Below are 56,140 nucleotides of genomic sequence, written 5' to 3' on the forward strand. Positions count from 1 at the left end.
AGATCCCTCAAAGACGATGAGGTAGATAGGTTCGAGGTGGAAGCGTGGCGACACGTGCAGCTGACGAATACTAATCGATCGAGGACTTAACCAAACTTTATGTATGTGAACCGCTTCACCGAACGATCAATGTCGTGTATCCAGTTTTGAAAGAACAAGGAAAAGTTTTTGTCAGAAAAAGCTTGTAAAAACCTGTGAGATTGGTATAATCAATCTTGTCTTTCAAAACCAAATAGTCCAGTGATGATGGCAAAGAGGCCACACCCGTTCCCATCCCGAACACGGCAGTTAAGCTCTTTTGCGCCGATGGTAGTTGGGGGTCTCCCCCTGTGAGAGTAGGACGTCGCTGGGCAATACTTATCGGAGGATTAGCTCAGCTGGGAGAGCATCTGCCTTACAAGCAGAGGGTCGGCGGTTCGATCCCGTCATCCTCCACCATTTTTTCACTCTTTCGCCGGAGTAGCTCAACTGGTAGAGCAACTGACTTGTAATCAGTAGGTTGAGGGTTCAAGTCCTTTCTCCGGCACCACTCATGTACATGAGCCATTAGCTCAGCTGGTAGAGCATCTGACTTTTAATCAGAGGGTCGAAGGTTCGAATCCTTCATGGCTCACCATTTTTTAATTGCATAATTGCCACGCGGGTGTGGCGGAACTGGCAGACGCACTAGACTTAGGATCTAGCGCCTTCGGGCGTGGGGGTTCGACTCCCTTCACCCGCACCATTTTTGCGGAAGTAGTTCAGTGGTAGAACGCCACCTTGCCAAGGTGGAGGTCGCGAGTTCGAACCTCGTCTTCCGCTCCATATTTTTTTGCACAAGATACCGACCCCAGGCCGGGGTGGCGGAACTGGCAGACGCACAGGACTTAAAATCCTGCGGTAGGTGACTACCGTACCGGTTCGATTCCGGTCCTCGGCACCATTTAGGCAAAACCAACTGAATCATTTTTATGCGCCCGTAGCTCAATTGGATAGAGTACTTGACTACGAATCAAGCGGTTAGAGGTTCGAGTCCTCTCGGGCGCGCCATATTTTTACCTCAGCAATTCAAGTTCGGGAAGTAGCTCAGCTTGGTAGAGCACTTGGTTTGGGACCAAGGGGTCGCAGGTTCGAATCCTGTCTTCCCGACCAAACAATGGGGCCTTAGCTCAGCTGGGAGAGCGCCTGCCTTGCACGCAGGAGGTCAGCGGTTCGATCCCGCTAGGCTCCACCAACTATATAAATAAAGATCCTGGCGGCGTAGCTCAGCTGGCTAGAGCGTACGGTTCATACCCGTAAGGTCGGGGGTTCGATCCCCTCTGCCGCCACTTTTTTAGGACCTTTAGCTCAGTTGGTTAGAGCAGACGGCTCATAACCGTCCGGTCGCAGGTTCGAGTCCTGCAAGGTCCACCATTTATATATTATCACGGAGGAATACCCAAGTTTGGCTGAAGGGATCGGTCTTGAAAACCGACAGGGGAGTCAAATCCCGCGGGGGTTCGAATCCCTCTTCCTCCTCCATTATTTTTAAAATGTGTGGACAATTTTTATTAAAGATTGTGCAAGAAGTCATTACCTATATTATTATCGCGGGGTGGAGCAGTTCGGTAGCTCGTTGGGCTCATAACCCAAAGGTCGCAGGTTCAAATCCTGCCCCCGCAACCAAATGGTCCCGTGGTGTAGCGGTTAACATGCCTGCCTGTCACGCAGGAGATCGCCGGTTCGATCCCGGTCGGGACCGCCATTTTTTTCAAAGTTGTGGGTCAGTAGCTCAGTCGGTAGAGCATTAGATTGAAGCTCTAAGTGTCGGCGGTTCGATTCCGTCCTGACCCACCATTTTTTGCGGGTGTAGTTTAGTGGTAAAACCTCAGCCTTCCAAGCTGATGATGAGGGTTCGATTCCCTTCACCCGCTCCATAATTTATACATATGGGCCTATAGCTCAGCTGGTTAGAGCGCACGCCTGATAAGCGTGAGGTCGATGGTTCGAGTCCATTTAGGCCCACCATTCCGAAGTAGCTCAGTGGTAGAGCACCGCACTGTTAATGCGATGGTCGTAGGTTCGAGTCCTACCTTCGGAGCCATACTGGGGAAGTACTCAAGTGGCTGAAGAGGCGCCCCTGCTAAGGGTGTAGGTCGGGCAACCGGCGCGAGGGTTCAAATCCCTCCTTCTCCGCCAGTATTAGGCCCCTTGGTCAAGCGGTTAAGACACCGCCCTTTCACGGCGGTAACACGGGTTCGAATCCCGTAGGGGTCATTATGAAAAAGTGTCATGCATTCAATTGCATGACACTTTTTTTCGTTCTAACAGAAATATAGCTGTGAAGCATCATACCAAACATCACGAGCAAAATGCCGAATATTGATAGAACAGAAGGCAAAGCAATGGATAGAAAAAGAATTTCTCCTATCAAAGCAAACAAAACTTCCATCGATTGAGTGGCTTCAACAGCGCCTAGCTTCTGCATATTTCCTCTGACCAAGTCGGTGGCTTTAAAGAAAAGCACGGTAGCAATGACTCCTGAACTGATTGCGACGATTAAAGTTTGAAAGCTTTGAGAAGCCGTAGGACCACCAACAGTCAGCAAGCCATAAAAAGACAATATCAGCCAAAAAGGCAGGCTTGCTAAAGTCATCCCCAGAACACGTTGATAAGCATCCAACCGGCCGCCGCATATGTCCATCATTTTTCTGTTGCCCAACGGATATGCGAAAGCAGCAACGATAACCGGAATAAAACCGAACCACAATGTTGCTGAAGAAACGGCTGCCACATGCTCTAGCTGCATTAAACTGACACCAGCTAATATGATCAATGAAACTAACAGCCCTCTTAAAGGGATCTTTCCTCTGATCTGGACTGTCTCCTTCTTGCTATATATTGTGATTAGGAACAACGGGGCCAAAAGGGTACCTGCGATAATAGTGATTTGCCACGTTCCTGCAATGAGCCAGCCTGGAGAATAAGCGGCGGCAAAACATAGAGGTGTGTAAAACAAGCCGAATCCTACAAAGCTCCATACTAGCCAAGCCCTTTTGTTTCTGCCCATTTCCTGTAGTAGAGGCTTTAAGTTTTTTCGTGAAAGGACAATGATCAGTAAAAAGGGAATCATGAAAATATAGCGCAGAGAAGCACTCCAGATCCAACTTCCACCGCCTGCTTCCATCGTGGCGTTCAAGACAAAAGTAAAAGCAAAGAAAAAAGCAGCTATAATGCCGATCAAAATGGGTTTCACTTTGTAACCTCCTAAAAATGCACCTTTCAATTATTCATCTACTATAACGCATGCTTAGATTTCAACATAGTATTATTCAAACAAAAAAGGGATTCCATAGGGATCCCTTTTTTTCACAGTATTTATAGAAGATAATCAATCAACAAACCGATTCCGAGTAAAAAAGCGACAAATGTATTCGTTTTGCCTGTATCTTTCATCGCCGGCATCACTTTCAGCGGTTCAGTGAAGCGTTTAAAGATCTTAACTACTTTAATGGGTTTCAGGACACTGAGGAAAACCAATAAAGCCCACGGCGTCAACATTCCTGAAACGACAAGAATTACGATCCAGGCATAGGCAAGGATGAAGAACGACATCAGAATGTTGACGGCACCAGGTCTTTTGACTAAGATTGCTAATGTTTTGCGGCCGCTTTCCTCGTCACCGACAATGTCACGGATGTTATTGGACAACATAATTGCTGCTACCAGCAAAGTGCTTGGCACAGCAAGCAAAGAAGCTTCCAGCGTAACTAATCCGGTTTGAATGTAGAAGGCGATGATGACAATCAGATAGCCCATTACCACTCCGGAAAAAAGTTCGCCAAAAGGGGTATAAGCAATAGGATAAGGTCCACCGGTATATAGGTAACCGATCATCATCGCCACTGCGCCAACGACCAAAAGCCACCAGCTGGTTTGTGAACAAATGTAGAGCCCGATGACCGCGGCGATTCCATAAAATACTAAAGCTAAAGCCAAAACGGTTTTTGGTTTCACACCGTTTCGAACGATTGCGCCGCCGATGCCGACAGAATTTTCATTGTCGAGGCCTCTCGCGAAATCATAGTACTCGTTGAACATATTGGTGGCTGCTTGAATCAACAAACTTGCGACAAGCATCGCCAGGAATAAAATCCAGTCTATCGGGGAATAGTGTAAAGCGATCATTGTTCCCAGGAAAACAGGAGCGAAGGATGCAGTTAAGGTGTGGGGCCGGGTCAGCTGCCACCAGACGCGCCATCCGCTGTCAGCTTGTAGTGATTGTGTCATATCTATCTCTCCTTTAATTCTTTCCACTGTTCATTGTACTTCAAAATAGCAGGGAATACAGCAAATGATGTGCTGATTTTAGCAGAAAAGAGTATGATAGAGGATAGAGATTAAAAAGTAAAACAGTGAGTGGAATAAACGAGACGCTTGTCTTAAAACGGAGGTAATCAGGTGAATTCAGAATCGTCTTCATCGACCCAGCAATCTGCGGAAAGCCATTACGAGGGCTACCGTTTTTATACTGAAACAATTGAAGTAACCCGCATGTCTGCTTTGGCATTTTTTGAAGCTGGAGGAGATGAATACGCGGGAAAACGCATGTATTGGCAAAATCGTGAAAAGACCTTTACACTCGTTGGGATTGGCCATGCCCATGTCCTGTCTACAAACAAATCAACAGGACGATTCGAAAAAATAAAGGAAGATTGGAAAAGTTTATGCCGCCAGATCGTTAACGAAGAAAGTTCTGTACAACCCGTTCTTTTTGGCGGGTTCTCATTCGACCCTTTAAATAACAAGCCGAGTGAATGGACAAGATTTCCACAGGCTTATTTTGCAGTACCGACTTTTCAGTTGATTTTAAAAGGTGAGCAGGCTTTTGTCAGCATCCATTTTATCACTGACCAGCAAGAAAGCTTTGCAGAGTTTGATGCGATGCGTAAAGAGCGCGACAAACTGATCCACGCTGCTCAAGTAACGGAAGTGGATAAATACGATAAACCTCAGGCGATTGGGCGAACAGAGCTTAGAAAAGAAGAATACTTGGGATCTATTCAACAGGTTACAGATATCATCAAAGCTGAAAGGGTAGAGAAAGTCGTTATTGCGCGCACCTTAAAGCTGGAATATGCACAGAAGCTATCTCCAGCTGCTGCTTTGTATCAAGTTTCCAATGAACAGCCTGAAAGCTTCTTGTTTGGTTTGGAAGCGGAAGAACAGTTTTTCTTTGGTGCAACACCTGAACGGTTAGTAAAAGTGGAAGACCGGAAAGCGCTCTCGACTTGTTTAGCCGGCTCTACTCCAAGAGGGAAAACAGTCGAGAAGGATACCGAACTTGGTGAAGCCTTGTTAAAAGATCCAAAAAATCGCGCAGAACATCAATATGTCGTCAAGATGATCAGTGAAGTATTTGAAGCAAATTGCAGCCGGACGATCGTTCCCAAGTTGCCAAAGCTGATGAAAATTAGAGACATTCAACATTTGTATACACCGGTTGAAGGTGAATTAAATTCTGGCTCTACTTTGTTTGATTTGGTGGAGGTTCTTCACCCGACGCCGGCGCTTGGCGGGGAACCGAAATTAAAGGCTTTGGAGCTGATCCGTGACTACGAAGCAATGAACCGCGGCTACTACGCGGCACCAGTCGGTTGGATTGATGCCAAAGGAGACGGCGAGTTTGCAGTCGCGATCCGGTCGGCCTTATTAGACGGCGAAAAAGCTTATTTGTATGCAGGCGGCGGAATTGTAGCAGATTCCACGCCTGAATCAGAGTATGACGAGACATGGGTTAAGTTTAGACCGATGCTTCGGGCATTGGGAGGTCAATGGAGTGACGAGTCGTAAAGCGTTAACAGAATATGTATCTGCATTTACCCATTCGCTGGTGGGTCTGGGAGTGGTGAATGCTGTAATCAGTCCAGGGTCCCGGTCCACTCCGCTTGCGTATGCTTGTATGAAACAAGAGGGCCTTACCGTTTATCGGCAGATCGATGAACGTTCAGCGGCCTATTTTGCTCTCGGCATGGCGAAGGCTTCCGGTAGACCAGTCATGCTATTGTGTACATCCGGCACTGCGGCGGCAAATTATTTTCCGGCAATCGTTGAAGCGTATTATGCACGAGTGCCGTTGATCGTCGTAACGGCAGATCGGCCGCATGAGCTAAGGGAGGTCGGAGCACCGCAAGCCATCAACCAGGTCAATTTGTTCGGGTCACATGTGAAATGGGCAACAGACTTGCCGATGCCAGAGACGGAAAACCAATTGGCATTCTTGACTCGCCATCTGCATCGCTCTGTCCAAAGTGCCAGCAGTGAACCGAAAGGGCCGGTACATGTTAATGTGCCGTTCCGCGAACCTTTGCGCATCGATTTTGAACAGGCTTATGAAAGTCTTGGTGAAATCGCTCATTTCGGTGGCGAAATGAGTTTATCGCCTAGCAGCCAGGAATTTCTGCAGAACTTGATGGAAAAAGAAAAAGGTTTGCTGGTTGTTGGAGAAATGACAGCTCAGGTGCCGGCAGAATTCTGGAACTTTATCCAAAAGCTCGATTGGCCGGTACTTGCGGATCCTTTGTCTAATCTACGAGGTAACATTCCTCCAGAAGCAAAGCATTTAATCATTGATTCTTATGATGCCTTATTGAAAAATGAAACATTCAAGGCGGAGGCCGTCCCTGAAGTGGTAATCAGAATTGGTCCACAGCCGGTTTCAAAGCCGCTGAACTTGTTCTTGGCTGGAGTAAAACCGGAAGTTTATGTAGTGTTTGACGAAAGTCCGATGTTACGGGATGCCCAATCGCTGGCTACGCATCACATTCAGTCATCCGCAAATGCTTTATGGCAGATGCCGTTAGAAACGAAGCGAGTGAGTACGTACCTTGAAAAATGGACAGCTGCTTCGGCTCTCTACTGGGAAGTGGTCAGCCGCCATTGCCAGGAAGAGCTGGACGAAGGCGTCCTGGCAAAGGTATTTTTTGGAAAACTGGAAGCTTGCGACCTGATTGTCGGCAGCAGCATGCCCATCCGTGATGTTGATACATTCTTTAAAACGACCGAGCGGGATGTGATGATTTATGCCAACCGCGGTGCAAATGGCATTGACGGAGTGGTATCGACGGCATTTGGCGTTCAGGCAGCAAAACAGCGTCCAGCGTATTTATATATCGGTGATCTGTCATTCCTGCATGACATGAACGGATTGATTGCGTCCAAAATGCAGGCGACGGATTTGACGATTGTCATCATGAATAACGATGGGGGAGGGATCTTCTCTTATTTGCCGCAGTCTCAGGAAGAACGTTATTTTGAGGACTTGTTCGGCACGCCAACAGGACTGACATTCAGTGCCGCTGCAAAAATGTACGACGCGCAATATGTTGCAGTGGAAACGGCAGAACATTTAGCCCAGGCGTTGGATCAGCCAAAAGACAAAGCTGTGAAAATCATTGAAGTATTTACGGACCGGCAGCACAATGTCGCAACACACCGTAAATTATGGAGCCGATTAGACGGGGAGCTGGCCAAGCAATGAAGTTGGCTATTAGTGGAACCCGCTATCATCTTGAAATAATTAACGGAAACAAACAGGAAACGGTTGTCTTTATACATGGCTTTACCGGCAGCACCAAAAGTTGGCAGCCCGTTATTGAAGCTTGGGATGAATCAAAAATCGTTCTGATCGATTTGATAGGCCATGGCGAAACGGATTGTCCGGAAACAGTTGAGTCTTATTCAATGGAACAGCAGCTGGAAGATCTGGATGCTTTGTTTGAGCAATTGGATTTGGAACGGCTGACGCTTGTCGGCTATTCGATGGGCGGCAGGACAGCACTGGCTTATGCTTGCAGATTTCCAGGGCGAATCAAAGCACTGGTCTTGGAAAGTGCTTCTCCTGGACTTCGGAGTGAAACGGAGCGGCAGGAACGCCGGACGCGTGACGAGGGACTGGCAGAACGGATTGTTGCTGGTGGGATAGAAAATTTTGTTGGCCGCTGGGAAAAAATCCCGTTGTTTGACAGCCAGAAATCCCTGCCAGATTCATTGAAACGGAACATTCGTGAAGAGCGTTTGGCACAGAATCCGGTTGGGCTTGCAAACAGCCTAAGGGGCATGGGAACCGGTGCACAAGCATCCTATTGGGGACGGCTGGCAGAGTTGGACATGCCGGTTTTATTGGTGACGGGGCGGTTGGATGAGAAGTTTGAGGCGATTGCCGCAGAGATGATGAAGCTATTGCCAAACGCTGTTCACAAAACTATCGATGCAGGGCATGCAATACATGTGGAAAAACCTGTTGAATTTGCTACAATAGTAAGAGAGTATTTAAGTTTGAACTATCAAGGAGGAAAATCATGACACGCGAGTGGATTACAGAACGTACATATGAAGATATCAAGTATGAAATTTTTAACGGCATTGCGAAAATCACCATCAATCGTCCGGAAGTGCGCAACGCATTCCGTCCGAAAACAGTTCATGAATTGATCGATGCATTTTCACGTGCACGCGATAATGCAGATGTAGGCGTCATTGTTTTGACTGGCGAAGGCGAGAAAGCTTTCTGTTCAGGCGGCGACCAATCCGTGCGCGGACATGGCGGCTATGTTGGAGAAGATGAAATTCCGCGTTTGAACGTTCTTGACCTTCAGCGTTTGATCCGTGTTATTCCAAAACCGGTCATCGCAATGGTTGCGGGATACGCAATCGGCGGCGGACACGTTTTGCATGTGGTTTGTGACTTGACGATTGCTGCAGACAACGCACGTTTCGGCCAAACAGGACCGCGCGTCGGTTCGTTTGACGCTGGTTACGGTTCAGGTTACCTGGCTCGCATCATTGGACATAAAAAAGCCCGTGAAATTTGGTACCTATGCCGTCAATATGATGCACAGGAAGCATTGGATATGGGTCTGGTCAACACAGTGGTGCCTCTTGACCAATTGGAAGACGAGACGGTTCAATGGTGCCAGGAAATGCTTGAAATGAGCCCGACTGCACTGCGTTTCGTCAAAGCAGCAATGAATGCCGACACAGATGGCCTTGCTGGATTGCAGCAGATGGCTGGAGATGCTACGCTTTTGTATTACACAACAGATGAAGCAAAAGAAGGCCGCGATGCGTTCAAAGAAAAACGCAAACCGGACTTTGGCCAATTCCCGCGTTTTCCGTGATTATCGAATAATTGAAAGCTGTCCTCTCAGAGGGACAGCTTTTTTTGAAGAAAGGATTTTTAGATGAACTATCCGAACTGGTTGAGCCAGCGGAGTTATTTGAGCGGAGACCGTATGGCCTTGTCGTTCCAGGAAGAGCAATGGACCTTTTCAGAGATTAATGATCTGGCACTTGAATATGCCGGTAAACTGACTGCACTTGGCATAACAGCGGATTCGCGTGTAGCGATTCTGGCAAAGTCGAATCCTGAGTTTGTTTTTGTCATGTACGGCTGCCTTCATGTGGGCTGTGAAATGGTTATGCTGAATGAACGGCTGGCGACCGCTGAACTGGCGTATCAAATCGATGATTCCGGAGTGGAGTATATTTTGGTGGCTGATCCTTTGAAGGATAAAGTGGCATCTTCCAGAGTGATTTTATTCAGTGAAATTGATGCAGCAGTTGCGGTTGGCTTCGAACCGCAACAACAGTGGCAGCAGGACCGCACCATTTCAATTATGTATACATCCGGAACTACCGGACATCCTAAAGGCGTCCGGCAAACAGCCGAAAACCATTTTTCAAGTGCGGTATCTTCGGCGCTTAACATCGGAATTGCACCTGACGATGTGTGGCTCTGTTCTGTCCCGTTATTTCACATCAGCGGCTTTTCAATTTTAATGAGATCGCTGATTTATGGCATGGGTGTGCGTCTCTATGAGAAGTTTGATGCGGAGCGCAGTGCCGAGGAAATTTGCAAGGGAACGGTGACCCATATGTCAGTGGTCGGGGTCATGCTGGAGCGTATTTTGAGCCATGTGGAAGAATCTCGATCGCATGCTTCTACTGGTTTTAAAGCGGTTCTTGCTGGTGGTGGACCGATTCCGGTTGCTTACATTAAGCGGGCTGAGAAATGTGGAATTCCGGTTTTGCAAACTTATGGAATGACGGAAACATCCTCGCAGACCACAACTTTGCAATCGGCAGATGCGGAGCGGAAAATGGGTTCTTCCGGAAAGCCGCTATTTTTGTATGAGGTAAAAATAGATGATACGCAAAAACCAGGAGACACTGGCGAAATCCTCATTCGCGGTCCTCAAGTGACGCCCGGCTATATTGGCAGGTTTAACGATCGGAATGCACAGGAAGACGGCTGGCTCCATACGGGAGACATTGGCTACTTGGATGCTGAAGGCTTTTTATACGTCGTGGACCGGCGTTCAGATTTGATCGTTTCGGGCGGGGAAAATGTTTATCCGGCTGAAATTGAGAAAGTCTTGTTGTCCCATCCGGCTATACGTGAAGCAGGGGTTTGTGGTGCAGCAAGCGAGAAGTGGGGAGAGGTTCCTGTAGCATTCGTGGTGCTAAACAAAAAAGCGACAGCGGACGAGCTCTTAACATACTGCCGGGAGCAAATCGCGCCTTACAAAGTGCCCAAAAGGCTGTCATTTGTCGAGGCGCTGCCGCGCAATGCATCGAACAAACTCTTGAGAAGAGAGCTGAGAACATGGCTGTAACAATCCGGGACATCCAATTAAAAACAGTCCGGCAGCCGCTGCGATCGCCGTTTAAGACGGTGCTGCAGCAAGTTGACGAGCGGGAAGTGATTGTGGTTTCTGTTACGGGAGATAAGGGACATGTCGGCTCCGGTGAATGTGTGGCATTTGAAACGCCCTGGTATACCGAGGAAACTATCACAAGCTGCCGTTTCGTGCTGCAGCAGATTCTCGTACCTCTGCTTGCGAATAAAACATTTGAGAATCCAGAAGAAGTTTGGGATTTGTTTGTTGCTGTCAAAGGCAACAGAATGGCAAAAGCCGCCATTGAAATGGCGATATGGGACTTATTCGCCAAACAGCAAAGGGAGCCGCTATGGAAGTTTGTAGGGGGCTCTCAGCAGCCTATTCCCGCAGGAATCGTGGTGGCGGCAGATCCTTTAAAGATTGAGGAGCAGGTAGCACTGGCTGCCCACTCCGGCTATAGACGCGTTAAAATAAAAGTCCATCCGCATATGGAGGTTGCGCTGTTAAATTCAGTGGTCGCTGCTTATCCGGAACTGCAGTTTTTTGCGGATGCGAATGGCAGCTTTCAAGAGGACAGTTTTGACCGGTTGATGGCATTTGATGAAATCGGCTTTACACTGATTGAACAGCCTTTTGGGGAGCGGCAGTGGGCATTGCATGCAAAAGCAAAAAAAGAACTCAAGACCAAAATCTGCCTGGACGAAAGCATTGCCTGTCTGGAAGATGTTCAGCAGATGATTGATCAGCAAGCAGGCGACATTGTGGTATTGAAAATGAGCCGGCTTGGCGGATGGACCGAAACCTTGAAAGTGGTTAGGTTATGCCAGACGCATTCCATTGGGATGTGGGTCGGCGGCATGATTGAATTCGGCGTATCCAAAGCCCATAATTTGGCGTTGGCTTCTTTGCCTGGAATTGTTTATCCTGGTGATTTTTCAGCCTCTCAGCATTTTTGGGAAAAGGACATTATCGATCCGGAAATTACGGTGGAAAATGGTACCATCCTTTTGAGCACTCAATCGGGAATTGGTTACCGAGTGGTCTGAATCTTTCCGGTTCAGGCTTTTTGCATAAAATGAAAAAAAGTTGGAAGAGTTGTTTCCAGTTGGAAGATTATGTGAGACAATGAATAAAAATTATATGGGTTGTATACCTATGAGTTTTAACGTTTCTTGGAAGTTGGTGTAGCTGTTTTATAGATTGAAGAAAACAATCGGCAAGGAGGTGAGCTGGTGTTTCTAAATCGGATCAGTTTAATGAAACAGGATGTTGAAGATTTTGGGGAATATCCATTTACTGTTCCTTCGATCAATAGTTTAGAGCAATTGGATTTGAGTAATGCGGTCACTTTTTTTGTCGGAGAGAATGGATCGGGCAAATCTACGCTGCTAGAAGGGATTGCGGATAAATGCGGATTTAATACAGCAGGGGGCGGCCGCAATAATATGTATAGAGTGCATGCATCAGAGTCTGTACTGGGTGATTACCTCCGGCTCTCGTGGATGCCGAAAGTGACGAATGGTTTTTTTATGCGGGCAGAATCTTTTTATCATTTTGCCACTCATCTTGAAGACGTTGACGAAGATGGCTTTCAATCATATGGCGGCCGTTCTCTGCATAAGCAATCTCATGGGGAATCGTTTTTATCGTTGTTCTTAAATCGCTTTAACGGACGTGCCTTGTATTTGTTGGATGAGCCGGAAGCGGCTTTATCTCCACAGCGCCAGTTAACTTTTTTACGAATTTTAAAAGACATGACGGCAGAAGAAGATTGCCAATTCATTATCGCCACTCATTCGCCTATTCTCTTGGGTTATCCAGACGCCAAAATACTAAGTTTTGATGGGGATTTTATTGAAGAAATCGATTATGAAGAGACAGATCATTATCGGATTACTAAATATTTTCTTGATCACCGTGAAAAGTTTTTAAAAGAAATACTGGAAGACTGATTATGAATTCAAGTAAAGAGATGTTGGTTGAATTTTGCACATTGATAAAAAGGTGGGGTGGCATGTGAGAAATTCCGAGAAGGCAGTTATCAAAAACTTTGCTGTCGGATTGCCTGAAAACATGGCATACGGAAACGGCAAGGAAATGAAAACGGCTATTCGAAAACAGCAAGTTCAGGAAGCATTTTTAAGCAAAGACGGTTTCTTTGGAGATGGGGTTGCGGATTTAAAGCATCACGGGGGACCGGAACGCGCTGTGTGTATTTATCCACACGAACATTACGAACACTGGAATGGCCATTTTGAAACCCAACTGCCTCGTGCTGCTTTTGGAGAAAACCTGACGGTAACGAATATGCTGGAGCGAGACATTTGTATTGGTGATATTTTCCAAATTGGAGAAGCGGTCATCCAAGTGACCCAAGGGAGAGTTCCTTGCAACACCATCGACAGACGGCTTGCTATGAAGCCGTTGCTGAAAGAGATGGTGAAAACGGGGTATACCGGTTACTTATGTCGTGTACTTGAAGAAGGCATGATCAGAGGTGATTCAACTATTCGGCCAGTGGCAAAAAATGTCCAGCAAGTATCCGTTCTCTATGCGAATGAAATTAATTTCCATAGGCCAAAAGATATAGATGGAATTGTTAAAGTGCTAGAAGCAGAAGAACTGGCGGATGACTGGCGGCAGTTTTTGACAAAGCGGCTAATCAAATTAACGGATGGAAAATAAATGATAGGTTTTTTGGGAAACAAAAAGCAATGCAGCGAGTTACAGCTGCATTGCTTTTTAAATGTGCTTTTTATTTTAATATCGTTTCAAGCACTTGCAAGTTTTTTTCCATCAATGTGAAATAAGTTTCTTCATTATCAATATTATCCTGCGTTAGAACACCGAGATTGTGCATTTCAATTGCTTCGGCACCTACTTCGTTTTGGATAACTTCCGTCAGGTTGGAGGAAACGTTTTGTTCAAAGACGATATACTCGACATTTTCCTCTTTTGCCTGATCCACAATTTCTGTCAATTCTTTTTGCGAAGGTTCGTCCTGGCTGTTTAATCCGGCAATCGCAACTTGCTCAAAGCCATAAGGCTCTGACAAATAACTGAAAGCCGCATGGGAAACAAAGAAAGTATCTTTGGCAACACGGTCAGACAAAGCCTCGAAAGAACGATCCAAAGTTTCCAGTTCTACCACCAATTCCGTAAAATTGCTTTCGTAGGTTTCTGCATTTTCCGGATCTGCTTCCGCTAATGAATTCTTAATTGACTCTGCCAGTTTTTCGCTCAGCACCGGAGACATCCACACATGAGGATCTGTCGAACCGTGATCATGGCCATCGTGGCTGCCGGCTTCTTCATGAGCTTCTTCTTCATGAGCTTCTTCTTCATGAGCTTCTTCTTCATGAGCTTCATCTCCATGGGCTTCTTCTTCATGAGCTTCCTCTTCATGGGCTTCATCTCCATGGGCTTCCTCTTCATGGGCTTCTTCTTCATGACCAAGTGCAGCTTCCAGCTCTTCGTCTGAAATTTGATCAGCAGTGGCTACAAACTCGACATTTTCATTTTGCAGCGTTTCTTTTGCACTGTCAATAAATCCTTCCAGGCCAAGCCCAATCGAAAACATCAAGTCTGCGTCTGCCAGCCCGATCATCTCCTGCTGGGTCGGTTCAAAAGTGTGTTCGTTTGAGCCAGCCGGATAAATCGACTGCACATCAACCAAATCGCCAGCGATGCGTTCAGTGAAATAAGTCAGCGGATAAACCGTCGTAAAGACCTGCAGCTTTTCAGGATTCTCATCGACACTTTGTGCTTCTTCACTTGTATCGCCGCAAGCGGCTAATAGTAAAATTAAGGATACTGGCAATAAAATCTTTTTCATGTTAACCCTCCAAAATGTAATCGTTACGTTTTAATGACTAGTTGAATACTACAGGATGATTCGAAAAAACACAAGAAAAACCACCAATTATTTTTTGGGTGGCCATTCTTCCGGAACAAAATCGATTCCGCCTTTATTGAAAGGGTGACAGCTTAGGATGCGTTTAACTGCCAAATATCCTCCTTTTAATGCGCCGTGCTTTTCTACAGCCTCGATGCCATAATGGGAGCAAGTCGGATAAAATCGGCAGCTCGGGGGCGATAAAGGAGATATGAACCGCTGATAAAAGCGGAAAACTTTCAGTAGCGCTGTCTTCATGGTCGGTCAGCTCTTTTCGGATGAAATACTTCGTATGTTTATTGTAGGTGGATTAGAGGTATAAATAAAGTATAAGAACTTATCAAAATAATTGGAGTGTGATTGGAAATGTCAAAAGAATTAAACCAAGAATTGAACGTTCAAGTGGCGACATGGTCAGTTGCCTATACAAAATTACATAATTTTCATTGGTATGTGAAAGGGCCGTCGTTCTTTACGTTGCACGTGAAGTTTGAGGAATTGTATAACGAAGCAACCCTTCACATGGATGAAATCGCTGAGCGTTTGTTGGCGTTGGGCGGGAAACCCGTTGCGACAATGAAAGAACAGCTCAAGCTGTCAGTCATTGATGAAGCAAGTAGCAAGGAATCGGCAGAAGATATGGTCGATACAATTGTCAGCGACTACGACAAAATCATGAAATCCTTGAAGAAGGGTATGGAATTAGCTGCTGCAGATGGCGATGACATGACAGAGGATATGCTGAATGCTGTCCATCAAAACCTTGAAAAACATTCTTGGATGTTATCAGCATTTCTTGGCGAAAAGAAGTAAAATAGAGTTATACAAGCGTACACTGAAATTTAGTGTACGCTTTTCTTATGCATAGAGGTGGAAAAATGCAGTATCAGGATCTTAACGGATATCCATGTGAACTATCATTTGAAAAAAACAGCTTTTCTTTAGAAAGCAGGCATGTATTGGTTATTTGCCAATATAACGGAAAGTGGGTGCTGACCCGGCACCGTGCACGCGGCCTAGAATTTCCAGGAGGCAAAGTAGAAGCAGGTGAAAGTTTGCAAGAGGCTGCAAAACGGGAAGTATATGAAGAAACCGGTGCTCATGTAAAAGAGCTGGAATGGTTTGCGGAGTATGTGGTGAATTCGGCAAAACCGTTCTGCAAAACCGTTTTTGCCGGAGCAGTGGAAAAGGTGGACAATATTCCGCTTCTTGAAACAGAAGGGATTGTCTTAATGGAAAAGCTGGAGCTGGGCGACGAGTTCAGTTTCCTAATGAAAGATGCAGGAATGAGGACAATTTTAGAGAAGGTGAAGCAGCTTGGAAAATGGAACGATTAAATCGAAAAAACACTTTCCTTCACCCAATCCCCATGTCCGCTTAACGGAAATTGTTTATTGGTCAGAAGGATTGAAGGTCAAAGGAATGCTTGCAGAACCGAAAGAACTGGGAAACTATAGCGGCATCTTGTATTTAAGAGGCGGTATTCAATCCATTGGAATGGTTCGCCCAGCCCGTATTGCACAGTTTGCTGCGCAAGGCTTTGTGGTGTTTGCCCCGTATTACAGAGGCAATCGTGGCGGGGAAGGGCGAGATGAATTTGCCGGTGCCGATCGCTGGGATGCAGTTCACGCTGTAGATGTGTTGAAAAATTACAGCAATGAGAAAGTGCATTTGCTGGCATTTTCAAGAGGCGGCATTATGGCGCTGTGGACTGCAATTCTGCGTCGGGATGTCACGTCGCTTGTCACCTGGGCTGGAGTTACAGACACGGTACTGACCTATAAAGAACGGCCGGATATGCGGCGCATGATGAAGCGGCTATACGGCGGCACACCAAATACAGCGCTTGGCGCATACGAAGAGCGCAATCCGTTAATGCGGATCGATGAAAGCAGTGCGCCGATGCTGATTATCCACGGGCTGCGCGATGAAAATGTCTATCCTGCCCAGGCCTATCTGTTGGAAGAAGCCTTAGAACTTAACGGCCAGCAATATGAAACTTGGTACTTTCCGGATTATACGCACTTTTTTCCGCCAGCAGCAAATCGTAAAACGGTCAAAGCAATTTGTCAGTGGATGAGAGTTAAAGAAAGTTAGAACAGCGAAATCTGTTTCCTCAATAAAACAAAAAAAGCCCGTTCGGATTTTACTCCGAACGGGCTTTAAGGGATGCTTATTTTTGAAGTGGTCCACCAAGCGTCGTGATTTCAGGTGCGACAGTTCCAAACTTCTGGAAGTTTTCCTGGAATTTTTGTGCTAATTCTACAGCTTTTGAATCGTATGCTTCTTTATCTGCCCATGCGTGGCGTGGGTTTAATACATCAGCTGGTACACCAGGTACTTGTACTGGAATTTCAAGGCCGAAGATAGCTTCTTTTTCAGTCGGAACGTCATTCAATTCGCCTTTGATAGCAGCGCGGACCATTGTGCGAGTGTAAGAAAGCTTCATGCGGCTGCCGACTCCGTAAACTCCACCAGTCCAGCCGGTGTTGACAAGAAAGACTTGAACGTCGTGCTCATCAATTTTATTGCCGAGCATTTCAGCATATACCGTTGCGTGCAACGGCAGGAATGGTGAACCAAAGCAAGTGGAGAACGTAGCTTCAGGTGAAGTGATTCCACGTTCTGTACCAGCCAATTTAGAAGTATAACCGCTTAAGAAGTGATACATTGCCTGTTCTTTTGTCAGCTTGCTGATTGGAGGCAATACGCCGAAAGCATCCGCAGTCAAGAAAACAATCGTTTTTGGATGGCCCGCAACTGAAGGGTCTACAATATTGTCAATTGCCTGCATTGGGTAGGCGGCACGTGTGTTTTCAGTCAATGAACCGTCGTCGTAATCCGGTATGCGTGTATCCGGATCAACAACTACGTTTTCCAAAACCGAACCGAAACGGATTGCGTCATAGATTTGTGGTTCGTTTTCACGTGATAGGTTGATGGTTTTTGCATAGCAGCCGCCTTCGATGTTGAAGACGCCATTATCAGACCAGCCATGCTCGTCGTCACCGATCAGCTTGCGGTCTCCGTCAGCTGACAAGGTCGTTTTGCCTGTACCGGACAAGCCGAAAAACAAAGTCACATCGCCATCTTGGCCTACGTTTGCTGAACAATGCATCGGAAGAATGCCTCTTTCCGGCAACAAGTAGTTCATAATAGAGAAGATCGATTTTTTCATTTCGCCAGCGTACTCAGTTCCGCCGATCAAAATAATGCGCTGCTCCATTGATACGATGATGAATGTTTCTGACGCCGTACCGTCAACTGCAGGGTCTGCCATAAATGTAGGGGCATAAACCACAGTGAATTCAGCTTCATGCGCCTTTAGCTCTTCAGCCGATGGACGGATGAACAATTGGTGGGCAAACAAGTTGTGCCAAGCATATTCATTGATTGTTTGGATTGGCACACGTGATTCGTGGTCTGCTCCGGCAAATCCTTTGAAAACGAAAAGAGCATCTTTTTCTTTTAGGTGCTTAATCACTTTAGCGTAGAGTTTTTCAAACACTTCGCTGGAAATCGGACGGTTTACATTGCCCCAGTCGACTTTGTTTTTTGAGCTTTCTTCTTCCACCATGTATTTGTCTTTCGGTGAGCGGCCAGTATATTTTCCTGTTTCCGCTTTTACAGCGCCTTCCCGAGTCAAAACCGCTTCTCCGCGGGATGTTGCTGCTTCCACTAGTTGTGGCACTGATAATTGAACATGTACATTTTGGCCAGTTAAAAGATCCTTTAAATCGTTTGCAAAGTTCACTGAAGTCATATATATGTACCTTCCTTTTCTATTATTCCCATGGCGATGGGGAGGATGTATATTCGTTCATTAGTATAACACATTAGGTTTATTAGTCTATACTAATCCACTTCGGAAATCAAAAAATATTGTCTAGACCTCTATATGAGGTAGGATTCTTCAGGTAAATAAGCTATATAGGGTATACTCAGAGTTTAAGTTTGCTGTCTTTATACGGCCGTCGTGCGAATAGTTTTCATATGTTAAATTGAAGTTAAAGGGACATCATTTTATAAAAGATATAGAGCAAATCAGCGGAATATCAGCAGCCGAAAATCATTAGTTCCACTTAAATAAAGATGTCTGTGGAAAGTGCAGCATTTTTTGTTGGAAACGGGTAGCAGCTAACTCAATATAATTTATTTAATTTGTAAAAAATGTTGACATCCCAGTACTATTTCCGTATGATGAAAAATTGAACGGATACTCTTATTCCGAGCTGGTGGAGGGGACAGGCCCTATGAAACCCGGCAACCTGCTGCTATTGCAGTGATGGTGCCAAACCTGAAGCAAGGCGCACAGGCCTTGGATGATAAGAGTGAAAGGTGCTTATGATGATTCTCCTTTCCTCATTAATGTATGAGTGAAGGGATTTTTTTATGTCTATAAGAACATACATTTGTTAGCTTGAGCGAAGCTGGAGAAGCAATATATCTTTCTCCAGACTCCAGCACCCAGATTCTCTGGATCATAAGCCACTCTGGCGGGCCAGTTGCAAGTACCTAGCTCTTCGGGTCATAAGTCAACCCAGCTGTGTGGCAAAAATCGCCACTTCGCTGGTCTGCCTTATGCCTGTCAGAGCTGAACAGGCACTTTCACTTTTCTTTCTGTGCGGCAAAAACACGCCGCTTCGCCAGATCGTCTTATGCCCGTCGAATCTACACGGGCGCTTGCGCTTTTCTTATGGAATGCCCTTAATCCTCGTGTGAAAGGCCACAAACGGCTTGAAGTTCAATCTGGATTTTGTCTGGAACGGACTTGACATGGGAAACGAGTACCGTATCAATTTCGAGAGCAATCTCGCAGGATATAAGGAGGAACATTTTTTGAAAAACCGTCGATTATTTACATCAGAATCAGTAACAGAAGGACATCCGGATAAAATTTGTGACCAAATCTCAGATGCTATTTTGGATGCAATCTTGACCGAGGATCCAAACGCGCGTGTTGCGTGCGAAACGACCGTAACGACAGGACTGGTTCTAGTAGCCGGAGAAATCACCACTTCAACGTATGTGGATATCCCGAAAGTCGTTAGACAAACGGTTAGAGAAATTGGGTATACACGAGCTAAATATGGTTTCGACTCAGAAACAAGTGCTGTTCTTACAGCAATCGATGAGCAATCACCGGATATCGCTGCAGGAGTCAACGTGGCGCTTGAATCGCGTGAAGGCCAAATGACAGATAAAGAATTGGATGATATCGGAGCCGGCGACCAAGGGTTGATGTTCGGATACGCCAACAATGAAACAGAAGAATTGATGCCATTGCCGATTTCATTGGCACATAAATTGGCACGCCGTTTAGCAGAAGTACGCAAAGAAGAAATTCTTCCATACTTGCGTCCGGATGGCAAAACGCAGGTGACTGTTGAGTATGACGAAAACAACAAACCGCTTCGTGTGGACACGATTGTTATTTCGACTCAGCATCATCCGGAAGTAACACTGGAGCAAATCCAGCGCAACATCAAAGAGTATGTTATTAAAGAAGTCGTTCCGGCGAAATGGATCGATGAAGATACAAAATACTTTATTAACCCAACGGGGCGTTTCGTTATTGGCGGACCTCAGGGAGATGCAGGCTTGACTGGCCGCAAAATCATCGTAGATACTTACGGTGGCTATGCACGCCACGGCGGCGGCGCATTTTCCGGTAAAGACGCGACAAAAGTTGACCGTTCAGCAGCTTATGCAGCTCGTTATGTAGCGAAAAATATCGTAGCTGCTGGCCTTGCAGACAAATGTGAAGTGCAACTGGCATATGCAATCGGTGTAGCACATCCTGTATCAATCGCTTTTGATACATTCGGCACAGGCGTTGTAGATGAAGACAAACTAGACGATTTGGTACGCGCGAACTTTGATTTGCGTCCTGCTGGAATCATCAAGATGCTTGATCTTCGCCGTCCGATCTATAAGCAGACTGCAGCCTACGGCCATTTTGGACGTACGGATGTTGATCTTCCTTGGGAGCGCACAGACAAAGCAGCAATTTTGAAAGAACAAGCTGGCGTTGAAGCCGGCATTTAATCTTTTGTAGAATGGAAAAGGACGACCGGGCATCACTGCCGGGCCGTCCTTTTTTTGCGTGCTATTCTTTTTGAAGCGATTTGTAATAAGCGCCTTTTTCAGCATATTCACGAACAATCCGTTCCATGTCCACCTTGTCATCATCACGCAGTTCCCGGACGACTTTCGCAGGGCGTCCAAGAGCGAGCATGCCGGGTGGGATCACTTTACCAGGCGGAACCAGGCTGCCGGCACCGATAAATGCGCCTTCTCCGACTTCGGCACCGTCAAGAATGATTGAGCCCATGCCAACCAATGCCCCTTTTCGAATGGTGCAGCTGTGGAGGGTCACTTGATGGCCAATTGTTACTTCGTCTTCCAGCAGCAATGTTTTACCCGGGCTTTGGTGCAGCATGCAAAGATCCTGGATATTCACTTTATTGCCGATAATGGTTGGAGAGACGTCACCGCGAATTACCGTATTAAACCAAACAGACGACTCAGCACCAATCGTCACATCACCGGAAATGGTTGTATAGTCTGCGATAAAAACAGATGGGTCAATTTGGGGAAATTTGTCTTTAAATGGATAAATCATGGCAAAGCTCCTTTAAAAAAGATAAGATATTCTATAATCGTAACAAATGAAATCAAAACGTCAAATCGAAATGCAGCCTCAACTAGTGATGAGCGATAGAAAGGAAGTTGGACTATGTGGAAATGGCAGGCAGAAGGAACGGCAAAGGCTGTAGTCGTGCTGGTTCACAGTGCGTATGAACAGCATTTGCGCTATGCGTGGCAAATCGAAAAATGGCGATCGGCTGGATTTCATGTCTATATGGGGGATTTGCCAGGCCATGGCAAAAACGCGGGAGCCGACAATGTGCACCGCGAATCGTTTGATGTCTACGAGCAGGCAGTGCATGATATGCTGAAGCTGTCATCGGAAAACGATCTGCCGGTATTTGTTATTGCCCATGGACTCGGCGCCACTATCACCATGAATATTCTTGGCAACCGCAAATTCAATGTAGCCGGAGCCATCTTTACGTCTCCGTGGCTGCAGTTAAAGAAGTTGCCGCCAAAAGCGCCCAATGCATTTCCAGGGGTTGCCCAACTATCCGGACGCAGGAAAATGGACCACGAAATCACGCTGCGTGATCTGACGAGAAGCCAGTTCACTCTTGACCAGGAAGCCGAAAACAAGAATTATCATACTGTCATCACTGCATCGTGGTTTAAAGAATTGCAGAGCTATATGAAAGAAACAGCTGCGGCTGTCGAAGTGTATCCGCAGATTCCGACCTATCTGCACACGGCAGAGCGGGATGCAATCACCGAAAAAGAAACTGCCCGCCAATGGCTGTTGAAGCAGCAGCTCACCGAGTTCAGCTACAAAGAATGGAAATTCTGTTACCATGACATTTTTCAGGAGCCCGAAAAAGAGGAAGTGTTTTTGGCGACGCAAGGATTTATTCACACCGTCTTGCGTTCGGTCGGGTACTTGATTGAGGAATAAAGAGAAACTTCAATCAGTGGAGGTTATTCCCGCTGATTGTTAGTTGATCCAATCGGACTTTTACGGTCAGTGGATCTCCCGCTCAAAGGAGGGAGAGCCTTACTGCCCGTTAAAGCGGGATAAAGGAGAGAACGACAATGGCATTAACCTATAGCGTGCTCGACCAATCACCCATTTCAGAAGGCAGCTCGCCGCAGGAAGCCCTTAAACAGACAGCGATCCTCGCACAAAAAGCCGAACGATGGGGTTACACACGGTTTTGGGTGTCAGAGCATCACGACGCGGCGACGTTGGCCGGCTCTTCTCCGGAAGTGCTGATTGCACATCTCGGTGCGGTGACGAAAAGCATTCGCCTCGGTTCTGGCGGTGTTATGCTGCCGCATTATGCCGCTTTTAAAATTGCGGAAAACTTCAAACTGCTGGAAGCTTTGTATCCAAATAGAATTGATGCAGGAGTCGGCCGAGCACCAGGAGGAATGCCACGCGCTTCTTATGCGTTAAATGAGGGGAAAAAGCGTGATACGAGCCAGTTTCCTGCGCAAATCGACGATCTTCGCATGTATTTGACGGATTCAATTCCTGAAGAACATCCGTATTACGGCATGAAAGCGACCCCGGTAACTAAGCACAGCCCGCCAATCTGGATGCTCGGCTCGAGCGAAAACTCAGCAAAGTTAGCGGCAGAAAAAGGGCTGCCGTATATGTTTGCGCATTTCATCAACGGCGAAGGCGGACAACAGTTTGCGCAAGAATACCGTAAACACTTTAAGCCCCATAAGGAAAGCAAGCCGCATGTAGGCTTTGCGATATTTGTCGTCTGCCAGGAAACGCCCGAGGAGGCAGAACGCGTGGCTTCCTCGATGGACCTTTCTCTGTGCATGGGAGCACAGGGCATGCCATCCAAAGGTACACCGCCGCCCGAGACAGCAATGGCCTATCCATATTCCAAATTTGAAAAGTTGCTGGTCGCTGAAAACCGTCGGCGGATGGTTGTGGGGACTCCGGACCAAGTTGTGGACCGATTGGAGGTATTGGCAGCCGAGTACGGAGCAGACGAAGTGATGCTGGTGTCATCTGCCTATGACTTTAATGACAAACTAAAAACTTTCCAGTTAGTAGCGGAAGAAATGCAGAAACGCCAATAGGAGGTTCCTATTGGCGTTTTTTTTGGAGTAAATTATTTGTTTTAAGAGATGGTAAGTTACGATACATGAAGCTAACTTAAAAAGAGCCTATTTTTAATTGTTATCAATTTAATGGGAATGGTTGTGCAATGGTTCATTTTTAGCCGTACAAAGAATAGAGTCGTTGTGTTGATGTGCCCTTGTTTCCATTTGAATTGTCACGTGAGATATCCCTTTATGTTCAAGGCTGTGTTCAAGGTTGTGCAAAATGTGTTCGCTTTCAGCAATAGTTAATTGGTTATCTACCACTGCATGGCAGGACAGGGCATTCATCCCACTGGTGATGGACCAGATGTGAAGATCGTGAATGCCTTGGATTCCTTTTGTCATGCTGATGGTTTCAAGGATATCATTTACATCAACGTTGTGCGGAGTTCCTTCCATCAAAACATGTACAGCGGCTTTGGTCACAAAATAACCGCTTCTTAGAACAAGGACTGCTACAATCACACTTGCCGCTGGGTCTGCCCATCCCCAGCCAAAGAATATGATCAGCAGCGCAGCTGCAATGGCGCCAACAGAGCCCAGCATGTCGCTTAAAACATGCAAATAAGCACCGCGCATGTTCAGGTTTTCGTGGGTATCCCCGCCGCGCATCATAATCCAGGCAACAACAATATTTACTGCCAGCCCAATGACGCTAATAATGAGCATTCCGGTAGTGGCAACTTCTGGCGGGTTTGCAAAACGCTCAGTAGCTTCATAAAAAATATAACCGGCAATCGCTATTAAGGTCACCCCATTTATGGCTGACGCTAAGATCTCGAACCGCTTGTAGCCGTATGTTTTGCTATGATTAGCAGCTTTTTCAGCCAGCTTGAATGCAATAAGAGCAATTGCCAATGAAATAGAATCGCTCAGCATATGGCCGGCATCGGATAAAAGAGCCAAACTGTTTGTTAAAAAACCACCGATGGCCTCAACAATCATGTAACTGGTAATGATTAAAAATGAAATCTTCAAAACTTTTTTGTTTGCTCCATGCGTGTGGTCATGATTATGATCATGTGCCATCATAAGCCCTCCTCGCAACTTCTAAAGTTAATAGAGTCAACTGTAATTTGATTGGCACATCAACCCAAGCTTAATTATGGGTTGCGTGCTCAATGGCCTGATTCAGCAAATTCATAATATGGTCATCGTCTTTTGAATAGTACAGGGTGGTTCCGGCTCTTCTGTATTTGACTAAACGCAATTGTTTTAAAAAGCGCAGTTGATGGGACACGGTGGATTGTCCCAGATCTAGTTTTTCAGCCAGTTCATTAACTGAGTGTTCAGCAATACAAAGCAAATTTAAAATGCGAATCCGTGTCGGATCGCTCAATGCCTTGAACGTTTGGGACACGAGAAACAAGGTTTCCTCATCCAAAGGGTGTTTATTTAGAAAGAAATTTTCATCTTTTTTAAAATCCTTATTCATCGGCCGTGCACCTCCAAATGGAATAGTAGAAAATCAATTATCAATATATGAGCATATGTTCATATATTGATTGTAAGGCGCATATCCAGGAATGTCAAGGCGGCAGCCACTGGCTCATTTTAATCAAATAATGAATAATATGCAGAAATAAAGCAGAAGGTTATTAACCATTTTTTAAAAAGGAGTGCAGGAGTTGCAGCACTTTGTATGTTCAGGAGTTTAGTGCTTTCATTTGGTGGCTAAAAGAAAATGCGGTTTAATAGAGTTAGAACATAAATGAAGATCAGCAGAAGGGGGAATAGAGATTGATACGATTTGAGAATGACTATGCAGAAGGAGCACATAGAAGAATTTTGGAACGGCTACTGGAAACAAACGAAGAACAAAGCGCAGGCTATGGCATGGATGAATATAGTGAACGAGCCAAAATGTTAATAAAAGATGCCTGTGATGCGCCATCAGCAGATGTCCATTTCCTGGTAGGGGGTACGCAAACAAATACGATTTTAATCGCTTCTGTTTTGCGGCCCCATCAAGGTGTCATTTCTGCACATTCGGGCCATATTGCCGTTCATGAAACGGGTGCTATAGAAGCGACGGGCCATAAAGTCCTTATTTTGCCGAGTGAAGATGGAAAAATTCACGCAGAACAAGTTAGGCGGGTACATGAAGAGCATTGGAATGATCCTACTCACGAACACATTGTCCAGCCGGCCATGGTCTACCTATCCAATCCAACAGAATTGGGTACAACCTACAGCAGAACAGAGTTGGAAGAGTTGCGGAAGGTGTGCCTTGATTGTGAGTTAATCTTAATGATGGATGGCGCCAGACTGGGATACGGGTTGGCTTCAGAAGGCAGCGACTTAACATTAGCCGATGTTGCCAGACTTTGTGATGTGTTTTATATTGGGGGAACAAAGATTGGTGCATTGTTTGGAGAAGCTGTAGTGATCACAAATCCAGCTTTGAAAAAAGATTTCCGCTACATGATCAAACAAAGAGGCGGACTTTTGGCTAAAGGACGGATACTGGGAATCCAGTTTGAAACACTTTTTCAAGATGGTTTGTACATGGAGTTGTCCAAACACGCAGTGGATGCGGCAATAACCATTCGAGCAGCTTTTGAAAACAATGGATTTGAAATGAAATATGATTCCAAAACCAATCAGCAATTTCCTATCCTCAGAAACGATGAGATAGAAAAATTAAGCAAAAAATATGCATTCCATACTTGGGAAAAAGTAAATGAAACCGAAAGCGTCGTCAGGTTCTGCACCAGCTGGTCTACTAAGGTGGAACATGTGCGTGCATTAGTGGATGACATTGAATCACTGAAACGCAGGCAATAAAATATGGAAGAGTTTTTTGAAATATAGCCATCGAAAAAATTATGGCAGCAGAGAAAGACCGAAAAAAGGGCGGACGTCCTTCAAAAACCAGTAGAGACAGCATGGCAACGAATTCTGCCTGCTGTCTTTTTTTTATATAGCGTGCTCGACAATTATCGACATGGATCATTCGGGCAAAAGCTAAGGGTCAGTAAAATTATGTGTACTGATCAATTATTTCACGTGAAAGATTGCAGATACTAGCTATAATTTCTGGGGGTTCGATAATTTTTACGGAAGTGCCTAGCTGGAAAAAGTACCTCGAAACATATTCAATTTCAGTTCTGCTTATAGTTGCTTCTATATAACCGTGATCATCATCTACCTTTGTGATGTGTGTTTCCAGCCAAGGCTCTCCGCTGCATTGCCTCATTCCTTCACGTGTCAATTCTGCATGCAATTTTATGGAACTTTTGGATTCCTGGTTATGCTGACTTCTCAGCCATGATTTTAAATCAGTTCCGGTATATACGTTTTTATGTGTGTTCTCCATAGAAACGATTCTATCAACTCGATAAAGTCGGATTTCTCCGAGGCTTACATCCGCGGCAGGCATATACCAAAGACCGTCATTCGCATAAACGCCCAAAGGAGTTACATCCTTTACGGTGGTTTTGGTTTTCGAATAGTACTCTATTTTTAGTAGCTGATTTTCAGCTGAGGCATTGATAATTTCCTTCAAAAAAGGGGAGGGAAGGTTTCTGTTTTTTGTTTCAAATAAAAGTACCTCATCTAGCCGAACGACTTTTTTCTTGGCATCGTTTGGAAGATTAGCATATAACTTTCTTGTAACAGAGTCGACATTGACCTCAAAAGGCAATGACTTTAAATTCCTTAAAGCCTGAAAAGCAAAAAAGATGGAAAATGCTTCGTTCTCGTCAAAAATGACTGGCGGCAGCACTCTATCATGCAATAACCGGTAACCACCATTGCGTCCAGGTTCAGTATAAAGGGGAATGCCCATTTCAGTTAATTCAAGCAAGTATCTGTGTGCAGTTCTTATTGAAACACCAAATTCGTTTGCCACATCTTGTGCTACAAATACGCGTTTCGAGTTTACGAAGAGAATCAAATCGAATAGTACTTTTGTTTTGGACATGATCATTTCTCCTTTAATAATGACATGTATTGTCATGTTATTAGCTTAAAATAGAAAATAAGCAAATACAAGCGGAGGTGGAATGATGGATAGCAATTTAAATATGGGTAAAAATTTTATGAAAGCGGCTGTCTTGCACGAGTTCGGAGATGAAAACCAGCTGGTGACAGAATGGATTCCAATACCCCAAGTAGATGATCATGATGTATTGATAAAAGTTGAAGTTGCAGGGGTCGGTCAATGGGATATTTTTGAAAGACAAGGCGGATATGCAAAGATGTTGAAAATGGAAGCGAATTTTCCGTATGTATTAGGGTCTGAATGTTCAGGGACTATTGTTTCGAAAGGGAAAAGTGTGAAGGGGTTTGAACTAGGAGATAAAGTGATGGGGATAGGATTTCTGAATCCTAAAGGCGGTTTTTATGCCGAGTTTGCTGCTCTCGAGCAAAAATATGTAACTCATATTCCACCAAGTATAAGTGTTGAGGAAGCTGGTGTTATTTCAGGAGCAGGAATAACCGCGCTGCGCGGACTGGAAGATATCTTACAAGTAAAAAGGGATGAATCCGTTATGATTTTTGGTGCCAGCGGCGGAGTGGGGCATATTGCTGTGCAGCTTGCCAAACAAATCGGCGCCAAAGTTTTGGCCGTTGCATCGGGAGCTGATGGAGTCGAGATGGTACGAAAGCTTGGTATAGAGAATATTGCGGATGGTTACAGAAACGATCTTCTGTCTGCGGCAAAAGCAGTTGAACCTGAAGGGTTTGATGCAGCTCTTTTCACTGCCGGTGGAGAAATAACCAAAACAATTATGCAGTCGATGAAACCTGGAGGCAGAGCTGCCTATCCAAATGGTGTTTATCCACTGCCGACTAGTGAAAAAATCAAAGTGACTGCATTTAATGGAGAGCCTGATGGGGATATAATTAGCAGGTTTACCGACCATGTAAAGATGGGGAATGTAAAAGCGCATATAGATGAATCCTTTTCGTTGGAAAATGCATCTGCTGCTCATCTGGCATTACAGAAACATTATCTAGGGAAGTTGGCACTAGAAATAACGTGAAACTGATTTAACCTATTTGGAATTCGACAACGATGAGATTTCGAGAGAAATGGCAATATCAAATAAGAAGCGAGAAACTTAGCTGCAAGTTTCTGGCTTCTTATAATTCATAAATTAAAGGATAGAGGGTTTGTGGTTCAAGAAACCAGTTTCAACCCAACTGCTGAACCCAACACCATGGCAATAAAGAGGATTCGCCTCCAATCCTTGGATTCATTGTAGAAAAGCATGCCGAGTATAGCACCGCCGGATGCTCCGATTCCAGTCCAAATGGCGTAAGCTGTTCCCATGGCCAGGGTTTCCATGGCATAAGCCAAAAAGATAAAGCTTGCACCAAAGCCAATAAGCAACAATAAAAGAGACTGCCAATTGCGGTCCTGATGCAGCTTATTGATCATTGCCACACCGAACATTTCAAATACGCCTGCCAAAACCAATGCTGTCCACGCCATTATACTCTTCCTCCTTCAGAAATCGGATCTTTCGTTACTAATTTCAAGCCGATGACGCCTGCCAACAAAACGCCGACCAACAGAAGTTTGGCTGCACTGAACGGCTCGTTAAAGAAGATGATTTCAGATAGAACTGTTCCTGCTGTCCCAAGTCCAACAAAAACCGCATAAACCGTTCCGACCGGCAACTTACGGCCTGCCATGATCATGACCGTGAAACTGATGACAATTGCGATGACTGTAATTGTCCAATCCCAAAACCCATCAGCATGTTTTAAGCCAATGACCCAAACCACTTCAAAAACCGCAGCAAGTATTACTTTCACCCAATTTGAATTCACTCTAAATTCCTCCTTGTTGTATGTATATAAGTTGAACTCAAGATATTCATAAGCTGATATTCCGCAAATCAGCTGCCAAGAGCTTGCAAAAGCCATGTTCAAAGCGGTTCTAAAAATAAGGGTTCTTAAATTCAACTTATATAGAAATAAAAAAGCCCGGGAGAACTGTAAAAAACAGTTTCTCCCAGGCTTTTGTCCTTCCGTGACACAGCAGAGCTGTGAGTTTTCTCTCGGACCAGGCCAGCGTAGATGCTGCGGAACCCTAGAAAACATTTCAGATATGCAATTACTTTGTATTGTACAAGCTTTGGCGAAATACTTCAACCAACTTGTTCGATTGCTGCCGGATGAAGAATTGAAAACTTAAAACGGATTTTTAGAGTTTCTGGCCATCTCATCAGCGACTTGCTTTGAAGTTGGATTTTCTTCTTCCTGCAAGCGATCGATGATGTTCTTGTAATCCGTTTCGTTTCGGTTTTGGCTCATTTTGTATGCAGCTTGAACTTCTCTCACCGGAATCTTGAATCCGACGATGCCTTTTAGCTCCTTTTCCAGCAGTGAGGGGGACAACGTGTCCCACAGAACCGGATTTTCACGATGGCTCTCGTATTTTTGCATTAAGTTCGTTAAATCCTGTTTTAATTCTTCTTCTGACATAAGTTGTGCGGTGCCATAGAGATGGACAGCCTGGTAGTTCCAGGTTGGAACGTTTTCCTGTTCATACCAGGAAGAAGAGATATATGCATGAGGCCCCTGGAACATGATGAGTACTTCTTCAGAAGTTTCAAATGTTCGCCACTGGGGATTTCCGTATGCCATATGCCCGGTTATGAAATAATCTTCACCTTGTTTTTTCAATTGAAGCGGGAGGTGGGTCGCAATGGGTTTTCCTTTTTTGGTAGTAACAAGTGTTGCGAACGAGTTTTGCTGAACAAAATCTGTGATTTCTTCAAAATCGCTGACCTTAAAATATTTTGGAATAAACATAAACATCCACCTTTCAGATATGCGTTTTAAAGTGTCTTAGCCATGAGCAAATCCGTTTGCTCATCATCACCCATATAAAAAGAATGCGATCCTGTCTGGACAAATCCTTTTTTACGATAAAATGCTAGCGCATTGTCGTTGTTTTCCCAGACACCGAGCCAGATCGTTTTTTTGTTTTGTTGCTGTGCCATTTCAATTGCTTTGTTTAACAGTTGCTTGCCAATTCCTAACTTTTGAAAAGCTTTTCTTACATAAATCCGTTCAACTTCCAATGCATCCCCACCCATTGGTTCTGTCTGAGCTTCGTCTGTATTGAGTTTCAGATATCCAGCAATATGCTCGCCAGAATAAATAAAAAAGAAATCGGAAGATGGGATGCCGAGTTCCCTTTCGAGTTTGTCGAGGGGGTATGCTTGTTCCAAATAAGCAGCAAGGTTTTCAGGCGTGTTGTGCTCTTTGAACGTTTCAGTATATGTCTCGATACTGATAATTTGAAGTTCGTGCAGGTCTTCAGATGTACACTTTTTTATAATTGTTGTCATAAAGATCGCCGCTCCTTTAATAGTCTCGCTTGTTGCCTTTTTTTACGGATTCCCAGTCCTTTTCGACATTGTTTCGAATGCGCTGCAAAAGCGAAAATGCGTTTTCTTTTTCTTCTTCAGATAAGCCGCTTAAAGCCACCTCGTCTGAATGGGCATTTTCTCTTTTGATAAAAGGGTAGACCGCATTCGCTTTTTCAGTAGGAAAAAGCCCTTTGGTTTTTTTGTTGTATGGATCATCTTTTTTTTCGATAAACCCGTTTGCTTCAAGCTTTTGAAGTGCACGGGTAGCGGTGGAACGATCCACTTTGATCATATCCAGCAATTGTGCATGGATAATTCCCGGATGTTCACAAATCCGCACAATGTACAAATACTGTCCTTTGGTCAAATCGAACTCCTTGAATTCGATGTTGCTGATGGAATCCAGAGCTCTCGCTATCATGCCGATTTCACGCAGTATCTCTTTCATAGAATCTCCTCTTTTGCAGTTTAGTTGCAAATACAATAAAAATAATTAAGAAGAATATATCATTATTTTGTTGCACATGCAACAAAATTTTTGTGGATTGGATGTCTGTCTTTAAGAAATATTTTCATATTCTAGTTGCCCATTAAGTTATAAGGCTTATTTTAGCATATGCTCTTGAACATATAAGCATATGCTGATATGATATTGTAAGTTTCAACAGCAGCAATAAAAGAAATTCTATAGCTTTAAAAGAATCCAATGAATGAGGTGAAAGAAAAGATGGAAGTAAAAGCGAAGGAAATTGAAATCGAACAAGCGAGCACCGTGTTGAAGCTTCTGGGAGACAAAACCCGATTGTCCATGATGAAGCTGCTTGAAAAGAATGAGTGCTGTGTCTGCGAATTTGTAGAAATCTTTAACATTACACAGCCAGCCATCAGCCAGCATTTGAGGAAGTTGCGCGATGTCGGATTGGTGAAGGAAAACCGAAAAGGGCAGTGGATTTTTTATTCGCTGAATGCAGACAGTACGATGTATGAAATGGTGTTGCATATTCTGGCATTTATTCCAAGCCAGGACGAGCGGATCCAGGAATTAGAAAAACAAGGTTTGCGAATTAGTTGCAGATAATGGAGGGAATTACATGTTACAAGTGGTTTTAGCATCGGTGATTTTCCTTCTTACGCTTGTACTCGTCATTTGGCAGCCGCGCAATCTTTCGATTGGGTGGTCAGCGATTGGCGGTGCAATACTTGCCTTATTGGTGGGGGTAGTCGATTTTCAAGATGTAGGAGATGTAGTAGGAATCGTATGGAATGCAACACTGGCTTTTATCGCCATCATCATCATCTCGTTGATTCTGGATGAAATCGGATTTTTCGAGTGGGCAGCCTTACATATGGCGCGAATCGCCAAAGGAAACGGATTGCGCATGTTTGTCTTTGTCAGCATTCTCGGTGCGTTTGTGGCAGCCTTGTTTGCCAATGATGGAGCAGCGCTGATTTTAACACCGATTGTTCTGGCAATGGTCCGGAACTTGAACTTCTCGGAAAAAATGATTTTCCCGTTTATCATCGCCAGCGGATTTATAGCGGATACGACGTCGCTGCCGTTGGTCGTCAGTAACTTGGTAAACATCGTTTCGGCCGACTTTTTCGGCATTGGATTTGTGGAATATGCATCCCGGATGATTGTTCCGAATCTATTTGCTTTAGTTTCCAGTATTTTGGTGCTGTATTTATTTTTCCGCAAAGACATCCCGAAAAACTACGATGTCACAAACTTGAAAAAACCGGTTGATGCTATCAAGGATCACAAGATGTTCCGCCTGTCATGGGTGATTCTTGCGGTACTGCTTATCGGCTATTTCTCAAGTGAATTTATTGGTGTACCGGTTTCCATCGTAGCCGGCATCATCGCCATCTTCTTCTTGCTGATGGCACAGAAGAGTCCGGCTGTCCGCACGCGGATCATTTTGCGCGGGGCACCATGGGCGATTGTCTTCTTTTCACTTGGCATGTACGTCGTGGTCTACGGACTTCGAAATGTCGGGTTGACCAGTATTTTAGCAGATGTTATTCAGACCGCTGCAGATCAAGGCTTGTTTGTGGCGACGATGTCCATGGGCTTTATTGCAGCCATCCTATCGTCCATCATGAATAACATGCCGACTGTGATGATCAATGCCTTGGCGATTTCCGAAACGCAAACAACCGGAACCATTCGCGAAGCGTTGATTTATGCGAACATCATCGGATCGGATCTTGGTCCGAAAATCACGCCAATCGGCTCACTCGCTACTTTGCTGTGGCTTCACGTGTTGTCGGTAAAAGGTGTGAAAATCTCATGGGGGACGTATTTCAAGGTCGGTATTATCTTAACGGTTCCAACGCTGATTGCGACTCTCGTTGGGTTGTATCTATGGTTATTAGTTCTGTAAAAATAAATGTAAAAGAAAAAGGAGTTTTTTCTAATGACGAAAAAAACATTATATTTTCTCTGCACTGGCAATTCATGCCGCAGCCAGATGGCAGAAGGCTGGGGAAAACAAATTCTTGGGGATGAGTGGCAGGTCTTGAGTGCGGGCATTGAAGCGCACGGACTGAATCCGAATGCCGTAAAAGCCATGAACGAGGTGAATATCGACATTTCGGGTCAAACTTCCGACATCATTGACTTGGAAATCTTGAACAATGCCGACTTTGTCGTAACGCTTTGCGGCGATGCGGCGGACAAATGTCCGATGACACCGCCGCACGTCAAACGCGATCATTGGGGATTTACCGATCCGGCGAAAGCAGAAGGATCGGATGAAGAAAAATGGACGGTCTTCCAAAACGTCCGTGATGAAATTGGAGAGCGGATTCGTCAATTTGCGGAAACAGGCAAATAGGAAAATGAAATTACCAGGAGCAACGGAAAATCCAAGATTGGAGGAAACGACATGACTAAAGAATATCAGGAGTTAGTAAAAGACCGCATTTTTATTGGTGGCGCAGCCGATGCAAGAGCCGCAGCAGCTACTGAAAACATTGATGTAGTGATTGACTTGCGTGCAGAAGCAGCAGAAGGCGAATATGATTATGTCCGTGTCCACAGTCCGATAGTGGATGATTCGGATGAGCAGCAGGACGAGTCGATTAAAAAAGCCATCGATCAAGTAGTGGATGCCTATAATGGAGGCAAGAAAGTCTATTTCCACTGCGCAGGAGGCAGCAACCGGGCCGGTACTGTAGCTGTCGGTACGCTATTGGCACTTGGCAAAGCTGATACGGTTGAGGAAGCAGAGGCCCAAGCGACTGCTGTACGCCCGATCATCATGGTGAAACCACAATTAAAAGAATCACTCAAACGCATTTTTCATCAAGACTGATTTTTAGAATGGTAATTAAAGTGGGCAGAATAGTTTGTTTCTGCTTCCCAATAGTTATTTTGATAGGTAGACAAATGGAGCTCGCGATTGGGCTCTTTTTGTTTTGGCTGGGGTCAGGTAAAACATAGGAAATTCGGTCTTGCTGATTGAATGTGGTGCACCGGTTGTCTTGCCAATTTCTGCAGGTCTGACTAGCCTCTTGAATTTGGGGTATAAGATGAATCAGGCTTTCTTTAAAGTAAACCGCCAAAGGAGGGTGTAAAATGGACAATTCTATCAAAGCTTTTGTTTTCGATGTTTACGGAACATTGTTTGATGTAACGGCGATCAAAAAAGAATGCGAGGATCTCTATCCGGGCTGCGGTGAGAAGATCAGCCAAACTTGGAGAACCAAACAAGTTGAATACTTTATGCTGCGCCAGCTGATGGGGAACTATGACACACTCTACTCCATTACACACCAGGCATTGAAATATACCCTAAAAGAAAATGGTCTGCAGAGCAGCGAACAGAACGAACAGCTGTTGCTCGAAGCCTATCTCCATTTGCCGCTATATATGGAAGTTGAGGCAGTTCTTGCTCAATTGGAAGATAAGAATTTAGTGGTATTTTCCAACGGCTCCCACGATATGCTGGATCCTTTGATCGAGAATGCCGGATTGACTGATTTATTTTCACGCATTATCAGCATCGATGAAGTCAAACAGTTTAAGCCTGCGCCTGCATCTTATGAATATGCATGGGAGAAATTCGGTATTGAAAAACACGAAGTTCTGTTTATGTCATCAAACGGCTGGGACATTTCAGGTGCTAAAAATTTCGGGTTTCAAACGGCTTGGATCAACCGTAAAAACTTACCGAAAGAAGAGCTTGGATTGGAGCCGGATTATATTTTCAAAGATTTAAACGGATTATTGAAATGGAAGTAGCAACTGGCATAACTAAAATTGTAAAAACTTGAAATAAATAAAATAATTCACAATTCGGACGAATTTTTAGTTCCCCAAAAGGCCGCTTCATGTTATTCTATTTATACAACGAAATATACTTTTGACTTCACGTCAAAGGGGAGTAGCTTTAGGGAAACCTATTTCACAATCGTCATTACATGGTTCGTAGCCATCGGTTGTGATAGCAGAAATTTGCTTAGCGAGACCTTTGCCTTTAATTAGGCAAGGGTCTTTTTTGTTGGCAAAAAATAGGAGGATGATGAAAGATGGAAGCAATTTTATTGGAATATGTATGGGTGTTGCTGGTATTAGTGGCATTGGAAGGATTGCTCGCTGCGGATAACGCGGTAGTCATGGCAGTCATGGTGAAACACTTGCCGAAAGAGCAGCAGAAAAAAGCGTTGTTTTATGGATTGCTCGGAGCTTTTGTCTTCCGTTTTGCGGCCTTGTTCATGATTACGCTGCTGGTTGACGTATGGCAGATCCAAGCTTTGGGAGCCGCATATTTATTGTTTATTGCTTTTAAGCATATTTACGATCAGCGAAAAGGAAAAGAACATACAATCGAACCGGAATCCACAAAAGGCTCAGGGTTCTGGATGACGGTGTTGAAGGTTGAACTGGCGGATATCGCTTTTGCGGTCGATTCAATGCTCGCTGCAGTTGCCTTGGCAATGACGCTGCCGCATCTTGGCAACATGGAAATCGGCGGAATTAATGGTGGACAGTTTGGCGTCATGCTTGCTGGCGGTTTAGTCGGTATCATCATTATGCGATTTGCAGCCCACAAGTTCGTCAAGCTGCTGGCAGATTATCCTCAATTGGAGACTACCGCATTTGTAATTGTCGGCTGGGTAGGCGTCAAATTGACAGTACTGACACTGTCACACGAAAAGCTTGGAATTTTGCCATACGACTTTGCGCATTCAACAGAGTGGAAACTGATTTTCTGGACAGTGTTGTTGGGAATTGTTTTGGTAGGCGCTCTGATCAGTATTAAGAAGAAGAGAGAACTGGAAGCGTAAGGCTTACATTGTAGTTGTTAAACATAAAAAAGGAAGACCAGCTGCTATTGGGCAGTTGGTCTTCCTTTTTCTTATTGATCTGCATCAAGCAATTGGCCAGTTTCTTCATCGTAAAATCGGAGCAGATCTCCATTAATGACTCTTTCTGAGTAATTTAATTCTGTTAAAGCCTGATCTGCAAAAGGAACACACAGCTCCTGCTCAACCGGCTGGCCAGAACCGTTTTCGTAACAGGTACTTCCGGCATAAACGTAATCGTCAGTAACAAAACGTCCGTCACGGAAAATAGCGAATTCATCACGTTCATTGGAAAACAAATCACTGCCAAACTGCATATCCGTATCTGATTCTACGCCCATCAAATTGAGGATGGTTGGGCGCATATCGACCTGTCCGCCAATTTCTTCATTGACATGGCCCTTGCCTGATCCTGGAATATGCACGAAGAAGGGAACCCGCTGAAGCTGTGCCGATTCGTAAGGCGTGATTTCTTTTCCAAGGTATTGGGCCATTGCTTCGTTATGGTTTTCTGAGATGCCGTAATGATCCCCATACATGACGATAATCGAATTTTCGTAAAGACCTTGTTCTTTCAGATCATCAAATAATTCTTTAACGGCTTCGTCCAGATAGCGGCTTGTCTGGAAAAAGCGGTTAAGAGTACCTGAGTTGGAGTCGAATTCATCGATCAGCTTGTCTTCTTCGTCCAAAGTAAAGGGAAAATGATTGGTCAACGTGATTAACCGGCTGTAGAATGGCTGCGGCATTTCAGCCATATGGGCAACAGACTGTTCAAAAAACGGTATGTCTTTCATGCCCCAGTTGACTGCCTGGCCTTCACCAACACTATAGCTTTGAATATCGAGAAATTCATCGATGCCCAAGGATTCATACATCATGTCGCGATTCCAAAAACTTTTGTTGTTGGCGTGCTGGACATTTGTCGCATATCCTTGGTTGCCAAGTTTTTCAGCCATTGAATTATAAGTGTTTCCACCGTGCGTGAAGAACACAGCTCCACCGCTTAGCGGGTAGAGGGAGTTTTCAAGCAGAAATTCAGAATCGGAAGTTTTGCCGAGTCCTGTCTGATGGTAGAAGTTTGGGAAATAAACCGTGTCTTCGTCCTCCGTCAGCTCGTTAAGAAATGGGGTGATGGTTTGTCCGTTCATTTGCTCATTGATGGTAAAGCTCTGCATCGATTCCAAAGTTACGACAATTAAGTTCTTGCCTTCTGCTATTCCAAACATTTCTTCAGACGGTTCAACTTGGTTGGCTCGAACATAGTTGTGGACATCGGTTAGTTCGGAACCATCTGCAAATGCCCGCTGTGCTTGGGATCTGGACTGAACGTAAATATCGTATAAATGATAGTTGTACATGCCAAGGTTTTTAACCAGCATTTCCCGATCAAAACTGCGTGTCAACAATTGTGGGCGTTCTGCTTCAGCCAATCCAAGATTCAGAAATAACACGGCGCCGGAAAGAATGAAATAGGCTCGCCGATGGCTGCTTCGGGATTCCTTGTTATCTTCCTGAATTTTTATAAACTTAACTGCCGCCAGCAACAGGATAAAGTCACTGAAGTATAGAAGGTCCGTCGGATAAATAGTTGCTGCAGCACTTGAACCAAGATCCCCGAAATTATCAGTTTGAAACAGCACGGGCAATGTAATAAAGTCGCTGAAAAATCTGTAGAAAGCGACGTTGCCATACAAAATAATAGAAGTAACGAGGGTCATCAGCAGCAAATACCGATTTTTGTTCTTTTGTTTCTTAAAGAATAAAGATAATCCATATAAGAAAAGAAGCAGACTTAGCGGACTGAGAAACAGAATGGCTTCCTGCATAACATTATCAATTGTGATTGAAAAGCCAGTTTGATAAGTAATATAAGTTTTGAACCAGGTGGCGATGATGGCAATTGCCAGGAGGGTGTGTTTTGGCCATTTTTTATTTAACATGTAAAATCTCCTTTTGGAGGAACGCCAAGCATTAATATTCCAAATAGCGGTATAAAGTGGATTTGCTGATGCCGGTCTTTTCCTTGATTTCAGCTAAACTGTATTGTTTGCTGTTGTACATTTCAATTGCTTTTTTTACATTTTCGTCCGGTTTGCGCGGACGGCCAGAGACTGCCCCTTTTTCTTTGGCGACAGACAGGCCGGCCTTGGTTTTCTCACTGATGGCATCACGTTGGAATTCAGCCAAACAGTGAAGAATTTTAGTGAACGCATATTGCTGGCCGTGATTTGTATCGATGCTTTCATGTATTGAAAAGAGGGAAGTCCCTGCGGTTTCGAGTTTATCTAATAGCTCCACTAAATGCCTGGTAGAATCTGCAAATGTATAAAGTTTAGAAACCACGATTTTATCGCCAAAAGCCGCCTTTGCCAATAAATTGTGAAGCTGCTCCCGTTTTTTTGGAGAGGCGTGTGTTTCTATAAAAACTTCCGCACAGCCAGTATTTTTCAAAAGCGCTTGCTGGATTTTGCAATCCGGATCTTCGATGCTTGGTCTTGCATATCCTATCAACACTTAAAAATCCCCTTACATAATTGATTGTAACCATCATAACATACATCAACAAAAAAAGTTCCAAAAAGGTTCTATTTTGGGGAATTTGGTGATACACTAATGCCATTGTAAAAAAGCGCGGCTTTTATGAGAGTTAAAAGCCATAAAAATTATAGAGTCTGAGGGGAAAGATACTGTGTGGAAAAAAATTAAAACTCAATGGTTCGGAAATGTCAGGGGAGATATTCTTGCGGGAATTGTTGTCGCCTTGGCTTTGATTCCAGAAGCCATCGCATTTTCCATCATCGCGGGTGTCAACCCAATGGTGGGATTATATGCATCGTTCAGCATCGCGGTAATCATTGCATTCGTGGGCGGCCGCCCGGGAATGATATCTGCGGCAACAGGAGCCATGGCTCTATTAATGGTGCCGCTTGTGCGGGATCATGGACTGGAATATTTACTAGCGGCCACAATTTTAACAGGAGTTATCCAAATTATTTTTGGTGTTTTTAAAGTGGCAAAGATTATGAAATTTATTCCACGCGCCGTTATGATTGGCTTTGTCAATGCACTCGCCATTTTGATTTTCATGGCTCAAGTGCCGCATTTTGTCGGCATCAATAATTTAACTTATGTTTTTGTCGCCATTACGCTGGCAATTGTCTACATCGTTCCCCGGTTCTTTAGAGCGGTTCCAGCTCCGCTGATCGCATTGGTAGTGTTGACGGCAGCTGCCATTTACGCTGGGTTCGACTTGCGGACAGTGGGGGATTTAGGGACCATCAGCCAGACTTTGCCGACATTCCTATTGCCGGATGTGCCGGCAAACCTGGAAACTTTGATGATCATTTTGCCTTATTCATTGGCGTTGGCAGTGGTCGGATTGCTGGAATCGTTATTGACAGCCAATATTGTTGATGACATGACAGGCACCCCAAGCGATAAGAATAAAGAATCCAGAGGACAAGGCATTGCCAACTTCGTTACCGGATTTTTCGGCGGAATGGCGGGATGTGCCATGATTGGCCAATCAATCATCAACGTCAAGTCTGGCGGGCGCGGAAGGCTTTCCGCTTTAGTTGCTGGAGTATTTCTTATGTTTCTGATCATCGTCTTAGGAAATGTAGTCATACAGATTCCGATGCCGGTCCTGGTCGGAATCATGATCATGGTTTCTATCGGCACTTTTGACTGGTCATCTTTCACCTACCTAAAAAAAGCACCAAAGGCCGATTCGATTGTCATGCTCGCGACAGTGGCCATTGTAGTGTACACGCATGACTTATCTATTGGTGTATTGGCAGGTGTTTTATTGAGCGCAATATTCTTTGTCGCGAAAATATCAAAAATCAAAGTGAATAAGAAATTGCTGGAAGGTACACATTACGAAGTGGTGGGACAATTGTTCTTCGCATCTGTAGAAGATTTTCTTGAGAAATTCGATTATGAAGTGGAAGGACAAAAGATTATCATCGATTTCACCGAGGCGCATATTTGGGATGATTCTGGTGTTGGTGCAGTTGACCGAGTTGTCTTGAAGTTCAGGGAAAACCGCAATAACGTGGAAATTATCGGTTTGGATACAGGAAGTCAAAAGTTGATCGATCAGCTGGCGATCTTCAAAAGCGGCAATGCCAAATTGCCAACCCATTAATCAGGAAAAAGGAGTGTTTGAATATGTATAATCAAATATTGCTGGCCGTTGACGGCTCAGACCACTCGGAACGCGCAGCAAAAGAAGCGGTCAAACTAGCGTCAGGGTCTGCAGAATCTCAGGTGACAATTGTTTTTGTCGCAGACTATGATAATTCAAAAAATGAAGTGCTGCACAGCGGCAGTTCGATGGAATTGGATTTGAAGCGCAGAAAAAAACTTCAGCCGATCGAAGAAACCTTGGCAGCTGGAGATGTGAAATACAAAGTGGAAGTTCTTCACGGAACACCGGGGCCGACAATTGTTGAATTTGCCAATAAGGAAAAATTCGATATCCTGGTTATCGGCAGCCGCGGGTTGAATGGATTACAGGAAATGGTGTTGGGCAGCGTCAGCCATAAAGTAGTGAAACGTGCAAATTGCCCAGTATTAATTGTGAAATAATAAAAATGAGGAAAGAGCTCTCAATGGGCTCTTTTTTTAATGGAAACATTCCATAACAGGAGAGCATGAGAACAAATCGAAGTATATGGGCTTTGACTGTGGCAATTAAGGTCTGACAGCAAAAAGTTCTGCATACATTCTCGATAATTTGATTTTATAATAAAATAAAAATCTGAAAAGTGAAAAAGGGAGGGGTCCCATTGGAAAAAAACAAAAGTGATCATCATCAGAACGAGCATCACGACATGCCTACGTTTCAAGAAGCAGAGGGTTATTCTGAACCTGAAGAGCATACTCCTCATGAGCACCACGGCCATGGCGACATGGTAGAAGATTTCAAAAAGCGCTTTTTTGTGTCGTTGGTTCTTACCATTCCGATTTTGGCACTGTCTCCAATGATTCAGCACTTCATGGGAGTCGACTGGCGTTTTGAAAACGATTTGTATATTTTATTTGCTTTATCGAGCGTTGTATTTTTCTACGGAGGCTGGCCATTTTTAACCGGGGGCATCAATGAGCTGAAAGACAAAAATCCCGGCATGATGACATTAATCGCTTTGGCCATCACAATTGCTTATAGCTACAGTACATTGGTGGTTTTCGGGTGGGCTGGCAATCAGCTTTACTGGGAACTGGCAACACTTGTCGTCATCATGCTGCTCGGTCATTGGATTGAAATGCGTTCCATAATGGGTGCCTCCAATGCGTTGGAACAGCTGGTGAAACTAATGCCGAGCGAAGCGCACAAATTGGATGAAGACGACCAAGTCCAGGAAGTGCCCTTGTCTCAGATCCGGAACATGGACCGGGTTCTAGTAAAACCGGGCGAAAAAATTCCAGTAGATGGAGTGATCCTGGAGGGAACGTCAACCATCGATGAATCGATGCTGACCGGGGAGTCCGTCCCTGTTGATAAATCAGTCAGCGATGATGTTATCGGAGGATCGGTGAACAAAGAAGGCTCTCTTATTATCAGAGTGGAGAAAACAGGGAAAGAATCCTATCTATCCCAGGTCATCACGATGGTCAAAGAAGCACAGGAATCTAAATCCAAAACTCAGGATCTGACAAATCGTGCAGCCAAATGGCTCTTTTATATAGCGTTGGCGGCAGGGTTTATCACTTTATTCGCTTGGCTGGCATTGGGGTACTCGTTTGATATTGCCATTGAGCGAATGGTTACGGTCATGGTTATTACATGTCCCCATGCCTTAGGTCTGGCGGCGCCATTGGTTGTTGCCGTCTCGACATCCATTTCTGCTAGACAAGGCCTGCTGATCCGGGATCGTGCAAACTTTGAAGGAGCAAGGAATTTAGATGCTGTGGTATTTGATAAAACCGGAACTCTTACAAAAGGCGAGTTTGGGGTCACCGATATCTTCTCTGAAAGCCGCTATGCCAACGAAGAACTGTTGCAGCTGGCAGCGGCTATCGAACAAAATTCGGAACATCCGATTGCGGCAGGCATCGTCGCTTCTGCCAAACATCAAAATGTTTCAATTGGCAGAGTAAGTGATTTCGAATCGATTACCGGCAAAGGCATCCAAGGCACTGTGGATGGACAAAAAGTCAATGTAGTCAGCCCAGGTTATGTGAATAGCAATGACTTAAGCTACAATCACAACCGGTTTAATAAGTTGTCAGAAGAAGGGAAGACAGTCGTCTTCGTTCTCGTGGAAGACCGGCTGGTTGGAATGATTGCCTTGGCGGATATTGTTCGGGATACTGCGAAAGAGGCAGTGGCTGCTTTAAAGGCAAAAGGCATTCAATCGATTATGCTGACAGGAGACAATCGGAAAGTCGCCGATTGGGTAGCCAAACAAGTCGGAATCGATGAAGTTTACGCGGAAGTATTGCCGGATGACAAAGCCAATCACATCATAAAAATCAAAGGCAAAGGCTGGAAAGTGGCGATGACGGGGGATGGAGTCAACGATGCACCGGCGCTAGCAACAGCAGATCTTGGTATCGCAATTGGAGCTGGAACAGACGTAGCGATTGAAACGGCCGACGTGGTGCTTGTGAAAAGCAATCCCAATGATGTTGTCACACTGATTGACCTGTCCAAAAAAACTTACCGAAAGCTGGTCCAGAATTTATGGTGGGCAACAGGCTACAACATTTTTGCCATCCCACTGGCTGCAGGTGTGCTGGCGCCTTGGGGAATTGTCTTGAGCCCGGCAATCGGTGCAGTTTTCATGAGTTTGAGCACAGTTATAGTCGCCATCAACGCAAAACTATTGAAGGTATAAAACCAACAACTTGATGTATGTGAAGCCGATCTTCTGCAGTAAGAGATCGGCTTCGTTTTGCTGTTAAAGTTGTATCTGAAAAGAGATATTTTTTAGCTTTTCATCACTTTCATTTAATGTCTCATATAGGTTTTAAAAAAGGGAAAAGATGGTATTGAAATAATGTTAATATTTTTTAAAAAATAGTACATAATTGACGCGTGTTGGTTTTGTATATGAGAGATGCAGCATAATAATAGGAAAGGAGCTTTAGTGCTGATCAGGCAGTGGAATTGCGTAAAAACAACCTGTGGAAGAAGGTTGATTACATGATCAGGCAAAATCGAACGGATGGCCGCGCCATTATGGCGGGCAATTTCATGCTGGCATGCTTTTTGTTGGGAGGTTGTTTGGAAGTTGAAGGAAATCTTGAGCGCATCCATACTCCAGAAGAAAAGACAGAACAAGATGAGCCGGCAAGCAAATTTGTGAACTTTCAAGAAAAAGAGCAAGTTGAAGAGATTGATATCAGCAGAGCGGAGGAACTGGAAGCTATAAGAAATGAGTTGATAGAAAAATTTCTGTCTCATTTAGAAGAAGAACAATGGCACATGGTGACCCTTAAACTAGAGGATCCAGCTGATGTTGAGGTACCTTCAGCTGATTTTCATGAGCCGCAGATCGCTCATGCCGTTCTGGGAAAACAGGAACACTCTTTGAACTATGCCTGGCTGGAAATTAATGAAATGAACAGCAAGTTCAATGAAGTATGGGAAAAGCATTGGGGAAGGTTTGTTGCTAATCCTGAAGGGGTGAGCAAGCAATCGCTATCTGTCCATCTGGAAAAGATCCAACAGAAGTATGAGTCGCTATTGGACCATATTAGACACGTGGAATTTAAAAGCGTCACAGAGTACGCCCAGCATCTCCATGACTATAAATTATATTTTGAAGGAGCAGTTCTTTACCGCATCGAGGCAGCTCTAATTTTACTGGAGGCATTGGATACCGGAGAGCGTGTGGATGCTTCAGTAGCTGAAGCCGTTGAATCTGCAAAAGAATCTGAAGCATATGCTGCCATGTGCAACGCGGAACTGTTGAGCTATCAGCAGAGTTTTCAATCTGACCGGAGCTGGAATCTTCAATGATCCGTACTTTTTCAAAAAGAAAACGCGTAAAGGAACAGCTGCTCCTTTACGCGTTTTTTATTGGTGCGGCTGCTTTTTTTCAACCGCCAACAGAAAAGGCGGAGAATGCTGTTGATTGATAAATTCGTATTTTAAGACGTCGAAGGATTTTTGCGGCAGTGCAGAAACAAATTTCAAGACCGCATCCCGTTCTTCGCTGCCGCCGTCATGGCCGCTGTAGACGACGACGAGCAGCAAACCTTTAACTTGCAGAAGCTCCAAACATTGTTCAAGAGCCGCCAATGTGCTTTGCGCTTTGGTGATGATGCTGTGGTCGCCTTTAGGCAGATACCCCAGATTGAAAACAGCAGCAGATATCGAAGAGGACACGTATTCCTTAATTTTAGCATGGCTGTCGTGAACAAGTTCAACATGCTGAAATCCGTTGACCCGTTCAGCAGTTGCCCGGATCGCTTCTTCCTGAATATCAAAAGCAAAAACTTTCCCTGACGCACCGGTCAACCCGGCAAGAAAGTGGGTGTCATGGCCATTCCCCGCTGTACCGTCCACTACGGAGTCTCCCGGCGAAATGGCTTGTTCAAGCAAAAACTTTGTATACGGCAAAACACGCTGCAAAGTCATCGAGCCACGCTCCCAGCAGACATTTTCCCTTGCCAGCTTCCGCGGCGTTCCAGTTCGGCATCGATGCCGTTTAAGACGTCCCATTTATTGGCGCTCCACATGGGGCCAATCATCAAGTCAATGGGGCCGTCGCCGGTGATGCGCTGGACTACCATTTCAGGCGGCAGCACTTCAAGTTGATCGGCTACCAAATTGATGTATTCCTGTTTTTCCAGAAACTCGACCATGCCTTTTTCATACTGTTTGACCATCGGTGTGCCTTTCAATAGATGAAGCAAGTGAATTTTAATGCCCTGGACATCAAGCTTGGCCACTTCACGGGCAGTTTCCATCATCATGTCCCGGTCTTCGAGCGGCAAGCCGTTGATGATGTGGGTACAAACACGGATGCCACGCTTACGCAGCTTCGTAACGCCTTCAACATAGCTTTCAAAATCATGGGCTCGGTTGACCAGCAGCGCTGTCCGCTCGTGAACGGTTTGAAGTCCAAGTTCCACCCACAGATAGGTCCGTTCGTTCAGCTCCGCCAAGTAATCGACCACATCGTCTGGCAGGCAGTCGGGGCGTGTCGCAATGCTTAAGCCGATGACGTTTTCCTGCTCAAGCGCTGCTTCAAATTTTTCCTTGATGACCGGCAAGGGAGCATGTGTATTGGTATAAGCCTGGAAATAAGCCATGTATTTCGCGTCTTTCCATTTGCGGTGCATTTTTTCTTTTATTTTGTCGAACTGCTCGGGAATCGGATCGACTCGGTCTCCTGCAAAATCACCGGAACCCGCGACGCTGCAGAAAGTGCAGCCGCCATGTGCGACCGTGCCGTCCCGATTCGGGCAATCAAAGCCTGCGTCCAGTGCAATTTTCATCACCTTAAAGCCAAAATGATCGCGCAAGTGGCGATTCCATGTATAGTAGCGTTTTCCATCAGATGAAAAAGGAAATTCTGTATTCACTCCAAACAACTCCTCTGTTAATAGTGTAGCATGCAGACAAAACTGCCCACAATCCCAGGCAATTCAAACCCTATTTTTTAAGAATATTGCGTTTACATCAATAGTTTGTTTAAATTGAAATGGAAGCGTTTTAGTAATCAATTTTTCAGTTGATAAGGCAGAGGGGGCATAATGGAATGAAACCGATTTACAGTTCTGCAAAAGAAGCAGTTGAACAGATCCAGGACGGCGCTACGATTATGGTAGGCGGGTTCGGATTAGTGGGAATACCTGAGCAATTGATTTTAGCACTGGTTGATAAAGGGGTTACCGATCTGACCGTCATTTCCAATAACTGTGGAGTGGACGAATGGGGATTGGGCTTGTTATTAAAAAATAAACAAATTAAAAAAATGATTGGTTCATACGTAGGCGAAAACAAAGAGTTCGAGCGCCAGGTGCTGTCGGGCGAAATCGAAGTGGAACTGACGCCGCAAGGAACACTTGCTGAAAAAATGCGCGCAGGCGGAGCAGGGATTCCGGCTTTCTTTACACCAGCTGGCGTCGGGACAACTGTAGCGGAAGGCAAAGAAATCCGTGAATTTGATGGCAAAGAGTATGTTCTTGAGCATGCCTTAAAAGCAGACTTTGCACTCGTACGGGCGCATAAGGCAGATAAGATGGGCAATTTGGTGTACAACAAGACGGCACAGAATTTTAATCCGCTTGCTGCTGCCGCTGGCAAAATCACCATTGCTGAAGTGGAAGAAGTCGTGGAGATCGGTGCGATCGATCCGAACCATGTACAAACGCCAAGCATCTACGTTCAAGGCTTGCTTCAAGCAACGCAGGAAAAACGCATCGAACGTCTAACGACGCGCACTGTTTAGGAAGGGTGGAGAAAATCGTGGACAAACAATTAGTGAGAGAACGAATTGCAAGGCGAGCCGAAAAAGAAATTAAAGATGGCGATTACGTCAACCTGGGGATCGGCATGCCGACTTTGGTAGCCAATTTTATTTCCGACAACAAAAGTGTTGTGCTTCAATCAGAAAACGGACTTTTGGGAATTGGACCCTACCCGACAGAAGACCAAGTAGATCCGGACTTGATCAATGCTGGAAAAGAAACCGTCACAACAATTCCTGGGTCTGCATTCTTTACAAGTGCGGAGTCATTTGCGATGATCCGCGGGGGGCACATCGATGTGGCGATTCTTGGCGGCATGGAAGTAGCTGAAAACGGCGACTTGGCAAACTGGATGATCCCAGGGAAAATGATCAAAGGCATGGGCGGTGCAATGGATTTGGTCCATGGCGCTAAAAAAGTCATTGTTATTATGGACCATGTTTCCAAAGACGGTTCGGCCAAAATCAAAAAGCAATGCGACTTGCCGCTGACCGGCAAAGCTGTAGTCAACAAAATCATCACGGAACGTGCTGTCATCGAAGTGACAGATGCGGGACTTGTGCTGACAGAAGTATTCGAGGGTTTTACGGTTCAGGATATTATCGACTCCACCGATGCGCCGTTAAATACGGAAAACGTTAAAGTCTCATAGGCTATTGCCAAAAAACAGCGGTTCGTCTAAAATAGAGTCAATAACCAATGACAGTGAAGAGGACTAGTAGGTTGTGTGTTTTCCACAGAGAGCCGGCGCGTGGTGCAAGCCGGCAAAACGCACAAGTGAACTCGCCTTGGAGTCCGTGTATGTGAAACCAAGTAAGATACACCGTTTTCCGCGTTAAGGAATCAAGTTGAGCGAGCGATCGCTAATTTGGGTGGTACCGCGGGAAAACTCCCGTCCCTTATTTATGAGGGACGGGAGTTTTTATTTTTGAGGAGGAACTGGAAAATGACATTCAAGCACAAGACAGTGGAGAAGAAATGGCAGAAGTATTGGCAAGACAACAAAACGTTCAAAATGGTGGATGATCCATCGAAACCAAAATTCTATGCATTGGATATGTTCCCATATCCATCAGGCGCCGGCCTTCATGTCGGGCATCCGGAAGGCTACACTGCGACGGATATTTTGAGCCGTGTAAAACGCATGCAGGGCTTTAACGTTCTTCATCCGATGGGCTGGGATGCATTTGGTCTTCCGGCAGAGCAGTATGCACTGGATACCGGAAACGATCCGGCAGAATTTACTGCTAAAAACATCGCGACGTTCAAGCGGCAAATTCAGGAACTTGGATTTTCTTATGACTGGGACCGTGAAATAAACACGACAGATCCTTCTTACTATAAATGGACGCAATGGATCTTTATCCAGTTGTATAATAAAGGCCTTGCTTATGTTGACGAAGTGGCCGTTAACTGGTGCCCGGCACTTGGAACAGTTCTGGCAAACGAAGAAGTAATTGACGGCAAATCAGAACGCGGCGGACATCGGGTTGAACGCCGTCCAATGCGCCAATGGGTGCTGCGCATCACTGAGTATGCAGATCGCTTGCTTGAAGATTTGGATGAATTGGATTGGCCGGAAAGCTTGAAAGACATGCAACGCAACTGGATCGGCAAATCGGAAGGGGCGGAACTGGAATTCCAGGTAGCTGATACGGAACATTCCTTCCGTGCATTCACGACACGTCCCGATACGATTTTTGGCGCGACTTATGCAGTCCTTGCTCCTGAGCATAAATTGGTGGCTGGCATCACGACGGCTGAGCAAAAACAGGCTGTTGAAAAATACATTGATGACGTCAAGACGAAAAGTGATTTGGAGCGCACCGATTTGGCGAAAGACAAATCTGGCGTTTTCACGGGTGCCTATGCGACCAATCCAGCAAGCGGCGAAAAAATGCCGATTTGGATTGCTGATTATGTTTTGGCAACTTACGGAACAGGTGCGATCATGGCAGTTCCGGCTCATGACGAACGCGATTACGAATTTGCCAAGCAATTTGAATTGCCGATTGTGGAAGTTGTTTCAGGCGGCAATATTGAAGAAGAAGCATATGCAGGCGACGGCGAATTGATCAATTCTGATTTCCTGAACGGTTTGAACAAGAAAGAAGCCATTGAAAAAGCCATCAACTGGTTGATTGACAAACAAGTCGGCGAAAAGAAAATCACATATCGTTTGCGTGACTGGCTGTTCAGCCGCCAGCGTTACTGGGGCGAGCCGATTCCAATTATCCACTGGGAAGACGGCACGATGACACCGGTCGAAGATAAAGACTTGCCGTTGATGCTGCCGGTAACGACAGACATCAAACCGAGCGGCACAGGCGAATCACCGCTTGCCAATATCGACGAATGGGTCAATATTGTCCATCCTGAAACCGGCATGAAAGGGCGCCGCGAAACCAACACGATGCCGCAATGGGCAGGAAGCTGCTGGTATTACTTGCGCTTTATCGATCCAACCAATGATGAAATGCTGGCTGATCCGGAACTCTTGAAACGCTGGCTGCCGGTTGATGTTTATATCGGTGGTGCAGAACATGCCGTGCTTCATTTATTGTATGCGCGTTTCTGGCATAAAGTGCTTTATGATATCGGTGTGGTATCGACAAAAGAGCCATTCCAGAAGCTGTTCAACCAAGGGATGATTCTGGGTGAAGGCAATGAGAAGATGTCAAAATCAAAAGGCAATGTCGTCAATCCGGACCAAATCATTGAAAGCCACGGAGCAGATACATTGCGCATGTACGAAATGTTCATGGGTCCTTTAGAAGCTTCGATTGCCTGGTCGACAAACGGTTTGGACGGCTCTCGCCGCTTCCTGGACCGCGTCTGGCGCCTATTGATGGATGGCGAGCAAATGAGTCCGAAAGTCACCGGTGCCAACGATGGCAAACTGGAGAAAATTTATCACCAGACGGTTAAGAAAGTGACGGACGATTTTGAAGGGCTGCGCTTCAACACAGCGATTTCACAAATGATGGTGTTCATTAACGAAGGCTACAAAGTCGATTCGATTCCAAAAGAATATGTAGAAGGTTTCGTAAAACTAATGTCGCCAATCGCACCTCACGTGGCAGAAGAGCTATGGGAGAAATTGGGCCATGATGGGTCAGTCGCATATGAAAACTGGCCGCAGTACGACGAGTCGAAACTGGTCGACGATGTCGTGGAAGTTGTGGTGCAAGTGAACGGCAAAGTGAAAACCAAGCTGACTGTTGCTAAAGACAGCACAAAAGAACAATTGGAAGCGGCAGCACTTGCGGACGAACATGTCCAAAAAGCTGCAGATGGCAAACAAGTACGCAAAGTCATCGTCATTCCAGGGAAATTGGTCAATATTGTTGTAGGCTAAAAAGAAAAGCGGATTATAAATAATAAAAAGAGTCAGACTGGAATTCTTCAGTCTGGCTCTTTTTGGTCAATCAATATTAGGCGATATAAGTTGAACTTAAGAATGATCACTATATAAACTGCTCCGAACAGCCTCAAAAGAGTTGATGAACAGAGCGGAATTTGGAAAGCATCATTTTTTCTTGTTTTTATCAAAAGCGCGTCCGATCAGCAAGGCGCCGAAAATGATCAGCAATGGCAGGAAATAGACAAGCAGCAGAATAAAATCGGTTTTGTTGTCCATGGCGCTTAAACTCCGCTTTCTATAGGGCTTTCCTTCGCAAATCTTGCTGCACTTTGGCCAGCGACGTTGCCGGTCACCAGTGCAGAAGTGATATTATAGCCACCTGTATAGCCATGGATATCCAGAATTTCACCGCAGAAATACAAGCCGGGTTTCTTTTTGGAAGCCATCGTTTTCGGCTCAATTTCTTTGATGGAAACCCCGCCGCCTGTGACGAACGCTTTTTCGATCGGCTGTGTACCGTTTACGAACATGGCAAAGGCCGTCAACTGTTGCGCAAATGCACGGACCTTGTCGCTTGGCAGTTCCGCACCGGTTATTTGGGGATTAATGTCTGCGCGATCTAGAAGAAACAGCAGCCACCGCTCCTGGGCGAGACTTTTCCAAACGTTTTTAACCGATTTTTTCGGTTCGTCTTTCATCATTTTATTGAGCAGCTGAAAAGCGGATTCAGCATTTTCATCCGGCAAAGAGTTGATGCGCATTTCAACAGGCGCACCGCCATTTTTTTTCATTTCCTTGACAACGTACTGGCTGCAGCGCAAAACAGCCGGGCCGCTCAATCCGAAATGGGTAAACAGCATATCCATTTGATGCGTCACCAGCACTTTGCCTTTTTTGTTCAGGACCGTCACAGCCGGATCACGCAGCGCCAGTCCCTGAAGTTCCCGGCTGACGATAAACGGTTCTTTCGACAGCAGCGGTACCTCGGTCGGATAGAGGTCAGTGACTGTGTGCCCTGCTTTTTCCGCCCACGGATAGCCGTCCCCGGTAGAACCGGTTTGCGGTACGGCCTTGCCGCCGACTGCTACCACGATTGCTTTAGCTGTGTACTCTTCGCCGGTATGGAGCCGGACACCCGTTATGTGCTCGTCGGTCATCAATAGTTTTTTGACGGGTGAGTCGAGCAGCACCGCAACATTCAGCCGATCCATTTCTTTGAACATGGCTTCCGCCACGTCCTGTGCCCGGTTTGATACCGGGAACATTCGTCCATGGTCTTCTTCCTTTAAAGCAACGCCAAGACCTTCGAAAAAGGAAATGATGTCTTCGTTATTGAATACGGAAAACGGGCTGTGGAGAAATCGGCCGTTCCCTGGAATATGTTTCACAATTTCGTCAAGAGGCAGACGGTTGGTCACGTTGCAGCGGCCACCGCCGGAAATAATTAATTTTTTTCCTAGTTTCTTTCCTTTTTCAATCAGTAAAACCTTTTGGTTGTTGGAAGCTGCGGCAATCGAAGCCATTAAACCGGAGGGACCCCCGCCGATGATTATAACGTCATACATAAAATAAGAACTCGCTTTCGTTTTTCTCTCAGTATACACGATGAGGCGAAACACGTTGAGTAATTTCTTCTATAGGTGTAAACTATCGTGTAGATTGCTTTTATCATGAACAAGTCAGGAAGTGCAAAATGTCGTCATTAATCAAAGGTACAGCCATCTTAACATTGGGTTTGTTTCTATCGAAAATCCTTGGAGTTATTTATATCATCCCGTTCTACAGCATGGTGGGAGAAGACAATATCGGTCTTTATCAATACGCATACATACCGTATAACCTGATGCTGGCGCTGGCCATTTCAGGAGCTCCGATCGCATTCTCGAAATTTACCGCCAAATACAATTCCCTTGGAGATTATGAGACAGGGAGGCGGTTGTTAAAGTCAGGATTGCTGACGATGATGATCACCGGCTTTGTTTCTTTTCTGCTGCTTTACCTCTTTGCCGAACCGCTTGCCCGCATCACCATTTCTGAAGATGAACGGATTTATTCAGTTGGAGATGTCACAGAAGCGATTCGCTGGGTCAGCTTTGCGCTGATTGTCGTACCATTCATGAGTCTTTGGAGAGGATTTTTCCAAGGTTATAATTACATGATGCCGACGGCTGTTTCGCAGCTGGTCGAGCAGATTGTCCGCATCATTTTCCTGTTGGGCGGAGCTTTTGCGGTCATTTATCTATTTGACGGCACACCGAAAACGGCGATTCAATTCGCTGTATTGTCAGCGGCAATCGGAGCGCTCGGCGGAATTGTCACATTAGGCTATTTCTGGAAAAAGAAAAAACCAGAGTACAATCGCCTGTTGGCAAATTCTGTTGAATCCTACGACGTAAAATTACGTGATATGTACAAAGAAATTTTGGTTTATGCGGTTCCGGTCATTTTCCTTGGAATTGCCAATCCTTTGTTCCAATTTGTCGATTTGATGACCTTTAACCGGGCAATGAGTTCCGGCGGCAATGTCTCGGATATCGACTTGCTTGGAATTCTGAACTTGACTGCCCATAAACTGGTGATGATTCCAGTTATGCTGGCCACCGGTTTTTCAATGGCATTGATTCCGCTGATCACCAAACACTTTACGCGCAATGAACATCTTCAAGTGTCACGGACACTCGATCAATCGATACAGGTTATGCTGTTTTTGACATTGCCAGCGGTGATCGGCATGACGATGCTGTCTGATGAGTTGTACCATGTGTTCTACGAAGTCAGTGATGTAGGTTCTGAAATTTTAGCGCATTACTTGCCGGTTGCTATCTTGTTTGCAGCTTTTCCGGTAACGGCTTCAATCCTGCAGGGCATCAACAAACAAAAGTGGATCATTATCAACTTGTCTACCGGACTCCTGTTGAAAGCGATTTTGAACACCCCGCTGATTGAGCGTTTTGAAACAGACGGGGCAATTGCGGCAACGATCATCGGGTATGTGGCAGCTATCGGCATGAACATGCTGGTCATCGTCAAAACCATGAACTACCGTTCGCAGATGGTCGGCAGACGCGTCATCCTGATCGTCATCTTGAACTTGATCATGGCAGGTGCAGTTTACCTTGCTCTTTCAGGATTGGATCTGTTTATTGGCATGGACAATAAATTCCTGTCATTGCTGCGTATTATTCTGGTCGGCGGTGTCGGGGCAATCGTTTACGGTTACCTTGGCTTGAAGACCGGGTTGGCACAGAAGTTGCTGGGCTCGAAAATAACAAGAATTTCCCGGAAATTCGGTTTTTAGGAGTGGCACAATGCGCATAGATAAATTCCTTTCCAATATGGGCTACGGCTCCAGAAAAGAAGTGAAAATCCTGCTGAAGACAAAAGCAGTGGAAGTGAACGGCGAAGTCGTCCGCGATCCAAAAGTGCACGTCGACGAACATGCCGACATCGTGCTGGTGGGTGGGGAAGCTGTTGCCTATACCGAGTTTATCTACTTGCTGATGAATAAACCGCAGGACGTCATTTCAGCAACAGAAGATAAGTACGATCAGACGGTCATCGATCTGCTGGACGAACAAGAGCGGCATTTCGAGCCGTTCCCTGTAGGGCGCTTGGATAAGGATACCGAAGGGTTTCTGTTGCTGACGAATGACGGCAAACTGGCACATGAACTATTGTCGCCCAAAAAGCACGTGGACAAAACGTATTATGCGCTGATTGAGGGGCTAGTTACAGAAGAGGATGGCAAGGCGTTCGAAAAGGGCGTGGAGCTGGACGATGGCTACGTAACGAAACCGGCCATCTTGAACATTCTTGAAAGCGGTCCTGTTTCCAAAATTGAATTGACCATCACCGAAGGCAAGTTCCACCAGGTCAAGCGGATGTTTGAAAGTGTCGGCAAACGGGTGGTTTACTTGAAGCGCTTGTCGATGGGACCGTTAAGCCTTGATCCGGAGCTTGGACTCGGAGAATACCGCCATTTGACGGAAGAGGAAGTAACCAGTTTAAAACAAAGAAAATGACCGCATAGCTGCGGTCATTTTCTTTGTTTAGGAAATCTTTTTAGGACGTCATTTTCACTTTTCGTTGCGTCGTTGTCCATTTGCCTCGAGTTGGGCTGGTCACCAAGTCGTTAAAGGCTAACACATTCAAATCTCTTTGAATGGTGCGAGGAGTGATGCCGAATTCGTCGACAAGATCTTGCGTCGTTACAGTCCCATTTTCGAGAATGTACTTATACATATCTTTTATTCGAATGAGCATGCGATCGGTTGTAGGTTTCATGATAATAGAACCACTCCTTCATCTTTTTTCCCATTGGCAAAGACTAGCGGACGATGTGCTGAGGTTTATACAGCCGGTTAATGATAGATGCCAAAGACAGCCCCTTTTCCTAAAAAGATGTGTCAATCTAACTAGTCTGACAATTTGATTATAGCGGAAAAACATCTCGAATTCTAGGATTTTCCTTTATTTTTACGAAAAAATAACAATAGAAAGACAGAATTTTTTGTGTTAATTACCGTCAAATTCTTTAATTTCCTGAAAAAAGGTGTACAATAGCCATAACAAAAAGGAGTGTGAAACATGGATTGGCTGTTAGAAGCAAAGAAACGCAAGAACACCATGCTGAGTGAATTGCAGGAATTAGTGGCGATTCCCAGCGTATTAAGCGAAGAAACAACGCCAACAGCTCCTTTTGGAAAAGAAGTCAAGCAGGCATTGGATTGGTTTTTGCAAAAAGGAAGAGCACAAGGGTATTCGGTGAAAAACGTTGGAGATGTTGCAGGGCACCTGGAAATCGGGCAGGGTGAAGAGCTGCTCGGCATTTTAGGGCATGTAGATGTTGTGCCGGCAGGTGAAGGTTGGACAAAAGACCCGTTCGGCGGAGAGATTCAGGACGGCCGCCTCTACGGCCGTGGGGCCATCGACGACAAAGGTCCGACTATTGCTGCATGGACCGCGTTGAACATGCTGAAGGATTTGGATATGGAATTCACGAAGCGGGTGCGTCTGATTATCGGTACGGATGAAGAAAGCGGCTTCCGCTGTATGGACCGCTATTTCGAGACAGAAGAAATGCCTGCAGCCGCATTTGCGCCGGATGCAGATTTCCCTATCATCAATGCTGAAAAAGGAATTGCCAGCCTGAATTTTTCAACGTTCTCGATGCATGAGGATGCGATCCTTGAATCGTTTATAGCTGGACATCGGACCAATATGGTGCCCGATAAGGCAACTGCAATTTTAGATGGGCAGCTGGCAGAATGGCAAGAGGATTTTAAAGAATTTTGCTTGAAGCACAAGGTGACCGGTGTCGTGGAGCAGCACAACGCTTCGACTGAATTGACCTTGAATGGCAAGTCGGCTCATGCGATGGAACCGGAAAACGGCATTAATGCCGGAGTTCTGCTGGCATTGTTCTTGAAAGACCGTTTAGAAGGCGATGGCCAAAAGTTTGTGGAATTTGTCGCCGATACGTTCTACCAGGATTCACGGGGACGCAAACTGGGCCTTGATTTCGCAGATGATCAATCCGGAGAAACAACGTTCAATGCCGGAATTATTCGTTTCGAGAAAAAGAAAACCGCTATGATTACTGTCAGCATGCGTTATTCTGTAAGTTACCCATTCAAAGAAAAGATGGCTGCCTATCAGTTGAAGGATTTCGTACTGGACATTGCGTCCAATTCTCCTCCTCATTATGTGGACGAAAACGATCCGTTCATCAAAACGCTGCAAAGCGCATATGAAACGCAGACCGGCAACAAAGCAGATTTACTTGCGATTGGTGGAGGCACCTATGCGCGCGTATTGGATAAAGGTGTAGCATTCGGAATGCTGTTTCCTGGCGAACCGGATGTTGCGCATCAAGCGGATGAATTTGTCGACATCGACAATTTAATTAAAGCGACTGCGATTTACGCAGAAGCGATTTATCAATTGGCTTGCAAAAAATGAGGAAAGAGGGAATGGATATGGATTTGATATTGCACAATGGAGAGTTTATTCGTGAAGAAGACTTGGTGATTTCGAAGGAAGATCGCGGCTACCAGTTTGGGGACGGGATTTATGAAGTGATTCGTGTATATGACGGCAATTTGTTTACGGCTAAAGAACATATCGACCGTTTTTATGAGAGCGCGGATAAAATCAAAATCGTCATTCCTCATACAAAAGACGTGTTCCATAAAATGATGTATGATTTTGTTGAAATGAATAATATCAACAATGGCCAAGTTTATGTTCAGATCACACGCGGTGCTGCAGAACGCCAGCATCAGTTCCCGACTCAGGCGGAGCCCGTCATTACAGGCAACACCAAATCAGTAGAGCGTCCGGTCGCAAGCATGAAGTCAGGAGTAAAAGCCAAGTTTATCGAGGATATCCGCTGGCTTCGCTGCGACATCAAGAGCTTGAACTTGCTCGGCAACGTGCTGGCAAA

The 56,140-nt window shown here is 45.2% G+C and carries 53 protein-coding genes, 20 tRNA genes, 2 rRNA genes, 2 riboswitches and 1 other annotated feature (1 of these 78 cut by a window edge); of the genes, 55 read left to right on the forward strand and 20 right to left on the reverse strand.

From position 1 onward, the window contains the following. The 22 genes from QOZ98_RS15950 to QOZ98_RS16055 form a co-directional block, all read left to right on the forward strand. A 23S ribosomal RNA gene (locus QOZ98_RS15950) occupies positions 1 to 94 on the forward strand; the annotation flags it as partial. Between the two features lie 142 nt (positions 95 to 236). Continuing rightward, positions 237 to 352, forward strand: a 5S ribosomal RNA gene (rrf, locus tag QOZ98_RS15955). A gap of 10 nt (positions 353 to 362) precedes the next feature. Continuing rightward, positions 363 to 438 (forward strand) — tRNA-Val (locus tag QOZ98_RS15960). Between the two features lie 15 nt (positions 439 to 453). Continuing rightward, positions 454 to 529: transfer RNA gene (locus QOZ98_RS15965), tRNA-Thr, on the forward strand. A gap of 11 nt (positions 530 to 540) precedes the next feature. Beyond that, positions 541 to 616 (forward strand) — tRNA-Lys (locus QOZ98_RS15970). 23 nt (positions 617 to 639) lie between these two features. After that, positions 640 to 724: transfer RNA gene (locus tag QOZ98_RS15975), tRNA-Leu, on the forward strand. Between the two features lie 5 nt (positions 725 to 729). Beyond that, positions 730 to 804 (forward strand) — tRNA-Gly (locus QOZ98_RS15980). A 29-nt stretch (positions 805 to 833) separates the two neighbouring features. Further along, positions 834 to 922 (forward strand) — tRNA-Leu (locus QOZ98_RS15985). A 30-nt stretch (positions 923 to 952) separates the two neighbouring features. Further along, positions 953 to 1,029, forward strand: a tRNA-Arg gene (locus QOZ98_RS15990). A gap of 25 nt (positions 1,030 to 1,054) precedes the next feature. Then, a tRNA-Pro gene (locus tag QOZ98_RS15995) sits at positions 1,055 to 1,131 on the forward strand. A gap of 6 nt (positions 1,132 to 1,137) precedes the next feature. After that, a tRNA-Ala gene (locus QOZ98_RS16000) sits at positions 1,138 to 1,213 on the forward strand. Positions 1,214 to 1,233: 20 nt separating this feature from the next. Beyond that, positions 1,234 to 1,307 (forward strand) — tRNA-Met (locus QOZ98_RS16005). An 8-nt stretch (positions 1,308 to 1,315) separates the two neighbouring features. Then, positions 1,316 to 1,392: transfer RNA gene (locus QOZ98_RS16010), tRNA-Ile, on the forward strand. Positions 1,393 to 1,407: 15 nt separating this feature from the next. Continuing rightward, a tRNA-Ser gene (locus QOZ98_RS16015) sits at positions 1,408 to 1,500 on the forward strand. Between the two features lie 67 nt (positions 1,501 to 1,567). Continuing rightward, positions 1,568 to 1,644, forward strand: a tRNA-Met gene (locus QOZ98_RS16020). Positions 1,645 to 1,647: 3 nt separating this feature from the next. After that, positions 1,648 to 1,723 (forward strand) — tRNA-Asp (locus QOZ98_RS16025). 16 nt (positions 1,724 to 1,739) lie between these two features. Beyond that, positions 1,740 to 1,815, forward strand: a tRNA-Phe gene (locus QOZ98_RS16030). Positions 1,816 to 1,821: 6 nt separating this feature from the next. Further along, positions 1,822 to 1,895, forward strand: a tRNA-Gly gene (locus QOZ98_RS16035). Positions 1,896 to 1,909: 14 nt separating this feature from the next. Continuing rightward, a tRNA-Ile gene (locus tag QOZ98_RS16040) sits at positions 1,910 to 1,986 on the forward strand. 1 nt (position 1,987) lies between these two features. After that, positions 1,988 to 2,062 (forward strand) — tRNA-Asn (locus QOZ98_RS16045). 4 nt (positions 2,063 to 2,066) lie between these two features. Then, positions 2,067 to 2,157 (forward strand) — tRNA-Ser (locus tag QOZ98_RS16050). Positions 2,158 to 2,163: 6 nt separating this feature from the next. Then, positions 2,164 to 2,235: transfer RNA gene (locus tag QOZ98_RS16055), tRNA-Glu, on the forward strand. A 13-nt stretch (positions 2,236 to 2,248) separates the two neighbouring features. Here the strand turns inward: QOZ98_RS16055 and QOZ98_RS16060 are convergent. After that, positions 2,249 to 3,214 carry a DMT family transporter gene (locus QOZ98_RS16060; protein WP_308788339.1) on the reverse strand — a complete coding sequence of 322 codons (966 nt, stop codon included), beginning with the start codon at positions 3,212 to 3,214 and terminating at the stop codon, positions 2,249 to 2,251. A gap of 122 nt (positions 3,215 to 3,336) precedes the next feature. Continuing rightward, a complete protein-coding gene (locus tag QOZ98_RS16065; protein WP_308788340.1) occupies positions 3,337 to 4,248 on the reverse strand; it encodes a 1,4-dihydroxy-2-naphthoate polyprenyltransferase in 912 nt (303 codons plus the stop codon). Positions 4,249 to 4,419: 171 nt separating this feature from the next. Here QOZ98_RS16065 and QOZ98_RS16070 point away from each other — a divergent pair, with 171 nt between their 5' ends. The 8 genes from QOZ98_RS16070 to QOZ98_RS16105 all read left to right on the forward strand — a co-directional run bounded on the left by QOZ98_RS16070 (position 4,420) and on the right by QOZ98_RS16105 (position 13,325). Then, on the forward strand, positions 4,420 to 5,811 hold the full coding sequence (locus tag QOZ98_RS16070) for an isochorismate synthase (protein WP_308788341.1): 1,392 nt from the start codon (positions 4,420 to 4,422) through the stop codon (positions 5,809 to 5,811). Next, positions 5,798 to 7,498 carry a 2-succinyl-5-enolpyruvyl-6-hydroxy-3-cyclohexene-1-carboxylic-acid synthase gene (gene menD / locus QOZ98_RS16075; protein ID WP_308788342.1) on the forward strand — a complete coding sequence of 567 codons (1,701 nt, stop codon included), beginning with the start codon at positions 5,798 to 5,800 and terminating at the stop codon, positions 7,496 to 7,498. The genes QOZ98_RS16070 and menD overlap by 14 nt, the downstream gene beginning before the upstream one ends. Next, complete coding sequence (menH, locus tag QOZ98_RS16080) at positions 7,495 to 8,322, forward strand: 2-succinyl-6-hydroxy-2,4-cyclohexadiene-1-carboxylate synthase (RefSeq protein WP_308788343.1); 828 nt, start codon at positions 7,495 to 7,497, stop codon at positions 8,320 to 8,322. The genes menD and menH overlap by 4 nt, the downstream gene beginning before the upstream one ends. Further along, positions 8,319 to 9,137 (forward strand): 1,4-dihydroxy-2-naphthoyl-CoA synthase, encoded by an 819-nt coding sequence (gene menB, locus QOZ98_RS16085; protein WP_142829525.1) that lies wholly within the window; start codon positions 8,319 to 8,321, stop codon positions 9,135 to 9,137. Before menH ends, menB begins: the two co-directional genes overlap by 4 nt. 63 nt (positions 9,138 to 9,200) lie before the next feature. Continuing rightward, on the forward strand, positions 9,201 to 10,634 hold the full coding sequence (locus QOZ98_RS16090; RefSeq protein ID WP_308788344.1) for an o-succinylbenzoate--CoA ligase: 1,434 nt from the start codon (positions 9,201 to 9,203) through the stop codon (positions 10,632 to 10,634). After that, on the forward strand, positions 10,625 to 11,686 hold the full coding sequence (gene menC / locus QOZ98_RS16095; RefSeq protein WP_308788345.1) for an o-succinylbenzoate synthase: 1,062 nt from the start codon (positions 10,625 to 10,627) through the stop codon (positions 11,684 to 11,686). Before QOZ98_RS16090 ends, menC begins: the two co-directional genes overlap by 10 nt. Positions 11,687 to 11,872: 186 nt before the next feature. Beyond that, positions 11,873 to 12,592, forward strand: a complete 720-nt coding sequence (locus QOZ98_RS16100) for an AAA family ATPase (protein WP_308788346.1) — start codon at positions 11,873 to 11,875, stop codon at positions 12,590 to 12,592. A gap of 64 nt (positions 12,593 to 12,656) precedes the next feature. Continuing rightward, on the forward strand, positions 12,657 to 13,325 hold the full coding sequence (locus QOZ98_RS16105; protein WP_308788347.1) for an MOSC domain-containing protein: 669 nt from the start codon (positions 12,657 to 12,659) through the stop codon (positions 13,323 to 13,325). Between the two features lie 70 nt (positions 13,326 to 13,395). Here the strand turns inward: QOZ98_RS16105 and QOZ98_RS16110 are convergent, their stop codons facing one another. Further along, entirely contained in the window at positions 13,396 to 14,475 is a 1,080-nt protein-coding gene (locus tag QOZ98_RS16110) for a metal ABC transporter solute-binding protein, Zn/Mn family (RefSeq protein WP_308788348.1), read from the reverse strand. Positions 14,476 to 14,562: 87 nt separating this feature from the next. Beyond that, positions 14,563 to 14,793 carry a membrane protein insertion efficiency factor YidD gene (gene yidD, locus QOZ98_RS16115; protein ID WP_142829511.1) on the reverse strand — a complete coding sequence of 77 codons (231 nt, stop codon included), beginning with the start codon at positions 14,791 to 14,793 and terminating at the stop codon, positions 14,563 to 14,565. Positions 14,794 to 14,901: 108 nt separating this feature from the next. Here yidD and QOZ98_RS16120 point away from each other — a divergent pair, with 108 nt between their 5' ends. From QOZ98_RS16120 to QOZ98_RS16130, 3 genes are all read left to right on the forward strand, one after another. Then, the gene (locus tag QOZ98_RS16120) at positions 14,902 to 15,348 is read left to right on the forward strand and encodes a Dps family protein (protein ID WP_142829509.1); all 447 of its coding nucleotides are present in this window, start codon (positions 14,902 to 14,904) and stop codon (positions 15,346 to 15,348) included. Between the two features lie 65 nt (positions 15,349 to 15,413). Continuing rightward, positions 15,414 to 15,872 (forward strand): RNA deprotection pyrophosphohydrolase, encoded by a 459-nt coding sequence (ytkD, locus tag QOZ98_RS16125; RefSeq protein ID WP_308788349.1) that lies wholly within the window; start codon positions 15,414 to 15,416, stop codon positions 15,870 to 15,872. Continuing rightward, on the forward strand, positions 15,853 to 16,632 hold the full coding sequence (locus QOZ98_RS16130; protein WP_308788350.1) for an alpha/beta hydrolase family protein: 780 nt from the start codon (positions 15,853 to 15,855) through the stop codon (positions 16,630 to 16,632). Before ytkD ends, QOZ98_RS16130 begins: the two co-directional genes overlap by 20 nt. A 76-nt stretch (positions 16,633 to 16,708) precedes the next feature. Here QOZ98_RS16130 and pckA read toward each other — a convergent pair whose 3' ends face one another. Next, positions 16,709 to 18,298, reverse strand: coding sequence for a phosphoenolpyruvate carboxykinase (ATP) (gene pckA / locus QOZ98_RS16135; protein ID WP_308788351.1), 1,590 nt, complete (start codon positions 18,296 to 18,298; stop codon positions 16,709 to 16,711). A 456-nt stretch (positions 18,299 to 18,754) separates the two neighbouring features. Beyond that, positions 18,755 to 18,867: riboswitch (SAM riboswitch) on the forward strand. A 507-nt stretch (positions 18,868 to 19,374) separates the two neighbouring features. Here pckA and metK point away from each other — a divergent pair. After that, positions 19,375 to 20,583 carry a methionine adenosyltransferase gene (gene metK / locus QOZ98_RS16140; RefSeq protein WP_308788352.1) on the forward strand — a complete coding sequence of 403 codons (1,209 nt, stop codon included), beginning with the start codon at positions 19,375 to 19,377 and terminating at the stop codon, positions 20,581 to 20,583. Between the two features lie 61 nt (positions 20,584 to 20,644). On the opposite strand, the gene QOZ98_RS16145 is transcribed toward metK, so the two are convergent. Continuing rightward, positions 20,645 to 21,160, reverse strand: coding sequence for a gamma carbonic anhydrase (locus QOZ98_RS16145; protein WP_142829499.1), 516 nt, complete (start codon positions 21,158 to 21,160; stop codon positions 20,645 to 20,647). Between the two features lie 114 nt (positions 21,161 to 21,274). Here QOZ98_RS16145 and QOZ98_RS16150 point away from each other — a divergent pair, with 114 nt between their 5' ends. Both QOZ98_RS16150 and QOZ98_RS16155 read left to right on the forward strand, forming a co-directional pair. Beyond that, positions 21,275 to 22,081, forward strand: a complete 807-nt coding sequence (locus tag QOZ98_RS16150) for an alpha/beta hydrolase (protein WP_308788353.1) — start codon at positions 21,275 to 21,277, stop codon at positions 22,079 to 22,081. A gap of 137 nt (positions 22,082 to 22,218) precedes the next feature. Continuing rightward, positions 22,219 to 23,226 (forward strand): LLM class flavin-dependent oxidoreductase, encoded by a 1,008-nt coding sequence (locus tag QOZ98_RS16155; RefSeq protein ID WP_308788354.1) that lies wholly within the window; start codon positions 22,219 to 22,221, stop codon positions 23,224 to 23,226. Between the two features lie 108 nt (positions 23,227 to 23,334). Here the strand turns inward: QOZ98_RS16155 and QOZ98_RS16160 are convergent, their stop codons facing one another. Together QOZ98_RS16160 and QOZ98_RS16165 are read right to left on the reverse strand one after the other, a co-directional pair. Beyond that, entirely contained in the window at positions 23,335 to 24,279 is a 945-nt protein-coding gene (locus QOZ98_RS16160; RefSeq protein WP_308788355.1) for a cation diffusion facilitator family transporter, read from the reverse strand. 70 nt (positions 24,280 to 24,349) lie between these two features. After that, positions 24,350 to 24,685: an ArsR/SmtB family transcription factor gene (locus QOZ98_RS16165; protein WP_308788356.1), complete on the reverse strand. Its 336-nt coding sequence runs from the start codon at positions 24,683 to 24,685 to the stop codon at positions 24,350 to 24,352. Positions 24,686 to 24,990: 305 nt separating this feature from the next. Between QOZ98_RS16165 and QOZ98_RS16170 the strand changes: the two genes are divergently transcribed. Next, complete coding sequence (locus QOZ98_RS16170; protein ID WP_308788357.1) at positions 24,991 to 26,037, forward strand: threonine aldolase family protein; 1,047 nt, start codon at positions 24,991 to 24,993, stop codon at positions 26,035 to 26,037. A 196-nt stretch (positions 26,038 to 26,233) separates the two neighbouring features. Here QOZ98_RS16170 and QOZ98_RS16175 read toward each other — a convergent pair whose 3' ends face one another. Beyond that, positions 26,234 to 27,175, reverse strand: a complete 942-nt coding sequence (locus QOZ98_RS16175; RefSeq protein WP_308788358.1) for a helix-turn-helix transcriptional regulator — start codon at positions 27,173 to 27,175, stop codon at positions 26,234 to 26,236. Between the two features lie 85 nt (positions 27,176 to 27,260). Here QOZ98_RS16175 and QOZ98_RS16180 point away from each other — a divergent pair, with 85 nt between their 5' ends. Continuing rightward, a complete protein-coding gene (locus QOZ98_RS16180) occupies positions 27,261 to 28,241 on the forward strand; it encodes a quinone oxidoreductase family protein (protein WP_308788359.1) in 981 nt (326 codons plus the stop codon). Positions 28,242 to 28,378: 137 nt separating this feature from the next. Here QOZ98_RS16180 and QOZ98_RS16185 read toward each other — a convergent pair whose 3' ends face one another. The 5 genes from QOZ98_RS16185 to QOZ98_RS16205 all read right to left on the reverse strand — a co-directional run bounded on the left by QOZ98_RS16185 (position 28,379) and on the right by QOZ98_RS16205 (position 31,032). Then, positions 28,379 to 28,693: a DMT family transporter gene (locus QOZ98_RS16185; RefSeq protein ID WP_308788360.1), complete on the reverse strand. Its 315-nt coding sequence runs from the start codon at positions 28,691 to 28,693 to the stop codon at positions 28,379 to 28,381. Further along, a complete protein-coding gene (locus QOZ98_RS16190; RefSeq protein ID WP_308788361.1) occupies positions 28,693 to 29,034 on the reverse strand; it encodes a DMT family transporter in 342 nt (113 codons plus the stop codon). The genes QOZ98_RS16185 and QOZ98_RS16190 overlap by 1 nt, the downstream gene beginning before the upstream one ends. A gap of 179 nt (positions 29,035 to 29,213) precedes the next feature. Continuing rightward, positions 29,214 to 29,311: riboswitch (guanidine-I (ykkC/yxkD leader) on the reverse strand. Positions 29,312 to 29,397: 86 nt separating this feature from the next. After that, positions 29,398 to 30,021 (reverse strand): FMN-binding negative transcriptional regulator, encoded by a 624-nt coding sequence (locus QOZ98_RS16195; protein ID WP_308788362.1) that lies wholly within the window; start codon positions 30,019 to 30,021, stop codon positions 29,398 to 29,400. A 26-nt stretch (positions 30,022 to 30,047) separates the two neighbouring features. Continuing rightward, positions 30,048 to 30,563 carry a GNAT family N-acetyltransferase gene (locus QOZ98_RS16200; RefSeq protein ID WP_308788363.1) on the reverse strand — a complete coding sequence of 172 codons (516 nt, stop codon included), beginning with the start codon at positions 30,561 to 30,563 and terminating at the stop codon, positions 30,048 to 30,050. Between the two features lie 16 nt (positions 30,564 to 30,579). After that, complete coding sequence (locus QOZ98_RS16205; protein WP_308788364.1) at positions 30,580 to 31,032, reverse strand: MarR family winged helix-turn-helix transcriptional regulator; 453 nt, start codon at positions 31,030 to 31,032, stop codon at positions 30,580 to 30,582. Between the two features lie 279 nt (positions 31,033 to 31,311). Here QOZ98_RS16205 and QOZ98_RS16210 point away from each other — a divergent pair, with 279 nt between their 5' ends. From QOZ98_RS16210 to QOZ98_RS16235, 6 genes are all read left to right on the forward strand, one after another. Beyond that, positions 31,312 to 31,662 carry an ArsR/SmtB family transcription factor gene (locus QOZ98_RS16210; RefSeq protein ID WP_308788365.1) on the forward strand — a complete coding sequence of 117 codons (351 nt, stop codon included), beginning with the start codon at positions 31,312 to 31,314 and terminating at the stop codon, positions 31,660 to 31,662. A 13-nt stretch (positions 31,663 to 31,675) separates the two neighbouring features. Further along, on the forward strand, positions 31,676 to 32,971 hold the full coding sequence (locus QOZ98_RS16215; protein ID WP_308788366.1) for an arsenic transporter: 1,296 nt from the start codon (positions 31,676 to 31,678) through the stop codon (positions 32,969 to 32,971). A gap of 33 nt (positions 32,972 to 33,004) precedes the next feature. Beyond that, a complete protein-coding gene (gene arsC, locus QOZ98_RS16220) occupies positions 33,005 to 33,424 on the forward strand; it encodes an arsenate reductase (thioredoxin) (protein WP_308788367.1) in 420 nt (139 codons plus the stop codon). Between the two features lie 51 nt (positions 33,425 to 33,475). After that, positions 33,476 to 33,904 carry a protein-tyrosine phosphatase family protein gene (locus QOZ98_RS16225; RefSeq protein ID WP_308788368.1) on the forward strand — a complete coding sequence of 143 codons (429 nt, stop codon included), beginning with the start codon at positions 33,476 to 33,478 and terminating at the stop codon, positions 33,902 to 33,904. A 263-nt stretch (positions 33,905 to 34,167) separates the two neighbouring features. Beyond that, on the forward strand, positions 34,168 to 34,833 hold the full coding sequence (locus tag QOZ98_RS16230; RefSeq protein WP_308788369.1) for a haloacid dehalogenase type II: 666 nt from the start codon (positions 34,168 to 34,170) through the stop codon (positions 34,831 to 34,833). A gap of 287 nt (positions 34,834 to 35,120) precedes the next feature. Then, entirely contained in the window at positions 35,121 to 35,879 is a 759-nt protein-coding gene (locus QOZ98_RS16235; protein ID WP_308788370.1) for a TerC family protein, read from the forward strand. A 71-nt stretch (positions 35,880 to 35,950) separates the two neighbouring features. On the opposite strand, the gene QOZ98_RS16240 is transcribed toward QOZ98_RS16235, so the two are convergent. Together QOZ98_RS16240 and QOZ98_RS16245 are read right to left on the reverse strand one after the other, a co-directional pair. Continuing rightward, a complete protein-coding gene (locus tag QOZ98_RS16240; RefSeq protein WP_308788371.1) occupies positions 35,951 to 37,840 on the reverse strand; it encodes an LTA synthase family protein in 1,890 nt (629 codons plus the stop codon). Between the two features lie 31 nt (positions 37,841 to 37,871). Further along, a complete protein-coding gene (locus tag QOZ98_RS16245) occupies positions 37,872 to 38,414 on the reverse strand; it encodes a recombinase family protein (RefSeq protein WP_308788372.1) in 543 nt (180 codons plus the stop codon). Positions 38,415 to 38,589: 175 nt separating this feature from the next. Between QOZ98_RS16245 and QOZ98_RS16250 the strand changes: the two genes are divergently transcribed. The 4 genes from QOZ98_RS16250 (at position 38,590) to QOZ98_RS16265 (ending at position 43,872) form a co-directional block, all read left to right on the forward strand. Continuing rightward, positions 38,590 to 40,050: a SulP family inorganic anion transporter gene (locus QOZ98_RS16250; protein WP_308788373.1), complete on the forward strand. Its 1,461-nt coding sequence runs from the start codon at positions 38,590 to 38,592 to the stop codon at positions 40,048 to 40,050. Positions 40,051 to 40,073: 23 nt separating this feature from the next. Beyond that, on the forward strand, positions 40,074 to 40,493 hold the full coding sequence (locus tag QOZ98_RS16255) for a universal stress protein (RefSeq protein ID WP_308788374.1): 420 nt from the start codon (positions 40,074 to 40,076) through the stop codon (positions 40,491 to 40,493). 245 nt (positions 40,494 to 40,738) lie between these two features. Continuing rightward, a complete protein-coding gene (locus QOZ98_RS16260; protein WP_308788476.1) occupies positions 40,739 to 42,745 on the forward strand; it encodes a heavy metal translocating P-type ATPase in 2,007 nt (668 codons plus the stop codon). A 308-nt stretch (positions 42,746 to 43,053) separates the two neighbouring features. Continuing rightward, positions 43,054 to 43,872, forward strand: coding sequence for a hypothetical protein (locus tag QOZ98_RS16265; RefSeq protein WP_308788375.1), 819 nt, complete (start codon positions 43,054 to 43,056; stop codon positions 43,870 to 43,872). Positions 43,873 to 43,929: 57 nt separating this feature from the next. Here the strand turns inward: QOZ98_RS16265 and QOZ98_RS16270 are convergent, their stop codons facing one another. After that, entirely contained in the window at positions 43,930 to 44,493 is a 564-nt protein-coding gene (locus tag QOZ98_RS16270) for a class I SAM-dependent methyltransferase (RefSeq protein ID WP_308788376.1), read from the reverse strand. Further along, a complete protein-coding gene (locus QOZ98_RS16275) occupies positions 44,490 to 45,443 on the reverse strand; it encodes a TIGR01212 family radical SAM protein (protein ID WP_308788377.1) in 954 nt (317 codons plus the stop codon). Before QOZ98_RS16275 ends, QOZ98_RS16270 begins: the two co-directional genes overlap by 4 nt. 176 nt (positions 45,444 to 45,619) lie before the next feature. Here QOZ98_RS16275 and QOZ98_RS16280 point away from each other — a divergent pair, with 176 nt between their 5' ends. From QOZ98_RS16280 to leuS, 3 genes are all read left to right on the forward strand, one after another. Continuing rightward, entirely contained in the window at positions 45,620 to 46,312 is a 693-nt protein-coding gene (locus QOZ98_RS16280; protein ID WP_308788378.1) for a CoA transferase subunit A, read from the forward strand. Positions 46,313 to 46,329: 17 nt separating this feature from the next. After that, entirely contained in the window at positions 46,330 to 46,983 is a 654-nt protein-coding gene (locus QOZ98_RS16285) for a 3-oxoacid CoA-transferase subunit B (protein ID WP_142829453.1), read from the forward strand. A 44-nt stretch (positions 46,984 to 47,027) separates the two neighbouring features. Continuing rightward, positions 47,028 to 47,234 (forward strand) — a binding site (T-box leader). A 43-nt stretch (positions 47,235 to 47,277) separates the two neighbouring features. Then, complete coding sequence (leuS, locus tag QOZ98_RS16290; protein ID WP_308788379.1) at positions 47,278 to 49,689, forward strand: leucine--tRNA ligase; 2,412 nt, start codon at positions 47,278 to 47,280, stop codon at positions 49,687 to 49,689. Between the two features lie 287 nt (positions 49,690 to 49,976). Here leuS and QOZ98_RS16295 read toward each other — a convergent pair whose 3' ends face one another. Further along, positions 49,977 to 51,260 carry a BaiN/RdsA family NAD(P)/FAD-dependent oxidoreductase gene (locus QOZ98_RS16295; RefSeq protein WP_308788380.1) on the reverse strand — a complete coding sequence of 428 codons (1,284 nt, stop codon included), beginning with the start codon at positions 51,258 to 51,260 and terminating at the stop codon, positions 49,977 to 49,979. A 128-nt stretch (positions 51,261 to 51,388) separates the two neighbouring features. Between QOZ98_RS16295 and QOZ98_RS16300 the strand changes: the two genes are divergently transcribed. Together QOZ98_RS16300 and QOZ98_RS16305 are read left to right on the forward strand one after the other, a co-directional pair. After that, on the forward strand, positions 51,389 to 52,993 hold the full coding sequence (locus QOZ98_RS16300; protein ID WP_142829447.1) for a putative polysaccharide biosynthesis protein: 1,605 nt from the start codon (positions 51,389 to 51,391) through the stop codon (positions 52,991 to 52,993). Positions 52,994 to 53,003: 10 nt separating this feature from the next. Further along, positions 53,004 to 53,717 carry a pseudouridine synthase gene (locus QOZ98_RS16305; protein WP_308788381.1) on the forward strand — a complete coding sequence of 238 codons (714 nt, stop codon included), beginning with the start codon at positions 53,004 to 53,006 and terminating at the stop codon, positions 53,715 to 53,717. Between the two features lie 40 nt (positions 53,718 to 53,757). Here QOZ98_RS16305 and QOZ98_RS16310 read toward each other — a convergent pair whose 3' ends face one another. Continuing rightward, complete coding sequence (locus tag QOZ98_RS16310) at positions 53,758 to 53,979, reverse strand: DeoR family transcriptional regulator (RefSeq protein ID WP_142829443.1); 222 nt, start codon at positions 53,977 to 53,979, stop codon at positions 53,758 to 53,760. Between the two features lie 303 nt (positions 53,980 to 54,282). On the opposite strand from QOZ98_RS16310, the gene pepV reads away from it, so the two are divergent. Next, a complete protein-coding gene (pepV, locus tag QOZ98_RS16315; RefSeq protein WP_142829441.1) occupies positions 54,283 to 55,656 on the forward strand; it encodes a dipeptidase PepV in 1,374 nt (457 codons plus the stop codon). Positions 55,657 to 55,673: 17 nt separating this feature from the next. After that, positions 55,674 to 56,140: the 5' portion of a D-amino-acid transaminase gene (gene dat / locus QOZ98_RS16320; protein WP_308788382.1), read on the forward strand. 382 nt of this gene lie beyond the right edge of the window; the window shows 467 of its 849 coding nt (coding positions 1–467); it begins with the start codon at positions 55,674 to 55,676; the stop codon falls past the right edge of the window.

This window comes from Planomicrobium stackebrandtii (assembly GCF_030814955.1).
Classification (GTDB): domain Bacteria; phylum Bacillota; class Bacilli; order Bacillales_A; family Planococcaceae; genus Planococcus; species Planococcus stackebrandtii.

Bases quoted from the DNA above. Each gene is read 5' to 3' on its own strand.
- QOZ98_RS16200 (WP_308788363.1), bottom strand. From the start codon at position 30,563: ATGACAACAATTATAAAAAAGTGTACATCTGAAGACCTGCACGAACTT.
- QOZ98_RS16145 (WP_142829499.1), bottom strand. From the start codon at position 21,160: ATGATTTATCCATTTAAAGACAAATTTCCCCAAATTGACCCATCTGTT.
- QOZ98_RS16150 (WP_308788353.1), top strand. From the start codon at position 21,275: ATGTGGAAATGGCAGGCAGAAGGAACGGCAAAGGCTGTAGTCGTGCTG.
- QOZ98_RS16260 (WP_308788476.1), top strand. From the start codon at position 40,739: ATGCCTACGTTTCAAGAAGCAGAGGGTTATTCTGAACCTGAAGAGCAT.
- menB (WP_142829525.1), top strand. From the start codon at position 8,319: ATGACACGCGAGTGGATTACAGAACGTACATATGAAGATATCAAGTAT.
- yidD (WP_142829511.1), bottom strand. From the start codon at position 14,793: ATGAAGACAGCGCTACTGAAAGTTTTCCGCTTTTATCAGCGGTTCATA.
- QOZ98_RS16230 (WP_308788369.1), top strand. From the start codon at position 34,168: ATGGACAATTCTATCAAAGCTTTTGTTTTCGATGTTTACGGAACATTG.
- QOZ98_RS16270 (WP_308788376.1), bottom strand. From the start codon at position 44,493: ATGACTTTGCAGCGTGTTTTGCCGTATACAAAGTTTTTGCTTGAACAA.
- QOZ98_RS16160 (WP_308788355.1), bottom strand. From the start codon at position 24,279: ATGGCACATGATCATAATCATGACCACACGCATGGAGCAAACAAAAAA.
- QOZ98_RS16255 (WP_308788374.1), top strand. From the start codon at position 40,074: ATGTATAATCAAATATTGCTGGCCGTTGACGGCTCAGACCACTCGGAA.
- QOZ98_RS16165 (WP_308788356.1), bottom strand. From the start codon at position 24,685: ATGAATAAGGATTTTAAAAAAGATGAAAATTTCTTTCTAAATAAACAC.
- QOZ98_RS16280 (WP_308788378.1), top strand. From the start codon at position 45,620: ATGAAACCGATTTACAGTTCTGCAAAAGAAGCAGTTGAACAGATCCAG.
- QOZ98_RS16215 (WP_308788366.1), top strand. From the start codon at position 31,676: ATGTTACAAGTGGTTTTAGCATCGGTGATTTTCCTTCTTACGCTTGTA.
- QOZ98_RS16205 (WP_308788364.1), bottom strand. From the start codon at position 31,032: ATGAAAGAGATACTGCGTGAAATCGGCATGATAGCGAGAGCTCTGGAT.
- QOZ98_RS16185 (WP_308788360.1), bottom strand. From the start codon at position 28,693: ATGGCGTGGACAGCATTGGTTTTGGCAGGCGTATTTGAAATGTTCGGT.
- QOZ98_RS16120 (WP_142829509.1), top strand. From the start codon at position 14,902: ATGTCAAAAGAATTAAACCAAGAATTGAACGTTCAAGTGGCGACATGG.
- QOZ98_RS16065 (WP_308788340.1), bottom strand. From the start codon at position 4,248: ATGACACAATCACTACAAGCTGACAGCGGATGGCGCGTCTGGTGGCAG.
- QOZ98_RS16210 (WP_308788365.1), top strand. From the start codon at position 31,312: ATGGAAGTAAAAGCGAAGGAAATTGAAATCGAACAAGCGAGCACCGTG.
- QOZ98_RS16155 (WP_308788354.1), top strand. From the start codon at position 22,219: ATGGCATTAACCTATAGCGTGCTCGACCAATCACCCATTTCAGAAGGC.
- QOZ98_RS16240 (WP_308788371.1), bottom strand. From the start codon at position 37,840: ATGTTAAATAAAAAATGGCCAAAACACACCCTCCTGGCAATTGCCATC.
- QOZ98_RS16265 (WP_308788375.1), top strand. From the start codon at position 43,054: ATGATCAGGCAAAATCGAACGGATGGCCGCGCCATTATGGCGGGCAAT.
- arsC (WP_308788367.1), top strand. From the start codon at position 33,005: ATGACGAAAAAAACATTATATTTTCTCTGCACTGGCAATTCATGCCGC.
- menC (WP_308788345.1), top strand. From the start codon at position 10,625: ATGGCTGTAACAATCCGGGACATCCAATTAAAAACAGTCCGGCAGCCG.
- pckA (WP_308788351.1), bottom strand. From the start codon at position 18,298: ATGACTTCAGTGAACTTTGCAAACGATTTAAAGGATCTTTTAACTGGC.
- QOZ98_RS16195 (WP_308788362.1), bottom strand. From the start codon at position 30,021: ATGTTTATTCCAAAATATTTTAAGGTCAGCGATTTTGAAGAAATCACA.
- pepV (WP_142829441.1), top strand. From the start codon at position 54,283: ATGGATTGGCTGTTAGAAGCAAAGAAACGCAAGAACACCATGCTGAGT.
- QOZ98_RS16175 (WP_308788358.1), bottom strand. From the start codon at position 27,175: ATGTCCAAAACAAAAGTACTATTCGATTTGATTCTCTTCGTAAACTCG.
- QOZ98_RS16235 (WP_308788370.1), top strand. From the start codon at position 35,121: ATGGAAGCAATTTTATTGGAATATGTATGGGTGTTGCTGGTATTAGTG.
- ytkD (WP_308788349.1), top strand. From the start codon at position 15,414: ATGCAGTATCAGGATCTTAACGGATATCCATGTGAACTATCATTTGAA.
- QOZ98_RS16225 (WP_308788368.1), top strand. From the start codon at position 33,476: ATGACTAAAGAATATCAGGAGTTAGTAAAAGACCGCATTTTTATTGGT.
- QOZ98_RS16180 (WP_308788359.1), top strand. From the start codon at position 27,261: ATGGATAGCAATTTAAATATGGGTAAAAATTTTATGAAAGCGGCTGTC.
- QOZ98_RS16300 (WP_142829447.1), top strand. From the start codon at position 51,389: ATGTCGTCATTAATCAAAGGTACAGCCATCTTAACATTGGGTTTGTTT.
- menH (WP_308788343.1), top strand. From the start codon at position 7,495: ATGAAGTTGGCTATTAGTGGAACCCGCTATCATCTTGAAATAATTAAC.
- QOZ98_RS16090 (WP_308788344.1), top strand. From the start codon at position 9,201: ATGAACTATCCGAACTGGTTGAGCCAGCGGAGTTATTTGAGCGGAGAC.
- QOZ98_RS16110 (WP_308788348.1), bottom strand. From the start codon at position 14,475: ATGAAAAAGATTTTATTGCCAGTATCCTTAATTTTACTATTAGCCGCT.
- leuS (WP_308788379.1), top strand. From the start codon at position 47,278: ATGACATTCAAGCACAAGACAGTGGAGAAGAAATGGCAGAAGTATTGG.
- QOZ98_RS16305 (WP_308788381.1), top strand. From the start codon at position 53,004: ATGCGCATAGATAAATTCCTTTCCAATATGGGCTACGGCTCCAGAAAA.
- QOZ98_RS16295 (WP_308788380.1), bottom strand. From the start codon at position 51,260: ATGTATGACGTTATAATCATCGGCGGGGGTCCCTCCGGTTTAATGGCT.
- QOZ98_RS16310 (WP_142829443.1), bottom strand. From the start codon at position 53,979: ATGAAACCTACAACCGATCGCATGCTCATTCGAATAAAAGATATGTAT.